This window comes from Neorhizobium sp. DAR64872/K0K18 (assembly GCF_050500175.1).
GTDB lineage: Bacteria > Pseudomonadota > Alphaproteobacteria > Rhizobiales > Rhizobiaceae > Neorhizobium > Neorhizobium soli.
Map to the genome: position 1 here is coordinate 1292533 of NZ_CP191446.1, position 55799 is coordinate 1348331.

General features: G+C 58.9%; 59 protein-coding genes and 1 tRNA gene. 50 read left to right on the plus strand and 10 right to left on the minus strand.

The annotated features are described in order from the left end of the window. Positions 1-157 precede the first annotated feature (157 nt). The 10 genes from ACQY1P_RS11620 to rpoC all read left to right on the plus strand — a co-directional run bounded on the left by ACQY1P_RS11620 (position 158) and on the right by rpoC (position 14045). Positions 158-1552, plus strand: a complete 1395-nt coding sequence (locus ACQY1P_RS11620) for a capsule biosynthesis protein (protein ID WP_430256435.1) — start codon at positions 158-160, stop codon at positions 1550-1552. Positions 1553-1660: 108 nt separating this feature from the next. Beyond that, positions 1661-1736, plus strand: a tRNA-Trp gene (locus tag ACQY1P_RS11625). Positions 1737-1931: 195 nt separating this feature from the next. Continuing rightward, a complete protein-coding gene (secE, locus tag ACQY1P_RS11630; protein WP_062453170.1) occupies positions 1932-2132 on the plus strand; it encodes a preprotein translocase subunit SecE in 201 nt (66 codons plus the stop codon). A gap of 15 nt (positions 2133-2147) precedes the next feature. Then, on the plus strand, positions 2148-2678 hold the full coding sequence (gene nusG / locus ACQY1P_RS11635; protein WP_062453169.1) for a transcription termination/antitermination protein NusG: 531 nt from the start codon (positions 2148-2150) through the stop codon (positions 2676-2678). A gap of 174 nt (positions 2679-2852) precedes the next feature. Next, positions 2853-3284 carry a 50S ribosomal protein L11 gene (rplK, locus tag ACQY1P_RS11640; RefSeq protein ID WP_062453168.1) on the plus strand — a complete coding sequence of 144 codons (432 nt, stop codon included), beginning with the start codon at positions 2853-2855 and terminating at the stop codon, positions 3282-3284. A 1-nt stretch (position 3285) separates the two neighbouring features. Continuing rightward, the gene (gene rplA / locus ACQY1P_RS11645) at positions 3286-3984 is read left to right on the plus strand and encodes a 50S ribosomal protein L1 (protein WP_062453167.1); all 699 of its coding nucleotides are present in this window, start codon (positions 3286-3288) and stop codon (positions 3982-3984) included. 337 nt (positions 3985-4321) lie between these two features. Continuing rightward, entirely contained in the window at positions 4322-4840 is a 519-nt protein-coding gene (rplJ, locus tag ACQY1P_RS11650; RefSeq protein ID WP_062453166.1) for a 50S ribosomal protein L10, read from the plus strand. Between the two features lie 55 nt (positions 4841-4895). Next, positions 4896-5270 carry a 50S ribosomal protein L7/L12 gene (gene rplL, locus ACQY1P_RS11655; protein ID WP_062453165.1) on the plus strand — a complete coding sequence of 125 codons (375 nt, stop codon included), beginning with the start codon at positions 4896-4898 and terminating at the stop codon, positions 5268-5270. A gap of 247 nt (positions 5271-5517) precedes the next feature. Further along, the gene (rpoB, locus tag ACQY1P_RS11660; protein WP_062454716.1) at positions 5518-9648 is read left to right on the plus strand and encodes a DNA-directed RNA polymerase subunit beta; all 4131 of its coding nucleotides are present in this window, start codon (positions 5518-5520) and stop codon (positions 9646-9648) included. A gap of 188 nt (positions 9649-9836) precedes the next feature. After that, positions 9837-14045 carry a DNA-directed RNA polymerase subunit beta' gene (rpoC, locus tag ACQY1P_RS11665; protein WP_430256436.1) on the plus strand — a complete coding sequence of 1403 codons (4209 nt, stop codon included), beginning with the start codon at positions 9837-9839 and terminating at the stop codon, positions 14043-14045. 110 nt (positions 14046-14155) lie between these two features. Here the strand turns inward: rpoC and ACQY1P_RS11670 are convergent, their stop codons facing one another. Beyond that, a complete protein-coding gene (locus tag ACQY1P_RS11670; protein WP_062453163.1) occupies positions 14156-14449 on the minus strand; it encodes a hypothetical protein in 294 nt (97 codons plus the stop codon). A 499-nt stretch (positions 14450-14948) separates the two neighbouring features. On the opposite strand from ACQY1P_RS11670, the gene rpsL reads away from it, so the two are divergent. The 32 genes from rpsL to ACQY1P_RS11830 all read left to right on the plus strand — a co-directional run bounded on the left by rpsL (position 14949) and on the right by ACQY1P_RS11830 (position 34766). After that, on the plus strand, positions 14949-15320 hold the full coding sequence (gene rpsL / locus ACQY1P_RS11675; protein WP_042618537.1) for a 30S ribosomal protein S12: 372 nt from the start codon (positions 14949-14951) through the stop codon (positions 15318-15320). An 81-nt stretch (positions 15321-15401) separates the two neighbouring features. Further along, the gene (gene rpsG / locus ACQY1P_RS11680; RefSeq protein WP_062580266.1) at positions 15402-15872 is read left to right on the plus strand and encodes a 30S ribosomal protein S7; all 471 of its coding nucleotides are present in this window, start codon (positions 15402-15404) and stop codon (positions 15870-15872) included. Between the two features lie 33 nt (positions 15873-15905). Further along, positions 15906-18005 (plus strand): elongation factor G, encoded by a 2100-nt coding sequence (gene fusA / locus ACQY1P_RS11685; protein ID WP_062453161.1) that lies wholly within the window; start codon positions 15906-15908, stop codon positions 18003-18005. 94 nt (positions 18006-18099) lie between these two features. Further along, positions 18100-19275, plus strand: coding sequence for an elongation factor Tu (tuf, locus tag ACQY1P_RS11690; RefSeq protein ID WP_092662037.1), 1176 nt, complete (start codon positions 18100-18102; stop codon positions 19273-19275). A 312-nt stretch (positions 19276-19587) separates the two neighbouring features. After that, positions 19588-19896 (plus strand): 30S ribosomal protein S10, encoded by a 309-nt coding sequence (gene rpsJ, locus ACQY1P_RS11695; protein ID WP_003547547.1) that lies wholly within the window; start codon positions 19588-19590, stop codon positions 19894-19896. Positions 19897-19933: 37 nt separating this feature from the next. Further along, entirely contained in the window at positions 19934-20575 is a 642-nt protein-coding gene (gene rplC, locus ACQY1P_RS11700; RefSeq protein ID WP_062580268.1) for a 50S ribosomal protein L3, read from the plus strand. 14 nt (positions 20576-20589) lie between these two features. After that, complete coding sequence (rplD, locus tag ACQY1P_RS11705) at positions 20590-21210, plus strand: 50S ribosomal protein L4 (protein ID WP_062457774.1); 621 nt, start codon at positions 20590-20592, stop codon at positions 21208-21210. Further along, positions 21207-21500: a 50S ribosomal protein L23 gene (locus ACQY1P_RS11710; protein WP_062457771.1), complete on the plus strand. Its 294-nt coding sequence runs from the start codon at positions 21207-21209 to the stop codon at positions 21498-21500. The genes rplD and ACQY1P_RS11710 overlap by 4 nt, the downstream gene beginning before the upstream one ends. Positions 21501-21511: 11 nt before the next feature. Continuing rightward, entirely contained in the window at positions 21512-22345 is an 834-nt protein-coding gene (rplB, locus tag ACQY1P_RS11715; RefSeq protein ID WP_062457768.1) for a 50S ribosomal protein L2, read from the plus strand. A gap of 16 nt (positions 22346-22361) precedes the next feature. Continuing rightward, entirely contained in the window at positions 22362-22640 is a 279-nt protein-coding gene (gene rpsS / locus ACQY1P_RS11720) for a 30S ribosomal protein S19 (RefSeq protein ID WP_062457765.1), read from the plus strand. 2 nt (positions 22641-22642) lie between these two features. Next, positions 22643-23032 (plus strand): 50S ribosomal protein L22, encoded by a 390-nt coding sequence (rplV, locus tag ACQY1P_RS11725; RefSeq protein WP_062457763.1) that lies wholly within the window; start codon positions 22643-22645, stop codon positions 23030-23032. Continuing rightward, the gene (gene rpsC, locus ACQY1P_RS11730) at positions 23032-23769 is read left to right on the plus strand and encodes a 30S ribosomal protein S3 (RefSeq protein WP_062457759.1); all 738 of its coding nucleotides are present in this window, start codon (positions 23032-23034) and stop codon (positions 23767-23769) included. The genes rplV and rpsC overlap by 1 nt, the downstream gene beginning before the upstream one ends. 38 nt (positions 23770-23807) lie before the next feature. Beyond that, on the plus strand, positions 23808-24221 hold the full coding sequence (rplP, locus tag ACQY1P_RS11735; protein WP_062457756.1) for a 50S ribosomal protein L16: 414 nt from the start codon (positions 23808-23810) through the stop codon (positions 24219-24221). Between the two features lie 12 nt (positions 24222-24233). Further along, positions 24234-24434 (plus strand): 50S ribosomal protein L29, encoded by a 201-nt coding sequence (gene rpmC, locus ACQY1P_RS11740; protein ID WP_007770142.1) that lies wholly within the window; start codon positions 24234-24236, stop codon positions 24432-24434. Positions 24435-24446: 12 nt separating this feature from the next. Next, complete coding sequence (rpsQ, locus tag ACQY1P_RS11745; RefSeq protein ID WP_062457753.1) at positions 24447-24683, plus strand: 30S ribosomal protein S17; 237 nt, start codon at positions 24447-24449, stop codon at positions 24681-24683. A 236-nt stretch (positions 24684-24919) separates the two neighbouring features. Further along, positions 24920-25288, plus strand: coding sequence for a 50S ribosomal protein L14 (gene rplN, locus ACQY1P_RS11750; protein ID WP_052638136.1), 369 nt, complete (start codon positions 24920-24922; stop codon positions 25286-25288). A gap of 12 nt (positions 25289-25300) precedes the next feature. After that, positions 25301-25609 (plus strand): 50S ribosomal protein L24, encoded by a 309-nt coding sequence (gene rplX / locus ACQY1P_RS11755; RefSeq protein ID WP_062457750.1) that lies wholly within the window; start codon positions 25301-25303, stop codon positions 25607-25609. Then, entirely contained in the window at positions 25602-26159 is a 558-nt protein-coding gene (gene rplE, locus ACQY1P_RS11760; protein WP_062457747.1) for a 50S ribosomal protein L5, read from the plus strand. Before rplX ends, rplE begins: the two co-directional genes overlap by 8 nt. A 33-nt stretch (positions 26160-26192) precedes the next feature. Beyond that, the gene (gene rpsN, locus ACQY1P_RS11765; protein WP_062457744.1) at positions 26193-26498 is read left to right on the plus strand and encodes a 30S ribosomal protein S14; all 306 of its coding nucleotides are present in this window, start codon (positions 26193-26195) and stop codon (positions 26496-26498) included. Between the two features lie 12 nt (positions 26499-26510). Then, complete coding sequence (rpsH, locus tag ACQY1P_RS11770) at positions 26511-26909, plus strand: 30S ribosomal protein S8 (protein ID WP_062457741.1); 399 nt, start codon at positions 26511-26513, stop codon at positions 26907-26909. Between the two features lie 42 nt (positions 26910-26951). Beyond that, positions 26952-27485: a 50S ribosomal protein L6 gene (rplF, locus tag ACQY1P_RS11775; protein WP_062457738.1), complete on the plus strand. Its 534-nt coding sequence runs from the start codon at positions 26952-26954 to the stop codon at positions 27483-27485. 12 nt (positions 27486-27497) lie between these two features. Then, on the plus strand, positions 27498-27860 hold the full coding sequence (gene rplR / locus ACQY1P_RS11780; RefSeq protein ID WP_062457734.1) for a 50S ribosomal protein L18: 363 nt from the start codon (positions 27498-27500) through the stop codon (positions 27858-27860). A gap of 125 nt (positions 27861-27985) precedes the next feature. Continuing rightward, positions 27986-28555 (plus strand): 30S ribosomal protein S5, encoded by a 570-nt coding sequence (gene rpsE, locus ACQY1P_RS11785; protein WP_062457730.1) that lies wholly within the window; start codon positions 27986-27988, stop codon positions 28553-28555. A gap of 14 nt (positions 28556-28569) precedes the next feature. Next, positions 28570-28779 (plus strand): 50S ribosomal protein L30, encoded by a 210-nt coding sequence (gene rpmD, locus ACQY1P_RS11790; RefSeq protein WP_062457727.1) that lies wholly within the window; start codon positions 28570-28572, stop codon positions 28777-28779. Between the two features lie 16 nt (positions 28780-28795). Next, on the plus strand, positions 28796-29275 hold the full coding sequence (gene rplO / locus ACQY1P_RS11795; protein ID WP_062457725.1) for a 50S ribosomal protein L15: 480 nt from the start codon (positions 28796-28798) through the stop codon (positions 29273-29275). A 230-nt stretch (positions 29276-29505) separates the two neighbouring features. Beyond that, positions 29506-30846, plus strand: coding sequence for a preprotein translocase subunit SecY (gene secY, locus ACQY1P_RS11800; RefSeq protein WP_062457722.1), 1341 nt, complete (start codon positions 29506-29508; stop codon positions 30844-30846). Next, a complete protein-coding gene (locus ACQY1P_RS11805) occupies positions 30843-31493 on the plus strand; it encodes an adenylate kinase (protein WP_430256437.1) in 651 nt (216 codons plus the stop codon). Before secY ends, ACQY1P_RS11805 begins: the two co-directional genes overlap by 4 nt. 243 nt (positions 31494-31736) lie before the next feature. Next, entirely contained in the window at positions 31737-32105 is a 369-nt protein-coding gene (rpsM, locus tag ACQY1P_RS11810) for a 30S ribosomal protein S13 (protein WP_062457717.1), read from the plus strand. A gap of 115 nt (positions 32106-32220) precedes the next feature. Further along, the gene (gene rpsK / locus ACQY1P_RS11815; RefSeq protein WP_007766864.1) at positions 32221-32610 is read left to right on the plus strand and encodes a 30S ribosomal protein S11; all 390 of its coding nucleotides are present in this window, start codon (positions 32221-32223) and stop codon (positions 32608-32610) included. Positions 32611-32784: 174 nt separating this feature from the next. After that, positions 32785-33795, plus strand: a complete 1011-nt coding sequence (locus ACQY1P_RS11820; RefSeq protein WP_062457714.1) for a DNA-directed RNA polymerase subunit alpha — start codon at positions 32785-32787, stop codon at positions 33793-33795. 46 nt (positions 33796-33841) lie between these two features. After that, positions 33842-34267 carry a 50S ribosomal protein L17 gene (rplQ, locus tag ACQY1P_RS11825; RefSeq protein WP_062457711.1) on the plus strand — a complete coding sequence of 142 codons (426 nt, stop codon included), beginning with the start codon at positions 33842-33844 and terminating at the stop codon, positions 34265-34267. Positions 34268-34352: 85 nt separating this feature from the next. Further along, complete coding sequence (locus ACQY1P_RS11830) at positions 34353-34766, plus strand: DUF2809 domain-containing protein (protein ID WP_430256438.1); 414 nt, start codon at positions 34353-34355, stop codon at positions 34764-34766. Here the strand turns inward: ACQY1P_RS11830 and ACQY1P_RS11835 are convergent. After that, the gene (locus ACQY1P_RS11835; protein WP_430256439.1) at positions 34738-35610 is read right to left on the minus strand and encodes a DUF817 domain-containing protein; all 873 of its coding nucleotides are present in this window, start codon (positions 35608-35610) and stop codon (positions 34738-34740) included. The two genes, ACQY1P_RS11830 and ACQY1P_RS11835, sit on opposite strands and share 29 nt — an antisense overlap. 171 nt (positions 35611-35781) lie before the next feature. Between ACQY1P_RS11835 and ACQY1P_RS11840 the strand changes: the two genes are divergently transcribed. The 3 genes from ACQY1P_RS11840 to ACQY1P_RS11850 all read left to right on the plus strand — a co-directional run bounded on the left by ACQY1P_RS11840 (position 35782) and on the right by ACQY1P_RS11850 (position 38837). Beyond that, positions 35782-36735, plus strand: coding sequence for a helix-turn-helix domain-containing protein (locus ACQY1P_RS11840; RefSeq protein WP_430256440.1), 954 nt, complete (start codon positions 35782-35784; stop codon positions 36733-36735). 132 nt (positions 36736-36867) lie between these two features. Continuing rightward, complete coding sequence (adh, locus tag ACQY1P_RS11845; RefSeq protein ID WP_092662043.1) at positions 36868-38376, plus strand: aldehyde dehydrogenase; 1509 nt, start codon at positions 36868-36870, stop codon at positions 38374-38376. 80 nt (positions 38377-38456) lie between these two features. Further along, positions 38457-38837: a DUF779 domain-containing protein gene (locus ACQY1P_RS11850; protein WP_430256699.1), complete on the plus strand. Its 381-nt coding sequence runs from the start codon at positions 38457-38459 to the stop codon at positions 38835-38837. 9 nt (positions 38838-38846) lie between these two features. On the opposite strand, the gene msrQ is transcribed toward ACQY1P_RS11850, so the two are convergent. Both msrQ and msrP read right to left on the minus strand, forming a co-directional pair. After that, the gene (msrQ, locus tag ACQY1P_RS11855) at positions 38847-39494 is read right to left on the minus strand and encodes a protein-methionine-sulfoxide reductase heme-binding subunit MsrQ (RefSeq protein WP_192086678.1); all 648 of its coding nucleotides are present in this window, start codon (positions 39492-39494) and stop codon (positions 38847-38849) included. Positions 39495-39496: 2 nt separating this feature from the next. Continuing rightward, the gene (gene msrP, locus ACQY1P_RS11860; protein ID WP_430256441.1) at positions 39497-40444 is read right to left on the minus strand and encodes a protein-methionine-sulfoxide reductase catalytic subunit MsrP; all 948 of its coding nucleotides are present in this window, start codon (positions 40442-40444) and stop codon (positions 39497-39499) included. A gap of 190 nt (positions 40445-40634) precedes the next feature. On the opposite strand from msrP, the gene ACQY1P_RS11865 reads away from it, so the two are divergent. After that, entirely contained in the window at positions 40635-41057 is a 423-nt protein-coding gene (locus ACQY1P_RS11865) for a DUF4112 domain-containing protein (protein WP_092662047.1), read from the plus strand. Positions 41058-41321: 264 nt separating this feature from the next. Then, positions 41322-43157, plus strand: coding sequence for a dihydroxy-acid dehydratase (gene ilvD / locus ACQY1P_RS11870; protein WP_062457685.1), 1836 nt, complete (start codon positions 41322-41324; stop codon positions 43155-43157). Between the two features lie 108 nt (positions 43158-43265). Here the strand turns inward: ilvD and ACQY1P_RS11875 are convergent, their stop codons facing one another. After that, entirely contained in the window at positions 43266-43631 is a 366-nt protein-coding gene (locus ACQY1P_RS11875) for a lysozyme inhibitor LprI family protein (RefSeq protein WP_062457681.1), read from the minus strand. A 313-nt stretch (positions 43632-43944) separates the two neighbouring features. On the opposite strand from ACQY1P_RS11875, the gene ACQY1P_RS11880 reads away from it, so the two are divergent. Continuing rightward, the gene (locus ACQY1P_RS11880) at positions 43945-45372 is read left to right on the plus strand and encodes a DegQ family serine endoprotease (protein WP_430256442.1); all 1428 of its coding nucleotides are present in this window, start codon (positions 43945-43947) and stop codon (positions 45370-45372) included. A 13-nt stretch (positions 45373-45385) separates the two neighbouring features. Next, positions 45386-46702, plus strand: coding sequence for a replication-associated recombination protein A (locus ACQY1P_RS11885; protein WP_062580286.1), 1317 nt, complete (start codon positions 45386-45388; stop codon positions 46700-46702). Between the two features lie 3 nt (positions 46703-46705). Here ACQY1P_RS11885 and ACQY1P_RS11890 read toward each other — a convergent pair whose 3' ends face one another. The 3 genes from ACQY1P_RS11890 to ACQY1P_RS11900 all read right to left on the minus strand — a co-directional run bounded on the left by ACQY1P_RS11890 (position 46706) and on the right by ACQY1P_RS11900 (position 48646). Continuing rightward, on the minus strand, positions 46706-47026 hold the full coding sequence (locus ACQY1P_RS11890) for a DUF1883 domain-containing protein (RefSeq protein WP_192076793.1): 321 nt from the start codon (positions 47024-47026) through the stop codon (positions 46706-46708). 314 nt (positions 47027-47340) lie between these two features. After that, positions 47341-48345 carry a ketopantoate reductase family protein gene (locus ACQY1P_RS11895; RefSeq protein ID WP_430256443.1) on the minus strand — a complete coding sequence of 335 codons (1005 nt, stop codon included), beginning with the start codon at positions 48343-48345 and terminating at the stop codon, positions 47341-47343. Between the two features lie 82 nt (positions 48346-48427). Further along, complete coding sequence (locus ACQY1P_RS11900) at positions 48428-48646, minus strand: hypothetical protein (protein WP_062457666.1); 219 nt, start codon at positions 48644-48646, stop codon at positions 48428-48430. Positions 48647-48948: 302 nt separating this feature from the next. Between ACQY1P_RS11900 and ACQY1P_RS11905 the strand changes: the two genes are divergently transcribed. Further along, positions 48949-49575, plus strand: coding sequence for an outer membrane protein (locus tag ACQY1P_RS11905; protein WP_062457663.1), 627 nt, complete (start codon positions 48949-48951; stop codon positions 49573-49575). A 223-nt stretch (positions 49576-49798) separates the two neighbouring features. On the opposite strand, the gene ACQY1P_RS11910 is transcribed toward ACQY1P_RS11905, so the two are convergent. Both ACQY1P_RS11910 and ACQY1P_RS11915 read right to left on the minus strand, forming a co-directional pair. After that, on the minus strand, positions 49799-51199 hold the full coding sequence (locus tag ACQY1P_RS11910; RefSeq protein WP_430256444.1) for a DUF882 domain-containing protein: 1401 nt from the start codon (positions 51197-51199) through the stop codon (positions 49799-49801). A gap of 401 nt (positions 51200-51600) precedes the next feature. Beyond that, a complete protein-coding gene (locus ACQY1P_RS11915; RefSeq protein ID WP_209900645.1) occupies positions 51601-55425 on the minus strand; it encodes a vitamin B12-dependent ribonucleotide reductase in 3825 nt (1274 codons plus the stop codon). Positions 55426-55799: the final 374 nt, after the last annotated feature.

The following is a 55799-nucleotide window of genomic DNA, read 5'->3' on the forward strand; positions in this document are numbered from 1 at the left end:
GTGGTGCCTTCGTGAAAGTACCGGAACTGTTTAACGGTAATTGTGTGAATTGGCATCCGTCTCACGTACGGGGAGCTGTGTATTACGTCGGGAGAACCCCGATCAGGCTAAACGACCCTCAATTTCATGATCCCGAATCAAGCGGTATTGGCTTCGAATGACAAAAGTCCTGTTTCTCCAAGGTCCACCGTCCGTGTTCTGGCGCGAGCTGGCAAACGCGTTCGAAGCGCAGGGGATCGGTACGAAGCGTGTGAACTTCTCGTTCGGAGACCAGGCCTACTGGCGGAAGTCCGGAGCGATCAACTATCGCGGAACGCTGAGGGCCTGGCCACGCTATCTGGCTGAACTCATCCGTCGCGAAGGCATCACCGACATTCTCTATTATGCCGACAGGCTGCCCTACCATCGCTTTGCCGGACGCGTTGCACGTCGGTTGGGCATTCAGTGTCATGCCGTCGAGTTCGGCTATCTTCGGCCGGACTGGATCACGCTCGAACGCAATGGCATGGGCCGCTTCTCGCACTTCCCCAACGATCCGAACGTGATTCGCAAGGTTGCCGAGCAGGTTCCCGAACCGGATCTCAAGGCGCGCTACGGCCACACGTTCGGACAGGAGGCGACAAACGAGGTCATCTATAATCTCCTGGCATATTTCGGCCGCCCGATGTTCCCGTTCTACCGCTCGGACAAGTACTACGATCCGCTGTTCGACTATCTGTCGTGGCTGCCGCGCATGTTCCGTTCGCGCCACGATCTGCCAGAGGGATTTTTCGACGGCGAAACCGGCAAGAATTACCTCCTGGCGCTGCAATTGCAGAGCGACTACCAGATCCGAGCAAACTCTCCTTATCGGCATCTCTCTCAGATGATCGATCAGGTCATCCACTCGTTCTCGAGACATGCTCCCGAAAGCGCGCGGTTGATCGTAAAGCAGCATCCGCTCGACAACGATCTCGAGGGCTGGCGCAAGATCGTGTCGAAGATTGCCGCCCGCTACCGCGTCTCGAACCGGGTCGTGTTTATCGAAAGAGGTGATCTCGGAGCGATCCTTCGCCATTCGCACGGGACGATCGTTGCCAACTCCACGACGGCGATGCACAGCCTGAGAGCCGGTCTTCCGACGATTGCACTCGGTGCGGCAGTTTACGACATGCCCGGGTTGACCCATCAGGGCGGGATCGACTCGTTCTGGTCCGACCCCGAGCCGCTTGACGCGAACCTGCTGCGCGCCTTCATCAAGGCATTGGCCGGCACGGTACAGATCAAGGGCAATTTCTATCACGAAGAGGGCCGCGCGCTCGCGATCGAATTGATCATCACCCGCGTTCGCGACCGCACCGTCAACGAACCTGGTGCCTTCGTCGAAAAACCGCCGCGTCTGGCATGGCAACGGCTTCCGCTGCCAACAGAGAGGCGCGTGCCGGCGACCGGGACGGCGACGGGCGCCGTCGAGCTTTCAACGCGCGATCTTCTCCTAGGGAAGCCGGATCAAGTCTTGTCCCCGGTCTCGGCAAGAGATCTCGGCGACAACGTCGGCGGCAAATTCAGATAGCCTGGCAAAGTTCGAAAAACACTCTTGCCAAGTCCGGCGCAGCGTCTTAAAGGGAGCGCCTAGCCGGTGACGGAGAGGATCTTGATGGTCCGTCAGTCTTCGGTTTGAAGGGGTATAGCTCAGTTGGTAGAGCGGCGGTCTCCAAAACCGCAGGTCGTCGGTTCAAGCCCGGCTGCCCCTGCCAGCCTTCGCACAACACATAGCTTGCGACTGTAATTGATAGGCGCTGAGCGGTTGTTGTCCAAAGTTGGGAATTTCATGTAGGCACCTTTTTCCTCTTGTTTAACGGGAAATGGGTGTTTATGTAGGGAACAACAGACACGCGGTGCGTGGGGCTGAACGATATCGGCTTTACGTGCCGTAATTGCGTGGGCAATCGATGGCATCCAAAACCAATCCGGCAACGTTCTTCAAGCAGGTTCGTTCCGAAGCGTCTAAAATCACTTGGCCATCCCGCCGTGAAACCACGATCTCGACGATCATGGTTCTGGTCATGGTCGTGGTTGCGGCGCTGTTTTTCTTCGCTGCGGACCAGCTTATTGGCTGGTTGCTCGGCTTCGTGCTGAACGTCAGCGTTTGATCCTGGAGTATTAAGATGGCGGCCCGCTGGTACATCGTCCACGCATATTCGAACTTTGAGAAAAAGGTCGCTGAGGACATCGAGAACAAGGCTCGCCAGAAGGGGCTTGAGCATTTGTTCGAACAGATCCTCGTTCCGACGGAAAAGGTTGTGGAAGTGCGTCGCGGCCGAAAGGTCGATAGCGAACGCAAGTTCTTCCCGGGCTACGTCATGGTTCGTGCGAACCTGACGGACGAAGCCTACCACCTGATCAAGAACACGCCGAAGGTTACCGGCTTCCTTGGTTCTGACAACAAGCCTGTTCCGATCCCTGACTCCGAAGCCGATCGTATCCTCGGTCAGGTTCAGGAAGGTGTCGAGCGGCCGAAGTCCTCGATCTCGTTCGAGGTTGGTGAACAGGTTCGTGTTTCCGATGGTCCGTTCGCGTCGTTCAACGGCGTTGTTCAGGATGTCGATGAAGAGCGTTCGCGCCTCAAGGTCGAAGTGTCGATCTTTGGCCGCGCCACTCCGGTGGAGCTCGAATACGCTCAGGTCGAGAAGGTCTGATTGTTTTTGAATATGGGCTGCCATTGAGTTGGCGGCCCTGTGCGGCGTTTGCCGTAACCCGCGTGGAAGGTGAGGGGTCTAGCCGGACCTCGGTAAGCCGCACCACGCAACCGCAGCCGCCGGTCAATCCGGCATTTCGGACCAAGATATCGGTCCATAACGAAAGGCAGAGAAATGGCTAAGAAAGTAGCAGGCCAGCTCAAGCTTCAGGTCAAGGCAGGATCGGCTAACCCGTCCCCGCCAATCGGCCCGGCGCTTGGTCAGCGTGGCATCAACATCATGGAATTCTGCAAGGCGTTCAATGCCGCCACGCAGGAAATGGAAAAGGGTATGCCGATCCCGGTCGTCATCACCTACTACCAGGACAAGTCCTTCACCTTCGCGATGAAGCAGCCGCCGGTTACTTATTGGCTGAAGAAGGAAGCGAAGATCACTTCCGGTTCCAAGACACCTGGCAAGGGTGGCAAGGCCGGTACCATCACCAAGGCTCAGGTCCGTGCGATCGCCGAAGGTAAGATGAAGGATCTCAACGCAGCCGACGTCGAAGGCGCAATGCTGATGGTTGAGGGCTCTGCCCGCTCCATGGGCCTGGAAGTGGTGGCTTAACATGGTAAAGCTCGCAAAGCGCATGAAAAAGATCCGCGAAGGCGTGGATCCGACAACGCTCATCGCTCTCACCGAAGCCATCTCGATGGTCAAGGAACGTGCGACGGCTAAGTTCGACGAAACCGTCGAAATCTCGATGAACCTCGGCGTTGACCCGCGTCACGCAGACCAGATGGTCCGCGGCGTTGTCAACCTGCCGAACGGCACCGGCCGTGACGTTCGCGTTGCTGTTTTCGCACGTGGCGCCAAGGCTGATGAAGCCAAGGCTGCTGGTGCAGACATTGTTGGCGCAGAAGACCTGCTGGAAATCGTTCAGGGCGGCAAGATCGACTTCGATCGTTGCATCGCAACTCCTGACATGATGCCGCTCGTCGGTCGTCTCGGTAAGGTTCTCGGCCCGCGTGGCATGATGCCTAACCCGAAGGTCGGTACTGTGACCATGGACGTTGCCGGAGCCGTCAAGGCTTCCAAGGGCGGCGCTGTCGAGTTCCGCGTCGAGAAGGCCGGTATCGTTCACGCCGGCATCGGCAAGGCTTCCTTCGATGCCAAGGCACTCGAAGAAAACATCCGTGCCTTTGCTGACGCCGTCATCAAGGCAAAGCCGGCTGGCGCCAAGGGCAACTACCTGAAGCGCGTCGCGATTTCGTCGACGATGGGCCCAGGCGTCAAGATCGAGCCTTCGTCGGTCACAGCCGCTTAATGAATTGCCGGAGCCCCAGGGCTCCGGCTGCATGAATTCCCTCTCCCTTCGGGGAGCGGGAATTTCCGGAGAAATCCGGAATTCCTGTCCGAGATTGCAGGTGGTTTTCCCTTAATCACTTGGCCTGCATGAGACGGGTAAGAACGCAGATTTTCGGCGCTCCGGCGTTGTCAATTCGGTTCGAGCCTTGTGTGCCTTAAGCCTGAAGCCTTCGTGGCGACAGAGCGGGGGGACAGGATCCTCAACCGCCACGGACGGTCCGTCAAACGATCGTTCGAGGCAAAGGCAAACCCGGTAGGGCCTGCAGGATTGCGGTCCTATCAACTGGAGACAGACAGTGGAAAGAGCGGAAAAACGCGAATTCGTCACGGAGCTGAATGAAGTCTTCAAGGCTTCTGGTTCAGTTGTCGTGGCCCACTATGCTGGTGTCACAGTTGCGCAGATGAACGACTTCCGTTCAAAAATGCGTGCTGCTGGCGGCACCGTCAAAGTCGCGAAGAACCGCCTGGCCAAGATCGCTCTTCAGGGTACGGAAGCAGAAGGGATCTCCGATCTCTTCACCGGTCAGACACTCATTGCCTACAGCAATGACCCGATCACTGCTCCCAAAGTCGTCGTGGATTTCGCCAAGACCAACGACAAGATCGTTGTCCTCGGTGGAGCCATGGGAACAACCACGCTCAACGCTGAAGCAGTCAAGTCGCTTGCGACCCTGCCTTCGCTGGACGAGCTTCGTGGCAAGCTGCTGGGCCTCTTGAACGCCCCGGCTACCCGCATTGCAACGGTTGTATCCGCACCAGCAGCTCAGCTTGCTCGCGTGTTTGCGGCTTACTCAAAGAAGGACGAAGCCGCGTAAGGCGGTTTTTCGCTGTTCAAAACCAAGTTCGAACCGAATATAAGGAACTGATAAAATGGCTGATCTCGCAAAGATCGTTGAAGACCTGTCCGCCCTGACCGTTCTGGAAGCTGCTGAGCTTTCCAAGATGCTCGAAGAAAAGTGGGGCGTTTCGGCTGCTGCTCCTGTCGCAGCAGCTGCTGCTGGCGGCGGTGCTGCTGCTGTCGTTGAAGAAGAAAAGACCGAATTCGACGTTATCCTCGTTGAAGCCGGCGCTAACAAGATCAACGTCATCAAGGAAGTCCGCGCAATCACAGGTCTCGGCCTGAAGGAAGCTAAGGACCTCGTCGAAGGCGCTCCTAAGGCTGTCAAGGAAGCCGTTTCCAAGGCTGAAGCTGCAGACCTCAAGAAGAAGCTTGAAGACGCAGGCGCCAAGGTCGACGTCAAGTAATATCGGAATACGGTGGGGGAGATCAGTCTCCCCCGCTTTCTTCCTCCGAAACTATTACCCAGGGATCGTGAAAACGGCCCCTGGGTAATGGGTTCTCAAGAGGATGGTCCTGAACCGAACCGAGAAGGCAATCCGGCCTTTCGCTTTCGGGAAGTAGGACGAGTTTGAGAATACCATGTTCGACGGGATCGACTGGCCAGCGAACCCCGTCCGTTGCAGGCCCGGATGCAATTTTGAAGGAGCGACGATGGCTCAGACCCTTTCATTTAACGGTCGCAGGCGCGTACGCAAGTTTTTCGGGAAAATCCCCGAAGTCACTGAAATGCCGAACCTTATCGAGGTTCAGAAGGCGTCTTACGATCAGTTTCTGATGGTTGAAGAGCCGAAGGGTGGTCGTCCGGACGAAGGTTTGAACTCCGTGTTCAGGTCTGTCTTCCCGATCAGCGATTTCTCCGGCGCTTCCATGCTCGAATTCGTGTCCTACGAATTCGAACCGCCGAAGTTCGACGTCGAAGAATGCCGTCAGCGCGATCTGACCTACGCAGCGCCTCTCAAGGTGACGCTGCGTCTCATCGTGTTTGATATCGACGAGGATACGGGCGCGAAGTCCATCAAGGACATCAAGGAACAGTCCGTCTACATGGGCGACATGCCGCTCATGACCGACAACGGCACGTTCATCGTGAACGGTACCGAGCGCGTCATCGTGTCTCAGATGCACCGTTCGCCAGGCGTGTTCTTCGACCACGACAAGGGCAAGAGCCACTCTTCCGGCAAGCTGCTTTTCGCTGCTCGCGTCATTCCGTATCGCGGTTCCTGGCTCGACATCGAATTCGACGCCAAGGACATCGTCTACGCGCGTATCGACCGTCGCCGCAAGATCCCCGTCTCGTCGCTGCTGATGGCACTCGGCATGGACGGCGAAGAAATCCTGTCGACGTTCTATACGAAGTCCAACTATGTTCGCGACGGCGAAGGCTGGCGCATTCCGTTCAACGCCGAAACCCTCAAGGGTGCCAAGGCGCTGTCGGAAATGGTTGACGCCGACACCGGCGAAGTCGTTGTGGAATCCGGCAAGAAGCTGACCCCGCGTCTGCTTCGTTCGCTGACCGAGAAGGGCCTCAAGGCCATCAAGGCAACGAATGACGATCTCTACGGCAACTATCTGGCCGAAGACATCGTCAACTACTCGACGGGTGAGATCTATCTCGAAGCCGGCGACGAAATCGACGAGAAGACCCTCAAGGTCATCCTCGACCACGGTTTCGACGAGATCCCGGTTCTCGGCATCGACCACATCAATGTTGGCGCCTACATCCGCAACACGCTGGCCGCAGACAAGAACGAGCATCGTCAGGATGCACTGTTCGACATCTACCGCGTCATGCGTCCGGGCGAGCCGCCGACGATGGACTCGGCCGAAGCCATGTTCAATTCGCTGTTCTTCGATTCGGAGCGTTACGATCTCTCCGCCGTCGGCCGCGTGAAGATGAACATGCGTCTCGACGTCGACGCTCCAGACACGATGCGCGTTCTGCGCAAGGACGATATCCTGGCCGTGGTCCGCATGCTCGTCGAACTGCGTGACGGCAAGGGCGAAATCGACGACATCGACAACCTCGGCAACCGCCGCGTTCGTTCTGTCGGCGAACTGATGGAAAATCAGTACCGTCTGGGTCTGCTCCGCATGGAGCGCGCCATCAAGGAACGCATGTCGTCGATCGAGATCGACACCGTGATGCCGCAGGACCTGATCAACGCGAAGCCGGCTGCTGCCGCGGTTCGCGAATTCTTCGGTTCCTCGCAGCTGTCGCAGTTCATGGACCAGGTGAACCCGCTTTCGGAAATCACCCACAAGCGTCGTCTTTCGGCACTTGGCCCGGGTGGTCTGACCCGCGAGCGCGCAGGCTTCGAAGTCCGCGACGTTCACCCGACCCACTACGGCCGTATCTGCCCGATCGAAACGCCGGAAGGCCCGAATATCGGTCTGATCAACTCGCTCGCAACCTTCGCCCGTGTGAACAAGTACGGCTTCATCGAAAGCCCGTACCGCAAGATCATCGACGGCAAGGTGACGAAGGACGTCGTCTATCTCTCCGCTATGGAAGAGGCGAAGTACTACGTTGCGCAGGCGAACTCGGAACTCACCTCCGAAGGCACCTTCGTTGAAGAGTTCGTGGTCTGCCGCCATTCCGGCGAAGTCATGCTGTCACCGCGCGACACCGTCAACCTGATGGACGTTTCGCCAAAGCAGCTCGTCTCCGTCGCAGCGGCTCTGATCCCGTTCCTCGAAAACGACGACGCCAACCGCGCCCTCATGGGGTCCAACATGCAGCGTCAGGCGGTTCCGCTGGTTCGCGCCGAAGCGCCGTTCGTCGGCACCGGCATGGAGCCTGTGGTTGCGCGTGACTCCGGCGCGGCGATCGCTGCCCGCCGTAGCGGTGTTGTGGACCAGGTGGATGCGACCCGTATCGTTATCCGTGCAACGGAAGACCTCGAATCCGGCAAGTCCGGCGTCGATATCTACCGCCTGCAGAAATTCCAGCGCTCCAACCAGAACACCTGCGTCAACCAGCGTCCGCTGGTCGCCGTCGGCGACATTCTGAACAAGGGCGACATCATCGCTGACGGTCCTTCGACCGACCTCGGTGACCTGGCTCTTGGCCGCAACGCGCTCGTCGCGTTCATGCCTTGGAACGGCTACAACTACGAAGACTCGATCCTCATGTCCGAGCGCATCGTGTCTGACGACGTGTTCACCTCCATCCACATCGAAGAATTCGAAGTGATGGCGCGCGACACGAAGCTTGGTCCTGAAGAAATCACGCGCGACATTCCGAACGTTTCGGAAGAAGCGCTGAAGAATCTCGACGAAGCCGGCATCGTCTATATCGGCGCCGAAGTTCAGCCGGGCGACATCCTCGTCGGCAAGATCACACCGAAGGGTGAAAGCCCGATGACGCCTGAAGAAAAGCTTCTGCGCGCCATCTTCGGTGAAAAGGCTTCCGACGTTCGCGACACGTCCATGCGTATGCCTCCGGGCACGTTTGGCACCGTCGTCGAAGTTCGCGTCTTCAACCGTCACGGCGTCGAAAAGGACGAACGTGCGATGGCGATCGAACGCGAGGAAATCGAACGCCTCGCCAAGGACCGCGACGACGAACAGGCGATCCTCGACCGTAACGTCTACGGCCGTCTGATCGAGATGCTCCGTGGTCAGGCGTCTGTCGCCGGTCCGAAGGGCTTCAAGAAGGGCGTCGAGCTCTCCAACGCCGTCGTCTCCGAATATCCCCGCTCCCAGTGGTGGATGTTCGCGGTCGAAGACGAAAAGGTCCAGGGCGAGATCGAAGCACTGCGTGGTCAGTACGACGAGTCGAAGTCGCTGCTCGAGCATCGCTTCATGGACAAGGTCGAAAAGGTCCAGCGCGGCGACGAAATGCCTCCGGGTGTCATGAAGATGGTCAAGGTCTTTGTCGCTGTGAAGCGCAAGATCCAGCCGGGCGACAAGATGGCCGGCCGTCACGGTAACAAGGGCGTTGTTTCGCGTATCGTGCCTGTCGAAGACATGCCGTTCCTCGAAGACGGTACCCACGTCGACATCTGCTTGAACCCGCTGGGCGTGCCTTCGCGCATGAACGTCGGTCAGATCCTCGAAACCCACCTTGCCTGGGCTTGCGCCGGCATGGGTAAGAAGATCGGCGAGCTCCTCGACGAATACCGCAAGACCATGGACATCGGCGAGCTGAAGACAGTTCTGACCGACGTGTATGCCAGTGAGGCCAAGAACGAAGTCGTCGACTTCGACGATGACTCGCTGGTCAGACTTGCCGAACAGTCCCGCAAGGGCGTCTCCATCGCAACGCCGGTTTTCGACGGTGCGCATGAACCGGACGTTGCTTCGATGCTGAAGAAGGCCGGTCTGCACGAAAGCGGTCAGTCGACCCTGTACGACGGTCGTACCGGTGAAGCCTTCGACCGTCAGGTGACTGTCGGCTACATGTACATGATCAAGCTGAACCACCTTGTGGACGACAAGATCCACGCGCGTTCGATTGGTCCGTACTCGCTCGTCACCCAGCAGCCGCTCGGTGGTAAGGCTCAGTTCGGTGGTCAGCGCTTCGGGGAAATGGAAGTCTGGGCTCTGGAAGCTTACGGCGCCGCCTACACCCTGCAGGAAATGCTGACGGTGAAGTCGGACGACGTGGCAGGTCGTACCAAGGTCTACGAGGCGATCGTCCGAGGCGACGACACGTTCGAGGCAGGCATTCCGGAGAGCTTCAACGTTCTCGTCAAGGAAATGCGCTCGCTGGGTCTGTCGGTCGAACTGGAAAATTCCAAGCTCGATACGGCTGACGCACTGCCCGACGCGGCTGAATAAAATTTGACAAGGGGCGTGCGGGGGCAACCGCGCACGCCATTCCCTCCACCGTTGGAGTTTGCATCGGGTGAGGGGAGTTTTGCCGCATTCTGCGGTTATTGTCATTTATGGATCGAGGATCGGCATCCCGGGAATTTGCCGGTACCGCGACCCGACTGAGGGCGTTACGCCCCATCAAGGAGACAGGCATGAACCAAGAGGTCATGAACCTTTTCAACCCGACAGTGCCCGCACAGCACTTCGATTCGATCCGGATCTCGATTGCGAGCCCGGAAAAGATCCTGTCGTGGTCCTACGGCGAGATCAAGAAGCCGGAAACGATCAACTATCGTACGTTCAAGCCTGAACGCGATGGTCTTTTCTGCGCGCGCATTTTCGGACCGATCAAGGACTACGAATGCCTGTGCGGCAAGTACAAGCGCATGAAGTACAAGGGCATCATCTGCGAAAAGTGCGGCGTTGAAGTCACGCTGTCGCGCGTTCGCCGCGAGCGCATGGGCCATATCGAGCTCGCTGCTCCGGTTGCCCACATCTGGTTCCTGAAGTCGCTGCCTTCGCGTATCTCGACACTGCTCGACATGACGCTGAAGGATGTCGAACGCGTTCTGTATTTCGAGAACTACATCGTCACCGAGCCTGGCCTGACGTCGCTGAAGGAAAATCAGCTTCTGTCGGAAGAGGAATACATGATCGCCATCGACGAGTTCGGTGAAGATCAGTTCACGGCGATGATCGGTGCTGAAGCCATCTACGAGATGCTCGCTTCGATGAACCTCGAAAAGATCGCTGGCGACCTTCGCACGGACCTTGCTGAGACCACTTCGGATCTCAAGCAGAAGAAGCTGATGAAGCGCCTGAAGATCGTCGAGAACTTCATGGAATCCGGCAACCGCCCGGAATGGATGATCATGAAGGTCGTTCCGGTCATCCCGCCGGATCTGCGCCCGCTGGTTCCGCTTGACGGCGGCCGTTTCGCGACGTCCGACCTCAACGATCTGTACCGCCGCGTCATCAACCGTAACAACCGTCTGAAGCGCCTGATCGAACTGCGCGCTCCCGGCATCATCATCCGCAACGAAAAGCGCATGCTGCAGGAATTTGTGGACGCGCTGTTCGACAACGGCCGTCGTGGCCGCGTCATCACCGGTGCCAACAAGCGTCCGCTGAAGTCGCTGTCCGACATGCTCAAGGGCAAGCAGGGCCGCTTCCGCCAGAACCTTCTCGGCAAGCGCGTCGACTATTCCGGTCGTTCGGTCATCGTGACCGGTCCGGAACTGAAGCTGCACCAGTGCGGCCTGCCGAAGAAGATGGCGCTCGAGCTGTTCAAGCCGTTCATCTACGCCCGTCTCGACGCCAAGGGTTATTCCTCGACCGTCAAGCAGGCGAAGAAGCTGGTTGAAAAGGAAAAGCCGGAAGTTTGGGATATCCTCGACGAGGTCATCCGCGAGCATCCGGTTCTTCTGAACCGCGCACCGACGCTCCACCGCCTGGGTATCCAGGCCTTCGAACCGATCCTGGTTGAAGGCAAGGCGATCCAGCTGCATCCGCTCGTCTGCACGGCCTTCAACGCCGACTTCGACGGTGACCAGATGGCTGTTCACGTGCCGCTCTCGCTGGAAGCCCAGCTTGAAGCCCGCGTGCTCATGATGTCGACGAACAACATTCTGCATCCGGCAAACGGCGCACCGATCATCGTTCCTTCGCAGGACATGGTTCTCGGCCTGTACTATCTGTCGATCCTCAATCAGAACGAGCCGGGCGAAGGCATGGTCTTCTCGGACATGGGCGAACTGCACCATGCTCTGGAAAACAAGGTCGTCACCCTGCACGCCAAGATTCGCGGTCGTTTCAAGACGGTCGACGAGGACGGCAAGCCGGTTTCCAAGATCTATGAAACGACACCTGGTCGTATGATCATCGGCGAACTTCTGCCGAAGAACTTCAAGGTGCCGTACGAGACCTGCAACCAGGAAATGACCAAGAAGAACATCTCCAAGATGATCGACACGGTCTACCGCCACTGCGGTCAGAAGGACACGGTCATTTTCTGCGACCGTATCATGCAGCTCGGCTTCACCCACGCGTGCAAGGCTGGCATTTCGTTCGGTAAGGACGACATGATCATCCCGGACTCGAAGGTGAAGATCGTCGGTGATACCGAAGCCCTCGTGAAGGAATACGAACAGCAGTACAACGACGGCCTGATCACTCAGGGCGAGAAGTACAACAAGGTCGTAGACGCCTGGGGCAAGGCCACCGAGAAGGTCGCCGAAGACATGATGGCCCGCATTAAGGCTGTCGAATTCGACGCAGAGACCGGTCGCCAGAAGCCGATGAACGCGATCTACATGATGTCCCACTCCGGCGCCCGTGGTTCACCGAACCAGATGCGTCAGCTGGGCGGCATGCGCGGCCTGATGGCGAAGCCGTCGGGTGAAATCATCGAGACCCCGATCATCTCGAACTTCAAAGAAGGCCTGACCGTTAACGAGTACTTCAACTCGACCCACGGTGCCCGTAAGGGTCTCGCAGACACCGCCTTGAAGACGGCGAACTCCGGTTACCTGACCCGTCGTCTCGTCGACGTGGCCCAGGACTGCATCGTCAACATGGTCGATTGCGGCACCGAGAGCGGTCTCACCATGACCGCCATCGTTGACGCCGGTCAGGTTGTTGCGTCCATCGGTACCCGCGTTCTCGGTCGTACGGCCCTCGACGACATCGATCATCCGGTCACGGGTGAGCGCATCGTCGATGCTGGTCGCATGATCCTTGAGCCCGATGTCATCGAGATCGAAAAGGCCGGCATTCAGTCGATCCGTATCCGCTCTGCACTGACCTGCGAAGTTCAGACAGGCGTATGCTCGATCTGCTACGGCCGTGACCTTGCGCGCGGTACCCCGGTCAACATGGGTGAGGCTGTTGGCGTTATCGCTGCTCAGTCGATCGGTGAGCCGGGTACCCAGCTGACGATGCGTACGTTCCACTTGGGCGGTACGGCTAACGTGGTCGACTCGTCGTTCCTGGAAGCGTCCTATGAGGGCACGATCCAGATCAAGAACCGCAACATGCTGCGCAACTCGGAAAATGTTCTCGTCGCAATGGGCCGCAACATGTCGGTTACCATTCTCGACGAGCGTGGTGTCGAGCGTTCCTCGCAGCGCGTTGCCTACGGTTCGAAGCTGCATGTCGATGACGGCGACAAGGTTCGTCGTGGTCAGCGTCTTGCAGAGTGGGACCCCTACACACGCCCGATGATGACGGAAGTCGCCGGTACGGTGTTCTTCGAGGACATGGTCGACTCGATTTCGGTCTCGGAATCGACAGACGAATCCACGGGTATCACCAAGCGTCAGGTTATCGACTGGCGTTCGACCCCGCGCGGTATCGATCTGAAGCCTGCAATCGTCATCAAGGACGCTTCGGGTGCGATCATGAAGCTGTCGCGTGGCGGTGACGCCCGCTTCAACCTCAACGTCGATGCCATCCTGTCCGTAGAACCGGGCAGCAAGGTATCGCAGGGCGATGTTCTGGCGCGTATCCCGATGGAAAGCGCCAAGACCAAGGACATCACCGGTGGTCTGCCACGCGTTGCCGAACTGTTCGAAGCTCGTCGTCCGAAGGACCACGCCATCATCGCTGAGATCGATGGTACGATCCGCCTCGGCCGCGACTACAAGAACAAGCGTCGCGTCCAGATCGAGCCTGCCGAAGACGGTGTCGAAGCAGTCGAATACCTGATCCCGAAGGGCAAGCCCTTCCACCTTCAGGAAGGCGACTACATCGAAAAGGGCGACTACATCCTCGACGGCAATCCTGCGCCGCACGACATCCTGGCGATCAAGGGCGTGGAAGCACTCGCTTCCTACCTGGTCAACGAAATCCAGGAAGTCTACCGTCTGCAGGGCGTTGTCATCAACGACAAGCACATCGAAGTGATTGTTCGTCAGATGCTTCAGAAGGTCGAGATCACCGATAGCGGCGACAGCCAGTATATCGTCGGTGACAATGTCGACCGGATCGAGCTTGACGATGCCAATGACCGTCTCATCGAGGAAGGCAAGAAGCCTGCCTTTGGCGACCCGGTACTCCTCGGCATCACCAAGGCATCGCTGCAGACGCCGTCCTTCATCTCGGCTGCATCCTTCCAGGAAACCACCAAGGTTCTCACGGAAGCTGCAATCGCCGGCAAGACGGATACGCTGCAGGGTCTGAAGGAAAACGTCATCGTCGGCCGTCTCATCCCGGCTGGTACTGGCGGCACCATGACGCAGATCCGCCGTATCGCCACTTCGCGCGACGACCTCATCCTCGAGGAACGCAAGAAGGGCTCCGGCGCTGGCTCGGCTACACCGATGCTGCAGAACATGAACCCGGAAAAGACTCCGGCCGAATAAGGCCGCGGGGGTAGGGCGCCCGGAAACGGGCGCTCTCTTTTCAGGAACGCACCACAAAAAAACGCCCGGAGCGATCCGGGCGTTTCCGTTTATCTAGATCTAAAATAAGTTCAGTCGAAGCGAATGATCGCGACTTCGCCCTCAAGCGCACCCTGATAGGCGGATGCATGCGGCTCTTCCGGCGGCTCGTCGGTCAGGACGCCGATCTGATCGAGGTCGGCCTCCAGGAAGCCTTCTTCGGTCAGCGCGTTCAGCGCCTCGCGTACGGCGGAGTCATCGTCGGGTGCGCGCAGAATGACATGCATCTCGATGCCTTCGCCGCCCTTGGTCTCGTAAGCCTTGCCGATAATGATGAAAATCATCGGGTCATCGAGCGTGTTGTCGTTATCGGCGGGGTTTGCCATGTGCAATCTCCAGGTAAAGGGGCTGACGCTTCATTGTCATCAAGAGGCAAGAGCGAGGAATGTTCCAAAACCTCCTTTATTGCCATATTCAGTGATTCCCAAACGGAAATGCCGGGGTCGAACTTTAATGTTTTGGGGCGGCTTTTCAGGCGATCGAAAACCCCGGTAAACAAGGCTTTCCGCCATTATTTTCGGGCCAGCTCTTGACGCAGAAGGGTTAAGTCAGTAAACGCCGCGGCATCGGACACCATGTGAGACATGTGCGTCTGGAGAGTCTTTCTCCGGAGTTCGCCTCAAACAGGTTTCCAAAAAACGCACGTTGACTACAAGAATGCTGCACGCACGACGCGTTTTCAATGCGTCCTCTGCCTTATGTGGTCCATCCGGATACGGATCGGGCCACGTTTCGTGCATGAGGAGATGTGTGTGTCGCCGCCGGAAACGGCATCCGAATGGTCCCGAAAGGGGCTTGAAAGAAGATTTTGCAAGGGATGGGTATATGCCTACCGTAAACCAGCTGATCCGTAAGCCACGTCAGGCACAGGTAAAGCGCAATAAGGTTCCTGCTCTGCAGGAAAACCCGCAGAAGCGCGGCGTTTGCACCCGCGTTTATACAACGACCCCGAAGAAGCCTAACTCGGCTCTGCGTAAGGTTGCCAAGATTCGCCTCACCAATGGCTTCGAAGTCATCGGCTACATTCCGGGTGAAGGTCACAACCTGCAGGAACACTCTGTCGTCATGATCCGTGGCGGCCGCGTAAAGGACTTGCCAGGCGTTCGTTACCACGTCATCCGCGGCGTTCTCGACACCCAGGGCGTCAAGAACCGTAAGCAGCGCCGTTCGAAGTATGGTGCGAAGCGTCCGAAGTAATCCTTCGGATTTCCAATTTTCCGGCGCTGCGCGAGGTTCTCCGCGTGATAAAGCGTCTAAACCGTTTGAGAGACGAGTAATATGTCCCGACGCCATAGTGCAGAAAAGCGTGAGATCAATCCGGACCCGAAGTTCGGCGATTTGATCGTCACCAAGTTCATGAATGCCATCATGCTTCACGGCAAGAAGTCTGTCGCCGAAAGCATTGTCTACGGTGCGTTTGACTCCGTGCAGGGCAAGGCCAAGTCCGATCCGCTCGGCATCTTCCACACAGCCCTCGACAACGTCGCTCCGCACGTCGAAGTCCGTTCGCGTCGCGTTGGTGGTGCAACCTACCAGGTCCCGGTCGACGTTCGCCCGGAGCGCCGTCAGGCTCTCGCCATCCGCTGGCTGATTGCTGCTGCCCGCAAGCGTAACGAAACCACCATGATCGATCGCCTCTCGGGCGAACTCATGGATGCTTCGAACAACCGTGGCAGCGCCGTCAAGAAGCGTGAAGACACCCACAAGATGGCGGACGCAAACCGCGCATTCTCGCATTACCGTTGGTAATCTTCACCCGATCGAGTTTCGAAAGGCAGTCCTATGGCTCGCGAATATAAAATCGAAGACTACCGCAACTTTGGTATCATGGCGCATATCGACGCCGGCAAGACCACGACCACAGAGCGGATTCTTTACTACACGGGCAAGTCGCACAAGATCGGCGAAGTTCATGATGGCGCAGCCACCATGGACTGGATGGAGCAGGAGCAGGAGCGTGGGATCACCATCACCTCCGCTGCGACCACGACCTTCTGGAAGGGCCGTGACGGCAAGATGCGCCGCTTCAACATCATCGACACTCCCGGCCACGTCGACTTCACCATTGAAGTCGAACGTTCGCTGCGCGTGCTCGACGGTGCGATCGCTCTTCTCGACGCAAACGCCGGCGTAGAGCCGCAGACGGAAACCGTCTGGCGTCAGGCCGAGAAGTACCATGTCCCGCGGATGATCTTCTGCAACAAGATGGACAAGACCGGCGCTGACTTCTACCGCTCGGTAGAAATGATCAAAACCCGTCTCGGCGCCATCGCTGTTGTCATGCAGCTCCCGATCGGTGCAGAAACCGAGTTCAAGGGCGTCATCGATCTCATCGAGATGAATGCCCTGATCTGGCGCGACGAGTCGCTCGGCGCTGCCTGGGACGTCGTCGAGATTCCTGACGACATGAAGGAAAAGGCTGCCGAATACCGCGAGAAGATGATCGAACAGGTCGTCGATATCGATGAAGAAGCCATGGAAAACTACTTGAACGGCATCATGCCGGACAATGACAAGATCCGTGCGCTGGTTCGTCGTGGTACCATCGACGTCAAGTTCCATCCGATGTTCTGCGGCACTGCGTTCAAGAACAAGGGCGTTCAGCCTTTGCTCGACGCCGTTGTCGAATATCTGCCTTCGCCGCTCGACATCCCGTCCATCAACGGTATCGACGTCAAGACCGAAGCCGAAATCGCCCGTCATCCGTCGGATGATGAGCCGCTTTCGATGCTGGCCTTCAAGATCATGAACGACCCCTTCGTTGGTTCGCTCACCTTCGCCCGTATCTATTCCGGCAAGCTCACCAAGGGCACGGCCGTCATGAACACGGTCAAGGAAAAGCGCGAGCGCGTCGGCCGCATGCTGCAGATGCACTCCAACTCCCGTGAAGACATCGAAGAAGCCTTTGCAGGCGACATCGTTGCTCTCGCAGGTCTCAAGGAAACCACGACCGGCGACACCCTGTGTGATCCGCTGCACCCGGTTATCCTCGAGCGCATGGAATTCCCTGAGCCGGTCATCCAGATCGCCATCGAGCCGAAGACCAAGGGCGACCAGGAAAAGATGGGCCTCGCGCTTAACCGCCTGGCTGCTGAAGATCCTTCGTTCCGCGTCAAGACGGATGAAGAATCCGGCCAGACGATCATCGCCGGCATGGGCGAACTGCATCTCGACATCCTCGTCGACCGCATGCGTCGTGAATTCAAGGTAGAAGCTACTGTCGGTGCGCCGCAGGTTGCCTACCGCGAAACCATCACACGCACGCACGAGGAAGATTACACGCACAAGAAGCAGTCCGGTGGTACCGGTCAGTTCGCGCGCGTCAAGATCGTCTTCGAACCGAACCCGGATGGCGATGAATTCAAGTTCGAATCCAAGATCGTTGGTGGTTCCATTCCGAAGGAATACATCCCCGGCGTTCAGAAGGGTATCGAGAGCGTTCTGTCTTCGGGTCCGCTCGCGGGCTTCCCGATGCTCGGCGTAAAGGCAACCCTGATGGACGGCGCCTTCCACGACGTCGACTCCTCGGTTCTCGCGTTCGAAATCGCATCGCGTGCCTGCTTCCGTGAAGCGGCAAAGAAAGCTGGCGCACAGCTTCTCGAGCCGATGATGAAGGTCGAAGTTGTGACCCCGGAAGATTACGTCGGTGACGTTATCGGCGACTTGAACTCCCGTCGTGGCCAGATCCAGGGCCAGGAACAGCGCGGCATCGCGATCGTTATCAACGCTCACGTTCCGCTCGCGAACATGTTCAAGTACGTCGACAACCTGCGCTCCATGTCGCAGGGCCGTGCACAGTATTCGATGACCTTCGATCACTACGCACCGGTTCCGTCGAACGTCGCGACCGAAATCCAGGCGAAGTATTCCGGTCAGAAGTAATCGGAATACCGATCCAAAATACGCCTCGGCCTCGTGCCGGGGCGACAACAAGAATTGGAGCCCTTGAGGGCTCACGCAAAATGGAGAGCCGGAAATGGCAAAGAGCAAGTTTGAGCGCAATAAGCCTCACGTCAACATTGGCACGATCGGTCACGTCGACCACGGCAAGACGTCGCTGACTGCGGCGATCACGAAGTACTTCGGCGAATTCAAGGCCTACGACCAGATCGACGCTGCTCCTGAAGAGAAGGCCCGCGGCATCACCATTTCGACAGCACACGTCGAATACGAGACGCCGAACCGCCACTACGCACACGTCGACTGCCCCGGCCACGCCGACTACGTTAAGAACATGATCACCGGTGCAGCGCAGATGGACGGCGCGATCCTGGTTTGCTCGGCTGCCGACGGCCCGATGCCACAGACCCGCGAGCACATCCTGCTTGCTCGTCAGGTTGGCGTTCCCGCGATCGTCGTGTTCCTCAACAAGGTTGACCAGGTCGACGACGAAGAGCTCCTCGAGCTCGTCGAACTGGAAGTCCGCGAACTTCTGTCGTCCTACGACTTCCCGGGCGACGACATTCCGATCGTCAAGGGTTCGGCTCTGGCCGCTCTCGAAGATTCGAACAAGAAGATCGGCGAAGACGCCGTTCGCGAACTGATGGCAGCTGTCGACGCCTACATCCCGACGCCTGAGCGTCCGATCGACCAGCCGTTCCTGCTGCCGATCGAAGACGTTTTCTCGATCTCGGGCCGTGGTACGGTCGTGACCGGTCGCGTCGAGCGTGGCATCGTCAAGGTTGGTGAAGAAGTCGAAATCGTCGGCATCCGCGCCACGACCAAGACGACGGTTACCGGCGTCGAAATGTTCCGCAAGCTGCTCGACCAGGGCCAGGCCGGCGACAACATCGGCGCTCTGATCCGTGGCGTACAGCGTGACGGCGTTGAGCGTGGCCAGATCCTGTGCAAGCCGGGTTCGGTCAAGCCGCACAAGAAGTTCATGGCAGAAGCCTACATCCTGACGAAGGAAGAAGGCGGCCGTCATACGCCGTTCTTCACGAACTACCGTCCTCAGTTCTACTTCCGTACAACGGACGTGACCGGTATCGTTTCGCTTCCAGAAGGCACGGAAATGGTTATGCCAGGCGACAACGTCACCGTTGAAGTCGAGCTGATCGTTCCGATCGCGATGGAAGAAAAGCTGCGCTTCGCGATCCGCGAAGGCGGTCGTACTGTCGGCGCCGGCATCGTTGCCTCGATCATCGAGTAACAAATCAGAGGGCAGGGCGGGTTCTTCGGGGCCCGCCCGGTTCACTTTTTTTAAGCAAGTTGGCCCTGCTGACTTGCTTATGACATGAAAATGTAGCAAATGGCGCGCGAGCGCTATTTGCGCCTTGCTTCGTTTTATCGAGGCAGGCAATTGCCAAAGACATTAAGGTGGGCCTTCGGCCTGGAGACGAGAACGGACTGCCGCTGTTGGCGCACCCGTTCGATCTTTGACACTGGTGGTCCCGCCTTAGGATAACGAACAACTCGTGCTGTAACGTTGGCACGTGGAAACAAGAAACAAGGATAACGTCGAATGAACGGCCAAAATATCCGCATTCGCCTGAAGGCGTTCGATCACCGCATTCTCGACGCTTCGACGCGTGAGATCGTGTCGACGGCGAAGCGCACCGGCGCAAGCGTCCGGGGCCCCGTTCCGCTTCCGACTCGCATCGAGAAGTTTACGGTTAACCGGTCCCCCCACATCGACAAGAAAAGCCGCGAGCAGTTCGAGATGCGCACACACAAGCGCCTTCTCGATATCGTAGACCCGACACCACAGACCGTGGACGCGCTGATGAAGCTCGACCTCGCCGCAGGTGTCGATGTTGAGATCAAGCTCTGAGGCTTATGTCTCGAGCTGAGTGAGAAGGATTGAACCGATGCGTTCGGGTGTAATTGCACAGAAAGTGGGAATGACCCGCGTCTATAACGACGCTGGTGAGCACATCCCGGTTACCGTTTTGCGGCTGGAGAGCTGCCAGGTCGTCGCACAGCGCACTGTTGAGAAGAATGGCTATGTTGCCGTTCAGCTCGGTGCTGGCGTCGCCAAGGTAAAGAACACCTCCAAGGCTATGCGTGGCAACTTCGCCATCGCTAACGTCGAGCCGAAGTCGAAGCTCGTTGAGTTTCGCGTTTCCGAAGAAAATCTGATCGACGTTGGCACTGAGCTGAAGGCCGATCATTTTGCTGCTGGTCAGCTGGTGGATGTCACCGGCACTTCGATCGGTAAGGGTTTTGCCGGTGCTATGAAGCGCCATAACTTCGGTGGTCTGCGGGCGACCCACGGTGTTTCCGTGTCGCACCGTTCGCACGGTTCGACTGGTAACAACCAGGATCCGGGCAAGGTCTGGAAGGGCAAGCGCATGGCTGGTCACATGGGCCAGACGCGTATCACCACGCAAAACCTCGAAATCGTCTCGACGGATGAAGACCGCGGACTGATCCTCGTCAAGGGTGCCGTTCCCGGCTCCAAGGGCGCCTGGATTGAAGTTCGCGACGCCGTCAAGTCGGCCGCGAAGTAAGGGAGCCAGCTATTATGGAATTCAACGTCAAGACCCTCGAGGGAAAAGACGCCGGCCAGGTTTCCCTGTCGGACGCGATTTTCGGCCTCGACCCACGCGAGGATATCCTCGCACGCATGGTGCGTTACCAGCTCGCTAAGAAGCAGCAGGGCACGCACAAGACCAAGAGCCGTTCCGAGATTGCTCGCACCGGTGCGAAGATGTTCAAGCAGAAGGGTACGGGCCGCGCTCGTCACCATTCGGCTCGCGCTCCGCAGTTCCGCGGCGGTGGTCGTGCACACGGCCCGGTCGTTCGCAGCCACGAGCATGATCTTCCTAAGAAGGTTCGCGCTCTTGCTCTGCGTCACGCTCTGTCTGCAAAGCTGAAGTCTGAAGATCTGATCGTCATCGACAACCTGGTTGCTTCTGAAGCAAAGACCAAGGCTCTCGTCGGTACGTTCGCATCGCTCGGCCTCACCAACGTGCTGTTCATCGGCGGTGCTGAGCTCGACAGCAACTTCAAGCTCGCAGCCCAGAACATCCCGAATGTGGACGTTCTGCCGGTCCAGGGCATCAATGTTTACGACATCCTGCGTCGCGGTAAGCTCGTGCTTTCCAAGGCTGCGGTTGAAGCCCTCGAGGAGCGTTTCAAGTGACCGACATTCGCCACTATGATGTGATCGTATCTCCTTCGATCACCGAAAAGTCGACACTGGTTTCCGAGTATAACCAGATAGTCTTCAACGTTGCCAAGACTGCTTCGAAGCCGGAAATCAAGGCTGCCGTGGAAGCTCTCTTCGGTGTGAAGGTCACTGCCGTTAATACGCTGGTCCGCAAGGGCAAGGTGAAGCGCTTCAAGGGCTTCATCGGCAAGCAGAAGGACGTCAAGAAGGCTGTCGTAACCCTGGCCGAAGGTCAGACGATCGACATCTCCACCGGTCTCTGAGGTAAAGAAAAATGGCACTGAAAAGCTATAATCCGACGACCCCGAGCCAGCGTCAGCTGGTTATCGTCGACCGTTCGGGCCTCTGGAAGGGCAAGCCCCTCAAGTCGCTGACTGAAGGTCTGTCCAAGAGCGGTGGTCGCAACAACAACGGTCGTATCACTGCCCGCTTCATCGGCGGTGGTCACAAGCGTACCTATCGCCTGGTCGATTTCAAGCGTCGGAAGTTCGACATTGAAGGCACGGTCGAGCGTCTGGAATACGACCCTAACCGTACCGCGTTCATCGCGCTCGTAACCTACACGGACGGCGAACAGGCCTACATCATCGCTCCGCAGCGTCTTGCTGCAGGCGACAAGGTCATCGCTTCCTCGAAGGCTGTCGACGTGAAGCCCGGCAACACCATGCCGCTGCAGTTCATCCCGGTTGGTTCGATCGTTCACAACGTCGAAATGAAGCCAGGCAAGGGCGGTCAGATTGCTCGCTCCGCCGGCACCTATGTGCAGCTCGTCGGCCGCGATGCCGGCATGGCGATCCTGCGCCTCAACTCTGGTGAACAGCGTCTCGTTCCGGGCTCCTGCCTGGCTTCGATCGGTGCTGTCTCCAACCCCGATCACGGCAACATCAACGACGGCAAGGCCGGTCGTACCGTATGGCGTGGCAAGCGTCCGCATAACCGCGGCGTTGTCATGAACCCGGTCGACCACCCGCACGGCGGTGGTGAAGGCCGTACCTCTGGTGGACGCCATCCGGTGTCCCCGTGGGGCAAGCCCACCAAGGGCAAGCGCACGCGTTCGAACAAGTCCACGGACAAGTTCATCATGCGCTCGCGCCACGTCAAGAAGTAAGAGAGGAAGTCGTTAAATGGCTCGTTCAGTTTGGAAAGGTCCGTTTGTTGACGGCTATCTTCTCAAGAAGGCTGAGAAGGTGCGCGAAGGCGGACGCAGTGAAGTAATCAAGATGTGGACCCGTCGGTCCACGATCTTGCCGCAGTTTGTCGGTTTGACGTTCGGCGTCTACAACGGCAACAAGCACGTTCCGGTCAGCGTCAACGAAGACATGGTCGGACACAAGTTTGGTGAATTCGCTCCCACCCGGACCTATTACGGTCACGGCGCGGACAAGAAGGCGAAGAGGAAGTAATCATGGCGAAGGCAAAGACCGAACGCCGGCTGAAGGACAACGAAGCACAGGCAGTCGCCCGTACGCTTCGCGTCAGCCCGCAGAAGCTAAACCTGGTTGCCGCCATGATCCGCGGCAAGAAGGTTGAACGCGCTCTGGCAGAACTCGAGTTCTCCCGCAAGCGCATCGCAGGCACGGTGAAGAAGACTCTCGAGTCTGCTATCGCCAACGCCGAAAACAACCATGACCTCGACGTCGACACGCTGATCGTAGCGGAAGCCTACGTAGGCAAGTCGATCACGATGAAGCGTTTCCACGCTCGCGGCCGTGGCCGTGCATCGCGGATCGAAAAGCCGTTCGCGCATCTGACGATCGTCGTTCGCGAAGTCGAGGAAAAAGGGGAGGCCGCATAATGGGTCAGAAAATCAATCCTATCGGTTTTCGCCTCGGCATCAACCGTACATGGGACAGCCGTTGGTTCGCCGACAACGCCGAATACGGCCAGCTGCTTCATGAAGACCTGAAGATCCGCGCATACCTGATGTCCGAGCTGAAGCAGGCCGGCATCGCCAAGGTGGTTATCGAGCGTCCGCACAAGAAGTGCCGCGTCACGATCCACTCGGCTCGCCCGGGTCTGATCATCGGCAAGAAGGGTGCGGACATCGAGAAGCTTCGCAAGAAGATCTCCACGATGACCAACTCCGAAACGCACCTCAACATCGTTGAAGTGCGCAAGCCGGAAGTCGACGCAACGCTCGTTGCCCAGTCGATCGCCCAGCAGCTCGAACGCCGCGTGGCTTTCCGCCGTGCGATGAAGCGTGCTGTTCAGTCCGCCATGCGTCTTGGCGCCGAAGGCATCAAGATCACTTGCGCCGGCCGTCTCGGTGGCGCGGAAATCGCTCGTACCGAATGGTACCGCGAAGGCCGCGTGCCGTTGCACACACTGCGCGCCGACATCGACTACGGTACGGCTGAAGCCGAAACCGCATTCGGTATCTGCGGCATCAAGGTCTGGATCTTCAAGGGTGAAATCCTTGAGCACGATCCGATGGCGTCGGAACGTCGCGCGCTGGAAGGCGATGCGCAGGGTCCGGCAAGCCGTGAGCGTGGCGATCGTGGCGACCGTCGCCGCGAACGTGAAAACGCTTGATTAGCGCTGGCGAAAGATAAGCTCGGAGAAGTAATAAAATGTTGCAGCCAAAGCGTACCAAGTTCCGCAAGCAGTTCAAGGGCCGCATCAAGGGCGTTGCCAAGGGTGGCTTCGACCTCGCATTCGGCGAATTCGGTCTGAAGGCTCAGGAACCTAACCGCGTCAACGCACGTGAGATCGAAGCGGCTCGCCGCGCGATCACACGTTACATGAAGCGTGCGGGTCGTGTATGGATCCGCGTATTCCCAGACGTACCGGTCACGGCAAAGCCGACCGAAGTGCGCATGGGTAAGGGTAAGGGTTCTGTCGAATACTGGGCTTGCAAGGTCAAGCCTGGTCGTATCATGTTCGAGATCGACGGCGTTTCGGAAGAGATCGCGCGCGAGGCACTTCGCCTCGGGTCTGCCAAGCTCTCGGTCACGACGCGCTTCGTACAGCGCATCGCAGATTAAGGAGAAGGCACGATGAAAGCCGAAGACGTACGCGGCCTGACCGCCGACCAGCTCAAGGACAAGCTTGCTGACCTGAAGAAGGAGCAGTTCAACCTGCGCTTCCAGAAGGCCACCGGCCAGCTCGAGAAATCCTCGCGCATCACCGAGGTCCGCAAGGATATCGCTCGCGTGAAAACCATTGCCCGCCAGAAGGCGGCAGAAGCCAAGGCCTAAAGGAAGAATAATATGCCGAAACGCATTCTGCAGGGCGTAGTCGTTTCCGACAAGAACGAGAAGACCGTTGTTGTCCGCGTCGAGCGCCGCTTCGCTCACCCTTTGCTTCAGAAGACCGTTCGCCGGTCCAAGAAGTACAAGGCCCATGACGAAAACAACCAGTTCAAGGTTGGTGACGTAGTTTCCATTCAGGAATGCGCCCCGATCTCCAAAGACAAGACCTGGACGGTTATCAACGCCCAGGCTTAAAGACTTCAGGATTTTGCGTCAGGCCCTTGCGTCGGACACAGAATCCTGTAAGAAGCACGCCACTGGCGTAGAACGCTCGGAAACGAGCGTTCTTTTGCTTTCAGCGCACGGAAGGTCCCACTTAGGGAAACCACCTTGGCAAGACCGATCCCGCGCATACTGAAAATGTGTTCATAGCCAGCTCCGTTCGTATTCATGCGCGCGGATAGTTGGTCATTAGAAAAAGGCGACCTGACATGATTCAGATGCAAACAAACCTCGACGTGGCGGATAATTCCGGCGCACGTCGTGTCATGTGCATCAAGGTGCTGGGCGGCTCCAAGCGCAAGTACGCTTCGATCGGCGACGTTATCGTCGTTTCGATCAAGGAAGCTATTCCGCGCGGCCGCGTGAAGAAGGGTGACGTGATGAAGGCGGTGGTTGTGCGTACCGCCAAGGACATCCGTCGCGCCGACGGCAGCGTCATCCGCTTCGACAACAACGCAGCGGTCCTCATCGACAACAAGAAAGAGCCGATCGGCACCCGTATCTTCGGACCGGTTCCGCGCGAACTTCGCGCTAAGAACCATATGAAGATCATCTCGCTGGCTCCTGAAGTTCTGTAAGGAGCGAGAGATATGCAGAAGATCAAGAAGGGCGACAACGTCGTCGTACTGACCGGCAAGGACAAGGGCCGCACCGGTGAAGTAATCCAGGTTATGCCGAAGGAAGACCGTGCGGTCGTTCGCGGCATCAACATGGTGAAGCGCCACCAGCGTCAGTCGCAGACGCAGGAAGCTGGCATCATCAACAAGGAAGCGTCCATCCATCTGTCGAACATCGCGGTTGCCGCGAAAGACGGTAAGCCAACTCGCGTTGGTTTCTCGGTCGTCGACGGTAAGAAGGTGCGTGTCGCCAAGCGTACGGGAGATGTGATCGATGGCTGAGTCCAAGTATGAGCCGCGGCTCAAGGCGGAATACGTTTCCCGCATCCGCGCCGCGCTAAAGGAGCAGTTTTCCTACTCCAACGACATGATGATCCCCAAGCTGGACAAGATCGTCATCAACATGGGTGTGGGCGAAGCAACTGCCGACAGCAAGAAGCCAACGGTTGCAGCAGCCGACCTCGCAGCGATCGCCGGCCAGAAGCCGGTCATCACAAAGGCACGGAATTCCATCGCGGGCTTCAAGGTTCGCGAATTCATGCCGATCGGTGCCAAGGTTACGCTTCGCGGCGCCCGCATGTACGAATTCATGGATCGACTGGTCAACATCGCGCTTCCGCGCGTTCGCGACTTTCGCGGCCTGAACCCGAAGTCCTTTGACGGCCGTGGCAACTTCGCCATGGGCATCAAGGAACACATTGTGTTCCCGGAGATCAACTACGACAAGGTTGATCAGATGTGGGGCATGGACATCATCGTTTGCACGACGGCTACCAACGACGACGAAGCACGGGCTCTCCTGAAAGAGTTCAACTTCCCGTTCCGCCAGTAACCGTAACGACGAGCGTTTAAAAGGAACTCCGATATGGCGAAAACCAGCGCAGTTGAAAAGAACAAGCGCCGCCGCAAGACCGTCGCGGACCATGCAGCCAAGCGTGCTGTATTGAAGGCGACCATCATGAACCAGGAACTTCCGATCGAAGAGCGGTTCAAGGCAACTATCAAGCTCGCTTCTCTGCCGCGCGATGGCTCGAAGACGCGTATCCGCAACCGTTGCGAAGTCACCGGTCGCCCGCGCGCTTTCTATCGCAAGCTTAAGATGTCGCGTATTGCACTTCGCGAACTCGGCAGCCTCGGCAAAGTGCCGGGCATCGTCAAGTCGAGCTGGTAAGGAGATCGTTAGATGACCATGACTGATCCCTTGGGCGATATGCTCACACGTATCCGCAACGGCGCTTCCCGCCGCAAGTCGACCGTTTCGACGCCAGCCTCCAGGCTGCGCGTTCGCGTTCTCGACGTGCTGCAGGCTGAAGGCTACATCCGCGGTTACACTGAAACCGATTTCGGCAACGGCAAGGCCGAGATCGAAATCGAACTGAAGTACTACGAAGGCGCGTCGGTGATCCGTGAGATCGGCCGCGTGTCCAAGCCGGGCCGCCGAGTTTATGTCTCGGTCAAGTCCATCCCTCAGGTCGCGAACGGCCTCGGCATCACCATCCTTTCGACTCCGAAGGGCGTGATGGCCGATCACCAGGCTCGCGAACAGAACGTAGGCGGCGAGGTTCTTTGCTCGGTCTTCTAAGACTGCGCAAGGATCTCCCTAGCGAACAGACAGGATTGAATAATGTCTCGTATCGGTAAAAAGCCCGTTCAGGTTCCTGCAGGGATCACGGCCTCGGTTGATGGCCAGAAAGTCACTGCCAAGGGCCCGAAGGGCGAGCTTTTCTTCGTCGCTAACGACGAAATCAAGCTTGAAATCAAAGACAATGCCATTTCGGTGACTCCGGTCAACGATTCCAAGGATGCTCGTTCGAAGTGGGGCATGTCCCGCACGATGATCGAAAACATCCTGAAGGGTGTGAAGGACGGTTTCGAGCGCAAGCTTGAAATCAACGGCGTTGGTTACCGCGCGTCGCTGCAGGGCAAGAACCTGCAGCTGGCTCTCGGTTTCAGCCACGACGTGGTCTATCAGACCCCGGAAGGCATCACCATTGCCGTGCCGAAGCCGACGGAAATCATCGTCTCCGGCATTAATAAACAGCAGGTCGGTCAGGTAGCAGCGGAAATCCGCGAATACCGCGGTCCAGAGCCCTACAAGGGCAAAGGCGTCAAGTACGCTGAGGAACGGATCGTCCGCAAGGAAGGCAAGAAGAAGTAAGGACGCGGGATCATGGCTACCAGAAAAGAAGCACTCACAAAGCGTGCGAGCCGTGTTCGCCGTCAGATCAAGAAGGTCGCAAATGGCCGTCCGCGTCTGTCGGTTCACCGCTCCTCGAAAAACATCTACGTTCAGGTCATCGACGACGTGGCCGGCCGCACGCTTGCAGCCGCTTCCACGCTCGACGTCGATCTGCGCAAGTCGCTGAAGACCGGTGCGGACGTTGCAGCAGCTGCTGCCGTTGGCAAGTTGGTTGCAGAGCGCGCTGCCAAGGCTGGCGTGACGGAAGTCGTGTTCGACCGCGGCGCCTTCATCTACCACGGCCGCATCAAGGCTCTTGCTGAAGCTGCCCGCGAAGGCGGCCTGAGCTTCTAAGAAATTTCGCCCGGTCTGCCTGAAGAAGGGGAGGCCGGGCGATTTGCGGTTTTACCGCATCACGTCCGGTACGCCGGACAGTCTCAACCTGCCGTTCCACCCGCAAAAGAAAAAGGAAAAGGACAATGGCACAGGAAAGAAGAGGTTCGGGCAACGATCGCCAGAACCGCGAAGAGCGCGATAGCGAATTCGTCGACAAGCTGGTCGCGATCAACCGCGTCGCCAAGGTCGTCAAGGGCGGCCGTCGTTTCGGTTTTGCTGCTCTCGTCGTCGTCGGCGACCAGAAGGGTCGCGTTGGCTTCGGTCATGGCAAGGCACGCGAAGTGCCGGAAGCCATCCGCAAGGCAACCGAATCTGCAAAGCGCGATCTGATCTTCGTACCGCTGCGTGACGGCCGTACGCTGCATCACGACGTCAATGGTCGTCACGGCGCCGGCAAGGTTCTGCTGCGCTCGGCCAAGGCTGGTACCGGTATCATCGCCGGCGGCCCGATGCGCGCTGTATTCGAAACGCTCGGCGTCCATGACGTTGTTGCGAAGTCGACTGGTTCGTCGAACCCATACAACATGGTTCGCGCAACGTTCGACGCTCTGAAGCACCAGGTGCATCCGAAGGACGTAGCAGCTCAGCGTGGCCTCAAGTATGCCACCCTGCAGTCGCGCCGCGCCGCTTCCGGCAATGCGTCGGAAGAATAAGAGGAGTCTGAACCATGGCTAAGGCTACGCAGAAGACTGAAGCAAAGACGGTTACCGTTCAGCAGATCGGCAGCCCAATCCGCCGCCCGGCCGAACAGCGCGCGACGCTGATCGGTCTTGGCCTCAACAAGATGCATCGGACCAGCACTCTGGAAGATACTCCTTCCGTTCGTGGCATGATCCGTGCTGTCCAGCATCTCGTTCGCGTCGTCGAAGAGAAGTGAGACGGAGGAATTGACCATGAAACTGAATGAGATCAAGGACAACGAAGGCTCTTCGAAGGACCGTATCCGCGTTGGTCGCGGTATCGGTTCCGGCAAGGGCAAGACCGGTGGACGTGGCGTCAAGGGTCAGAAGGCCCGTTCAGGCGTCTCGATCAACGGCTTCGAAGGCGGTCAGATGCCAATCTACCGTCGTCTTCCGAAGCGCGGCTTCAACAACATCTTCGCATCTGAATACGCAACCGTATCGCTCGGCCGTATCCAGACTGCGATCGATGCTGGCAAACTCGACGCAAACGCGACTGTCGACGCAGCAGCTCTCAAGGCTGCCGGCGTCATCCGTCGCCTCAAGGACGGCGTTCGCGTCCTGTCCGGCGGCGAACTGACAACCAAGGTTTCGATCGAAGTCGCCGGTGCCTCCAAGGCTGCCGTCGAAAAGATCGAAAAGTCGGGCGGCTCGATCAAGCTGCTCGTGGTTGCTGAAACAGCCGCTGAATAAATCGTTTGAAAATCACCCGGTGTGAGCTTCACACCGGGTGATTTTATGTCCATATGTGAGCCTCACGATCCCCAAGGCAGTCCGGCCGGTCAGCTACCGGGATCAGACGGAAAAATGGGTGAGGCAGGCGATTGCGACAGCATCTCGCGCCCCCAGCTTTCTGAAAACAGAATCAAGACTGCGTTCCGGAAGGCACATGCCGCCGGGGGATGGGTCGGGCGGAGAATTGCATGGCTTCTGCAGCTGAACAACTGGCCTCAAATCTGAATTTCAAAACTTTCGCCAAGGCGGAAGATCTCAAGAAACGCCTGTGGTTCACGCTGGCAGCGCTTCTTGTCTATCGCTTGGGCACGCATATTCCGCTGCCAGGCCTCAACCCTGAAGCCTATGCGCAGGCCTTTAGCGGTCAGTCGGGTGGCATTCTCGGCCTCTTCAACATGTTCTCCGGCGGTGCTGTCGAGCGCATGGCGATCTTCGCCCTCGGCATCATGCCTTACATTTCCGCTTCGATTATCGTGCAGCTGATGACTTCGGTCGTCCCGTCGCTCGAGAACCTGAAGAAGGAAGGCGAGGCGGGTCGCAAGATCATCAACCAGTACACTCGCTACGGCACCGTGATTCTCGGCGCGCTTCAGGCCTACGGCATCGCTGCCGGCCTTTCGAGCGGTCAGGGCATCGTGTCCAACCCGGGCTGGTTCTTCACGCTCTCAACGGTCGTCACGCTGCTTGGCGGCACGATGTTCCTGATGTGGCTTGGTGAGCAGATCACCTCGCGCGGTATCGGCAACGGTATTTCGCTGATCATCTTTGCCGGTATTGCCGCAGGTCTTCCTGGCGCGCTCGCCAACACAATGGAACTCGGTCGTACCGGCGCTCTGCCGACTGCTCTGATTCTCACCGTTATCATCGTCGCGATCGCCGTCATTGCGCTGATCGTGTTTGTTGAACGCGCCCAGCGTCGGCTTTTGATCCAGTATCCGAAGCGTCAGGTCGGCAACCGCATGTTCCAGGGCGATACCTCGCACCTCCCGCTGAAGCTCAATACAGCGGGCGTTATTCCGGCAATCTTTGCATCCTCGCTTCTGCTTCTGCCGGCAACGGCTGCGGGCTTTGCCGGCAATTCACAGCTGCCAGATTGGGCAACGGGGATCATTGCAGCTCTTGGCCACGGCCAGCCGCTGTTTATGCTGTTCTACGCCATGCTGATCGCGTTCTTCGCCTTCTTCTACACGGCCATCGTCTTCAACCCGAAGGATACGGCTGATAACCTGAAGAAGCACGGCGGCTTCATTCCCGGCATCCGTCCCGGTGAGCGTACCGCGGAATATATCGATTACGTCCTGACCAGAATCACGGTCGTCGGCGCTATCTATCTCGTCGTGGTCTGCATTCTTCCCGAATTCCTGGTGGCCAGAACGGGCGTTCCGTTAGCCCTTGGTGGTACTTCGCTTTTGATCGTGGTCAGTGTAACCCTTGATACGGTTGCGCAGATCCAGGGACACCTCATCGCGCAGCAGTATGAGGGATTGATCAAGAAGTCGAAACTACGCGGTGGAAAGAGGGGACGATGAGACTGATTCTTTTAGGACCGCCGGGCGCGGGCAAGGGGACCCAAGCCCAGCGGATCGTGGAGAAGCATGGCATTCCGCAGCTCTCCACTGGTGATATGCTGCGGGCAGCCGTGGCAGCTGAGACCGAAGTCGGCAAGCGCGCCAAGGCAGTCATGGATGCGGGCAACCTCGTCTCTGACGAGATCGTCAACGCGATCGTCTCCGAGCGCATAGACGCGCCTGACTGCGCGAACGGTTTCATCCTTGACGGTTTTCCCCGCACGCTCGTGCAGGCGGACGCCACTGAGGCGATGCTGTCTGCCAAGGGGCTCGATCTTTCCGTGGTGATTGAACTTCGCGTCGACGATAAGGAGCTTGTCCGTCGCGTCTCCGGTCGCTATTCCTGCGCCCAGTGCGGGACGGTCTACCACGACTCGGATAAGAAGCCTTCGTCGGAAGGCACGTGCGACAAGTGTGGCTCGACCCACTTCAAGCGTCGGCCGGACGACAACGCCGAGACCATGACCAAGCGTCTCGAGGTTTACTACAAGGAAACCTCGCCGCTCATTGGTTACTACTATGCCAAAGGCAAGCTCAAGGTTGTCGATGGCATGGCCGAGATGGATACTGTCACGGCCAATATCGAAAAGATCCTTGCCAGTCTCTGAGACTGTCTTGGATGGGTTAAAGAATCTTGGGGTGGAGCAGTTGCATTCAAGCACTGATTCCGCTAAACACCGCGCCAACTCGCGACAGTTTTACAGCGATCGGCGCGGATTCCCGCAAGGACATCCGGGGCGATCATTTTGCCTGTCTCGTATGAAGTTTGAACTGGCGACCGTATCCAAAGGTCGCTTTCATGGAAGAAGTACCGCTTGCCGGATGGCAACCGGAACGCAAGGAGAATAGACGTGGCACGTATCGCTGGCGTCAACATCCCGACTGCGAAGCGCGTTGTCATCGCGCTGACCTACATTCACGGGATCGGCCCGAAATTCGCACAGGAAATCATGGAGAAGGTTGGTCTTGCCGCTGAAAAGCGCGTCCATCAGCTGACCGACTCGGAAGTCCTTCAGATCCGCGAAACCATCGACCGCGATTATCGCGTCGAAGGTGATCTTCGTCGCGAAACCGCGATGAACATCAAGCGCCTCATGGACCTCGGCTGCTATCGCGGCCTGCGTCACCGTCGTGGCCTTCCGGTCCGCGGTCAGCGCACGCACACCAATGCCCGCACCCGCAAGGGTCCGGCAAAGGCGATTGCTGGTAAGAAGAAGTAATTTTGGATCGATAGTCGCAAGGCGGGCAGGGCTCCTGTCCGCTTTTTCGTGACTGTCCGATCTGAGGTGGAGCCGCTGGCATTACGGCGGTGCAGAGATCAACGAAAGGAATACCATGGCCAAGGAAGCCACACGCGTACGCCGCCGCGAACGCAAAAATATTACGTCGGGCGTTGCCCACGTCAACTCGACGTTCAACAACACGATGATCACCATCACCGATGCACAGGGCAATGCAATTGCCTGGTCGTCTGCTGGTGCCAAGGGCTTCAAGGGTTCGCGCAAGTCGACCCCGTTCGCCGCTCAGATCGCTGCCGAAGACTGCGCCAAGAAGGCCCAGGAGCACGGCATGAAGTCGCTCGAAGTCGAAGTTTGCGGTCCGGGTTCCGGTCGTGAATCGGCTCTGCGCGCTCTCCAGGCTGCCGGCTTCATGATCACCTCGATCCGCGACGTGACCCCGATCCCGCACAACGGTTGCCGCCCGCGCAAGAAGCGCCGCGTCTAATGGACGTTTTTGGAGGTCGCTTCGCAGCGATCTTCATCTGAACCCGGTAATAGCCGCTCCGTCTCCTGAAAGAGTCGAGGCGGCTTTCACCGTATAGCCGGAAGGGTATTTCCGGTGTTCCTCGTGCTCGGTTACCACGATTGGATGGTGGTAACGAACGGAAGGTAGTAGGTCATGATCCAGAAGAACTGGCAGGAACTGATTAAGCCGAACAAGGTGGAGTTTTCCTCTTCCGGCCGTACAAAGGCAACGCTCGTTGCTGAGCCTCTCGAGCGCGGCTTCGGCCTGACGCTCGGCAACGCGCTTCGTCGCGTACTTTTGTCGTCGCTTCGCGGTGCTGCTGTTACGGCAGTGCAGATCGACGGCGTTCTGCACGAATTCTCCTCCATCCCCGGCGTTCGGGAAGATGTGACGGACATCGTGCTGAACATCAAGGAAATCGCCATCAAGATGGATGGTGACGATTCCAAGCGCATGGTCGTGCGCAAGCAGGGTCCAGGTTCGGTTACCGCTGGCGACATCCAGACGGTTGGCGATATCGAGATCCTCAACCCCGACCACGTGATCTGCACGCTCGACGAGGGTGCTGAGATCCGTATGGAATTCACGGTCAACAACGGCAAGGGCTACGTTCCTGCTGATCGTAACCGTGCGGAAGACGCTCCGATCGGTCTCATCCCGGTCGACAGCCTGTATTCCCCGGTCAAGAAAGTGTCCTACAAGGTGGAAAACACCCGTGAAGGCCAGGTTCTCGACTATGACAAGCTGACCATGACCATCGAAACCGATGGTTCGGTCTCGGGTGAAGACGCCGTAGCCTTCGCCGCTCGTATCCTTCAGGACCAGCTGTCGGTCTTCGTCAACTTCGACGAGCCGCAGAAGGAAGCAGAAGAGGAAGCCGTCACTGAACTCGCGTTCAACCCGGCACTCCTCAAGAAGGTCGACGAACTGGAACTTTCCGTCCGTTCGGCCAACTGCCTGAAGAACGACAACATCGTCTATATCGGCGACCTCATCCAGAAGACCGAAGCCGAGATGCTCCGCACTCCGAATTTCGGTCGCAAGTCGCTGAACGAGATCAAGGAAGTTCTGGCATCCATGGGCCTCCATCTTGGTATGGAAGTTCCTGCATGGCCGCCGGAAAACATCGAAGATCTCGCCAAGCGTTACGAAGACCAATACTAACAGGATCAGACTGCAGGCGAATGCCTGCAAGTGAAGGAGACACACCATGCGTCACGGAAATTCGGGCCGTAAGCTCAACCGCACCGCAAGCCACCGCAAGGCCATGTTTGCCAACATGGCGGCTTCGCTCATCACCCATGAGCAGATCGTAACAACCCTGCCGAAGGCGAAGGAAATTCGCCCGATCGTCGAAAAGCTCGTCACCCTCGGCAAGCGCGGCGACCTGCACGCTCGTCGTCAGGCGATCTCGCAGATCCAGGATCAGGACGCTGTTCGCAAGCTGTTCGATGCCATCGCTTCGCGTTACGCAACCCGCAACGGCGGCTACCTGCGCATCATGAAGGCCGGCTATCGTCAGGGCGACAACGCTCCGATGGCTGTGATCGAATTCGTCGAGCGCGACGTCGATGCCAAGGGCGCAGCCGACAAGGCTCGCGTTGCTGCTGAAGCAGAAACTGCCGAAGCCGCATAATTCGATCCAAGGATCGCACTTTTCGAAAAGGCCGGGTGGAAACGCCCGGCCTTTTCTTTGGGGAAATGAGGGGGCGGGCTCGAGCATGACTGCACCACGATCCATACGCGTTCAACGCTGCCTCGCCGCGCTGCTTGTGATCTCCGCGGGGCTTCTGCTGCGCCGCTTCGGCTACGATCTCGGTCTTTCCTTCTTTGTCGTGAAATACGGTGGGTCAGTTCTCTGGGGTGCGATGGTGTTTCTTGCGTTGGCCACGCTGACCGGATCGGTGGACATCGGCAGGCTCGCCTTTGCGGCATTCCTCATCGCCCTTATCGTCGAATTCTCAAGGCTCTATCACACGCCCGAGTTGGATGCGTTTCGACTGACGACGGCCGGCAAACTGTTGCTCGGACGCGTGTTTTCCCTGTGGAATATCGCAGCTTACGCTTTCGGTATCGGGACTGCCGCATTTGTCGAGGCGTGGGTCCTCAAACGGGGACGTAGATCTTCTGTTTGATATGCTTGAGATTGGCGACGATCGTGAATGTCATCACCACCAGCAGGGACCACGAACTCCATTTACCAAGATGCACCACCGACCACGCCCCGATCTGGTTCGGATATTGCCAGATCCCGAAAAAGGTCGAGATGTTCTCCGCCAGCCAGATGAAGAAGCCGATCAGCACGAAGGCGACCAGAAGCGGCATCCGTCTGTCACGATCATAGGGTCGGTAGGTGACGGTCGTGCGGGCGTAAAGGCCGAGCGCGCAGGCAGCGATATACCAGCGGTAGTCACCTATGAAATGGTGGGTGAAGAAATTCGCGTAGATCGCAATCGCGATCAGGCCAGCCATCCAGTAGCTGGGATGGTGGTGGATCCGCAGATCGAAAAGCCGCCAGGCCTGGATGATGTAGCTCCCCACGGCGGCATACATGAAGCCGGAAAACAGCGGTACGCCCAGCACTTTCGTATAGGCGAAGTCAGGGTATGACCATGACTGGATGCTGCCGGAGGTCTTGAACACTTCGAGCGCAAAGCCAACCACGTGGAAAAGACCGATCGCTTTCGCCTCATCCCAGGTTTCCAGCTTGCTCCAGATCATCAGGGACTGGATGGCGAGCGCGATGATCAGCAGAACGTCGTAGCGCGGGATGCCGAATACGCCCGTTCGCGGAACGATGAAGATCGACACAAAAAATAGGCCGGCGAACAGGCAGGCCCGCGCTTCTTTGATGCCGAAGTAGAGAAACTCGATGACGAAACGCGTGATACCGTGGATTTCTCCAAACGGCCGCTGGTTGCAAAGGTAGACATCCAGCAGGGATAGTCGTCCGCCGTCCACAGTCGATTCTGGTGTCATCAAAACATCTCCCGCTGCACGGACTGAAGCCTGCGGTGACTGTGACTGTCAAGTCCGGGGGATGGCAGGCTGACCGGCCCGCCGAATGACTGAAGCTCCCTATATCGCTGTTGCCACATCCCGTTTTTTTAGCGACAATCGAGCCGTGACGCATTTGGTGGGAGGAGCCCGATGCATGACCCTGTTTCCCATGCCGACCAAGTCTACGCGTCGGCCAATTCCCCTGTCGCGAGTTCAGCTGTAGTCGCGTCCTGGCGCCGCTGCATGACCATGCATCACTTGGCGCCAGAGGACCGGCGGATGCCGGAGCGGGTGACAGAGCAGGAACTGGACGTCGCCCGAAAACAGTCGGAGCGTCTTATCGGGCAGGCGAGGGACGAGCTCGACCGGCTGTTCTTGGTCGTCGGTCGCGCCGGCTGCTGCATCCTGATGACCGACAGCAAAGGTATCGCGCTTGACCGTCGCGGCGCAGCGGGCGACGACAAGGATTTTCGTGCGCTCGGCCTCTGGACCGGCTCGGTCTGGACCGAGGAGAGTATCGGCACCAACGGGATCGGCACCGCAATCGCCGACGACCGGCCGATATCGATCATCCGCGACCAGCACTTCTTTGCATCCAATATCGATCTGAGCTGCACGACTGCGCCCATTCGTGATCACCGTGGAGTTCTGGCCGGCGCGCTCGATGTCTCGACGTGCCGAAGTGACGCAAACGAAGGGACGATCGCCATCCTGTCGCAGACGGTGCGTGAGGCGGCATCCCGGATCGAGCTGAACCTGTTCCGAAACGCGTTTCAAGGTGCCCGCTTCGTGATGGTGCCGAGTGAGACGGGATCTCCAATGGCGCTCCTGGCTGTAGATCGCGACGACCTTGTGATCGGTGCCACGCGCGCTGCGCGATCGGCGCTGCGTCTGGACGACGATCGGATTGCGGAAGGGATCCCGGCCTCCGATCTGCTTCACGAATCGAGCCGGGATGCGCGAGAACTCCTGGGCGATGCCGAGCGCTCGGCGCTTCTTCGGGCGTTGTCTCGTGTCCACGGCAACGTCTCGCTGGCAGCCCAGGTGCTCGGCGTCAGCCGTTCCACCCTGCATCGCAAGATGAAGCGATTTGGCATTCAATGACGGGGAGTTTTGTCGCAGACTTGCGACAGAGTGCATCGCGGTATCGCGGGTGAGGCCTGTTTTCACCACGCCAGAAGCGCAGATTCTGTTCCATCGGGTTCGCTTTGAACCTGTTCATCATGGGAGGATGACATGCTGCATCAGAAAATCGTTGAGTCACCGTTCAAGCTCAAATACGGCAACTATATCGGCGGTGAGTGGAAAGAACCGATCAGCGGCAAGTATTTCGACAACGTCACGCCGATCACCGGCGGCAAGATCTGCGAAATCCCGCGGTCTGACGAAAAGGATGTCAATGCGGCGCTCGACGCTGCACACGCCGCCAAGGAAAAATGGGGCCGCATGGCGCCGGCTGACCGCTCCAACATCCTGATGAAGATCGCCCAGCGGATGGAAGACAAGCTGGAAGTTCTGGCGCAGGCCGAAACCTGGGACAACGGCAAGCCGATCCGCGAGACAATGGCAGCCGACATCCCGCTCGCCATCGATCACTTCCGCTATTTCGCATCCTGCATCCGTGCCCAGGAAGGTTCGATCAGTGAAATCGACCATGATACGGTCGCCTATCACTTCCACGAACCGCTCGGCGTTGTCGGCCAGATCATTCCGTGGAATTTCCCGATTCTGATGGCCGCGTGGAAGCTTGCACCGGCGCTTGCCGCCGGCAACTGCGTCGTCATCAAACCGGCCGAGCAGACGCCGGCCTCGCTTCTGGTCTGGGCGGAACTCGTCGGTGACCTCCTGCCACCCGGCGTGCTGAATATCGTCAATGGTTTCGGCCTCGAAGCCGGAAAACCTCTTGCGACCAGCAACCGGATTGCCAAGATCGCCTTTACAGGAGAGACCACGACAGGCCGGCTGATCATGCAATATGCCAGCCAAAACCTTATCCCTGTCACGCTCGAACTTGGCGGCAAGTCGCCGAACATCTTCTTCGCCGATGTGATGAGTGAAGACGACGATTTCCTCGACAAGGCGCTGGAAGGCTTTGCGATGTTCGCGCTGAACCAGGGCGAAGTCTGCACATGCCCCAGCCGCGCACTGATCCAGGAATCGGTTTACGATCGTTTCATGGAGCGGGCGGTCAAACGCGTCGAAGCCATCACGCAGGGCAACCCGCTCGATAGCTCGACCATGATTGGCGCGCAGGCATCCTCGGAGCAGATGGAAAAGATTCTGTCCTATCTCGACATCGGCAAGCAGGAGGGCGCGGAAGTCCTGACCGGCGGCGTCAAGAACGATCTCGGCGGCGAGTTGGCGAACGGCTACTACATCAAGCCGACGATCTTCAAGGGCCACAACAAGATGCGGATCTTCCAGGAGGAGATCTTCGGACCGGTAGTGTCGGTGACGACCTTCAAGGATGAAAAAGAGGCGCTCGAGATCGCCAACGATACGCTGTACGGGCTCGGCGCCGGCGTGTGGACGCGCGACGGCAACCGCGCCTACCGCTTCGGCCGGGAGATCCAGGCCGGCCGCGTCTGGACAAATTGCTATCACGCCTATCCCGCGCATGCGGCATTCGGCGGGTACAAACAGTCCGGGATTGGTCGCGAAAACCACAAGATGATGCTCGACCACTACCAGCAGACCAAGAACATGCTGGTGAGCTACAGCCCGAAGAAGCTCGGGTTCTTCTGATCGATCTCAACCCAAGCATGGGCTCCCGGCTGCAGGGTCGGGAGCCTTTTCAATGTCTCGATGCGAACAGGAATGACATGATGGATGCGACAATCAACGGCGAACCGCGCGTCACGGCCACGGATTCCGCGCTGAACCTCATTGCCGAGATCCAGGCGGACCACCCGGACATCCTGTTCCACCAATCCGGCGGCTGCTGCGACGGGTCGTCACCCATGTGCTATCCGAAGGGCGATTTCATGCTTGCCGACCACGACGTGAAGCTCGGCGAAATCGGCGGCGTGCCGGTCTATATCAGCGGCAGCCAGTTCGAGGCCTGGAAGCACACACAACTGATCATCGATGTCGTGCCCGGTAGGGGCGGCATGTTCTCGCTCGACAATGGGCGTGAAAAGCGCTTCCTCACCCGGTCGCGACTATTCGGCGGCGGGGAGGCCTGCGCGATACCTGCCATACGTTGACGCCGCCCACTATGTCGTGGGGGCGGGACGTGCCGGACGGCTCTTGCCGCGTTTCCAGTTGAGGAACGGCTTCCTCAGTGGCCGGTAGGCGAGGAGCAGCCCGATCGCTGCGATATGAATAAACGGAACCAGCGTCACCGACTTCACCGCGAGCACATAGTGGAGCGCGCCGCCCAGTGCCACGAGATAGATCAGCTTGTGCATTTTCACCCAGGTCTGTCCGAGCTTGCGGATCGACCAGTTGTTGGATGTCACCGCAAGCGGGATCAGCAGAAGCAGGCAGGCAAAGCCGATCGTGATATAGGGGCGCCGCACGATATCGCTGCCAACAGCGCCGAAGTTCAGCTGCAGATCGAGCAGGAGATAGACGCTGAAATGGAACACGACGTAATAGAAGGCGAGCAGCCCTAGCGCACGGCGATAGCGGATCCAGTTGATCCCGAGAATATCGCGAAGGGGCGTGACGGCGAGCGTCAGGATGATGAAACGCAACGCCCAGATGCCGATCAGGTGCTCGAACGTCTTGACCGGATTGAAACCCAGCCCGCCCGTCGCGGCCTGATAGAAGTACCACGCCGCGGGACAAAGCCCCACGACGTAGAGTGCCCAGATGCTGGCGGCATGATATCGGCGGGGCAGGGCTGGGATCGAGAGCATGGTCAGTAGTTCGCTTTCAGGTCCATGCCGGTATAGAGGCTCGCCACTTCGTTCGCATAGCCGTTGAAGGGCAGGGTATCGACGCGCTTGGTTCCGAAGAAGCCGCCTTCGCCGATTCGCTGTTCGGTCGCCTGACTCCAGCGCGGATGATCGACAGCCGGATTGACGTTGGAATAGAAACCGTATTCCCGGGCGTTCGAATTCTTCCAAGTGGTCTGTGGCTGCTCTTCGACCAGCTTGATCTTGACGATCGACTTGATGCCTTTGAAACCGTATTTCCACGGCACTACGAGCCGGATCGGCGCACCGTTCTGGTTGGGCAGCGTTTCGCCGTAGAGACCGACAGCGAGAATGGTCAGCGGATGGCGCGCTTCGTCAAGGCGCAGGCCTTCGACATAAGGCCAGGGTAGAGCCTGGAAGAGACCGCCTTGGCCGGGCATTTCCTCGGGACGCACGACCGTCTCGAACGCCACATATTTCGCGCTGCCAAGCGGCTCGACCTGGTCGAGGATCGCCGCCAGGGGGAAACCGATCCACGGGATCACCATCGACCATCCCTCGACGCAGCGCATGCGGTATGTCCGCTCCTCGAGCTTCATCTTGAGGATCTCGTCGAGACCGAATTCCTTCGGCTTGCCCACCATGCCCTCGACCTTGACGGTCCAGGGTGTCGGTTTGAACGCGCTGGAATTCTGCGAGGGATCTTCCTTGCCGACGCCGAACTCGTAGAAATTGTTGTAGGTGGTGACGGCTTCTTTAGGCGTCAGCTTTTCGTCCAGCTTGTAGGGGCCGGGCGATGCGCTGAGAGCCGCAGCGAATGCGCTTGAGCCTCCAAGGACTGAAAGGCCGGCGCCCGCGGCGACGGTGCCCACGAAATTCCGGCGCGACAGATAGATGTCGCGCGGCGTGATCTCAGTCGGCGAAATGCGGGGTGGGCGAAATGCGGGCATGGCGGATCTCCTTCAGGCAAAAGCCTATCCTGTGCTTATACGTACCGCCGACAGGTTTGGTTTCACAGAGGCGGAGGAAAGGCATTAAACCACGTTTGCGTGAAAGAATTAGCGTTGAAACATACGCTAAGCCTTGAACCGGGAAATCGCATGCTCATTTCAGCTTTGACATTAATCAAGGATAGTGAGTATGGCGACGAAAACCTGGGATGCTGCCAGCGAACGCTTCACGGAAACCGATGCGGGCCGGATCGATCGACTGCGGCGTTTGCGGCGTATCCACGGCGTCGCCCGTATGATGGATACGGCGATCGGTATTCCCGGCACCCGGTTTCGGTTTGGTGCCGATTCCATCATGGGCCTTGTTCCGCTCGTGGGCGATGCCGGGGGCGCATTGATTGGCCTCTATATCGTCAACGAGGCCCGCCGCATGGGTGTGCCGAACGACAAGCTTGCAAAGATGATCGGCAACCTTGCGGTCGATTCTGTCGTCGGCAGCGTGCCGCTGGCCGGTGATCTGTTCGACGTCTTCTTCAAGTCGCACCGCCGCAACCTCAACATCGTTCTCGACCATTTCGGTGTGACGGCGGACGAGCTCCGCGCGAAGCGATAGCGGACACGAGGAGAGGGTGAGGGACGGTGACGTTGCCTCGCTCCCCAAGCGCCGGAGCAGAACCGCTATGAAACTCCGACCGCGCCTACATCGCCGGGCCGATTTCTAGTGCGCTGGTGAGAACCGTACCGTACCGTACTGTTTTTTGCCCCATTGGTAGTGACACTGGCTTTAGCCTGCAGTAGGACGGAGAAAACAAGGTCCTTTGCGCCGCGTGATCCAACGCGGTAAATAGCAACGGCTGAACGCGATCGAGGAAACATCATGCCTGTCTATCGTTCAAGAACCACGACCCACGGCCGCAACATGGCTGGCGCGCGCGGCCTCTGGCGCGCCACCGGCATGAAGGACGGCGATTTCGGCAAGCCGATCATCGCCGTGGTCAATTCGTTCACCCAGTTCGTGCCGGGCCATGTCCACCTCAAGGATCTCGGCCAGCTGGTTGCCCGCGAAATCGAAGCCGCCGGCGGCGTCGCCAAGGAGTTCAACACGATCGCCGTCGATGACGGCATCGCCATGGGCCACGACGGCATGCTGTACTCGCTGCCATCGCGCGAGATCATCGCCGATTCGGTCGAGTACATGGTCAACGCCCACTGCGCCGACGCCATGGTCTGCATCTCCAACTGCGACAAGATCACGCCCGGCATGCTGAATGCCGCCATGCGCCTGAACATCCCGGCCGTCTTCGTCTCCGGTGGCCCGATGGAGGCCGGCAAGGTCGTCCTGCACGGCAAGACCGTTGCGCTCGACCTCGTCGATGCCATGGTTGCAGCCGCCGACGACAAGATGTCGGACGAGGACGTGACCGCGATCGAAAAGGCGGCCTGTCCGACCTGCGGCTCGTGCTCCGGCATGTTCACCGCAAACTCGATGAACTGCTTGACCGAGGCGCTCGGCCTGTCGCTGCCCGGTAATGGCTCGACGCTCGCCACCCATTCGGATCGCCGTCGCCTGTTCGTCGAAGCCGGTCACCTGATCGTCGATATCGCCCGCCGCTACTACGAGCAGGATGACGAACGGGTCCTGCCGCGCAATATCGCCACCAAGGAGGCGTTCGAAAACGCCATGTCGCTCGATATCGCGATGGGCGGCTCGACCAATACGGTTCTCCACATCCTGGCGGCTGCCTATGAGGGCGGCGTCGATTTCGGCATGGAGGATATCGACAAGCTGTCGCGCAAGGTGCCGTGCCTGTCCAAGGTCGCGCCGGCCAAGAGCGATGTCCACATGGAAGACGTTCACCGCGCCGGCGGCATCATGCGTATCCTGGGCGAACTCGAACGCGGCGGTCTGATCAACCGGGACTGCTACACGGTTCACGAAGCAACGCTCGGCGATGCGATCGACCGCTGGGACATCACCCGCACCAATTCCGAGAGCGTCCGCGATTTCTTCAAGGCAGCACCCGGCGGCGTTCCCACTCAGGTTGCCTTCAGCCAGTCTTCGCGTTGGGACGAGCTCGATACGGATAGCGACACGGGCATCATCCGCTCGGTTGAAAATCCCTTCTCCAAGGATGGCGGCCTGGCGGTTCTCTACGGCAATATCGCGGCCGACGGCTGCATCGTGAAGACCGCGGGCGTCGATGAGTCGATCCTGAAGTTCAGCGGTCCCGCTGTCGTCTTCGAAAGCCAGGATGCGTCCGTCAAGGCGATCCTCAGCAACGAGGTGAAGGCCGGCGATGTCGTCGTCATCCGCTACGAAGGTCCAAAGGGCGGACCGGGCATGCAGGAAATGCTCTATCCGACCAGCTATCTGAAGTCGAAGGGCCTCGGCAAGGCCTGCGCGCTGATCACCGACGGTCGCTTCTCCGGCGGTACATCCGGCCTTTCCATCGGTCACGCTTCCCCGGAAGCAGCCCAGGGTGGCGCGATCGGACTTGTCCGCCAGGGCGATATGATCGAGATCGATATTCCGAACCGGACAATCCATCTGGCGGTGTCGGACGCTGAACTCTCGGCGCGTCGCCACGAGCAGGACGCACTCGGCTGGAAGCCGTCAGCACCCCGCAAGCGCAACGTCACGACGGCTCTCAAGGCCTATGCGGCATTTGCGTCGAGTGCGGACAAGGGCGCGGTCCGGATTCTGCCTGAGTAAGTCTCTGGTCGAACCAACCCCGCAGACAGAGATCTCAAAGACAAAGGCCTCGGTGCACAACACCGAGGCCTTTGTCTTTTATCGTTTCCAGTGAACGTCGCTTAAGGACTAAAGCGGCTCTTTGCTCAGTCCGCTAAACGCTTCCTGCAACTGCTTCATCCGCTCCGCATAGGCCGTCGTCAGGCATTGGACGTCTGCCTCGCAAGCCCGACGCTTCTTCAACCAGTCGCTTTGTTCCTGGCGCAGCTGGTCGCGATTGCCCATGGCGAGCAGGCTGGTCAGGATGTCGAATGTGGTGACCATCTTCACATCGGCATCGTTCAGCGTGCGTGTGTCGCAGATCACCTTCTCGTCGGCGACCAGATCGGTCTTCTCGCAATCGAAGCTCGCCGCCGCTGCCGGGCGAGGTGCAAGGGAAAGGCCGGCGCTCAGGACAAGTGCAGCCACGCCGGTGGCCGCGAATATGGTTTTCATGCTGGAACGCTCCTGTGTGCAGTCTCTGGAGCCGATCCCAAACGGCATCGTAAACTCCCAAGGACAAACATGATGCACATGCGCGAGATAGCAAGGATGATGGAGGATAGGATCGTGCTGAAAAGCCGATGCTTTTTGCGGATCAGCTGGAAGCAGCAACACCCGCCCGCGGGCTTTGTCGGGTACCGTCTTTCCCTGCCTGTGCCAGATACCCATATAGGCGGTCGCAAGGACGCTGCATCGGGTTCCGGGCACCTTTCTTTTGCCGCTTGCGGCGCTACAACGTCATCCAGCAATTTGTAAGAGGAATCACATGTCCATTACGCTCAAGCGACCGTTCGAACGGCATCTCAGGCAGCTCTCGCTCAGCGTCGTCCTGCTCGCGGTATTGGCGCCCGCCGGCGCCTATGCGCAGGACCAGAAGACGGTGCCGCAAAGCCGGCAGGAAATGCAGCTCTCGTTCTCGCCGCTGGTCAAGCAAACCTCCGGTGCCGTCGTCAACGTCTATGCCGAGCGCGTCGTTCAGCGCCCGAACCTGTTTTCCGGCGACCCCTTCTTTGAGCAGTTCTTCGGCCAGCGCATGCCGAACCGTTCGGAAAAGCAGTCTTCGCTCGGTTCCGGTGTCATCCTCTCGCACGAGGGTCTTGTCGTGACGAACAATCACGTCATCGAAGGCGCAGACGATATCAAGATCGCCCTGGCAGACGGCCGGGAGTTCCCATGCGAGCTCGTCCTGAAAGATGAGAGCGTCGATCTGGCTGTGTTGCGCATCAAGGCAAAGGAGAACTTCCCGGTCCTGCCGCTTGCCGATTCCGATCGCACCGAGGTCGGTGATCTCGTACTCGCGATCGGTAATCCGTTCGGTGTCGGCCAGACGGTCACAAGCGGCATCGTGTCGGCGCTTGCCCGCAACCAGGTGTCGTCGGGTGATTTCGGCTTCTTCATCCAGACCGACGCGTCGATCAACCCCGGTAACTCCGGCGGCGCGCTGATGAACATGAACGGCGAGCTGATCGGCATCAACACCGCGATCTTCTCGCGCGGCGGCGGATCTAACGGTATCGGCTTTGCCATTCCGGCAAATCTCGTGAAGGTCTTCCTGGCGGCCGCCTCCGAAGGAAAGTCGGTCTTCGACCGCCCCTATGTCGGCGCGACCTTCGATGCCGTGACCTCTGACGTCGCCGAAGCGCTCGGCTTGAAGGCCGCCCGCGGCGCGCTGGTCTCGCGTGTCGTCGAAGGCGGTCCGGCCGACAAGGCAGGATTGAAGCCCGGCGAGGTCGTGACGGCCGTCAATGGCATTCCAGTCGAGCATCCCGATGCGCTCGGCTACCGGCTGACGACGGCTGGCCTCGGCAAGGGAGCGAAATTGAGCGTCCAGACGCCCGACGGCATGCGCGACCTTCAGCTAGCACTCAATTCCGCGCCGGAAAGCACGCCGCGCGACGAGCGGGTGCTGGAAGGCCGCAATCCCTTCGCCGGTCTTCGGATTGCCAACCTGTCACCGAAACTCGCCACGGAACTGCGCATGCCCACAGACAAGAGCGGCGTCGTCGTCACCGACGTCTCGCGCGGCTCGCCTGCCGGTCGTCTCGGCTTCCAGCCACAGGACATCGTCGTCTCGCTGAACGGCGAGGCGGTCGCTTCGACGACTGTCATGGAAAAGATGCTCCGCACCGATCCGGGGTTCTGGCGGGTCGAGATCGAACGCAAGGGACAGCGTATCCGGCAGTTCTTCCGATGAACGGTGAGGGCTGATGAGCGACGACCTGTTTGCACCGAAAGTCCCAGAAGAGGTCGCCAGCCGGCGGCCGCTTGCCGACCGGTTGCGGCCTAAGACGCTTTCGGAGGTGACAGGTCAGGCTCATCTGACGGGTGACGATGGCGTACTTCGTCGCATGATCGATTCCGGCTCGCTCGGATCGATGATCTTCTGGGGTCCGCCCGGTACCGGCAAGACGACCGTCGCGAGGCTGTTGTCGGGCGAGGCGGGCCTCGCTTTCGAACAGATTTCTGCGATCTTTTCCGGCGTCGCGGATCTGAAGAAGGTGTTTGAATCGGCACGCCTGAGACGCATGCAGGGCCGCCAGACGCTTCTCTTCGTCGACGAGATCCATCGCTTCAACCGCGCCCAGCAGGACAGTTTCCTGCCCGTCATGGAAGACGGAACGGTGATCCTCGTCGGTGCGACCACCGAGAACCCCAGTTTCGAACTCAACGCCGCTCTTTTGTCGCGTGCTCGGGTTCTGACATTCCGCAGTCACGACGAGGAGAGCCTCAGCGAACTCTTGGAACGTGCAGAACAAGTGGAGGCAAAGCCGCTGCCGCTCGACGACGGCGCGCGCGCAAGTCTGATCCGGATGGCGGACGGAGACGGCCGTGCGGTTCTGACGCTGGCCGAGGAAATCTGGCGTGCGGCACGGACGGGTGAGGTGTTCGACACCGTGGGTCTCACCGAGATCGTCCAGCGCCGCGCCCCTGTCTACGACAAGGCACAGGACGGCCACTACAATCTCATCTCCGCGCTCCACAAGTCGGTGCGGGGCTCGGATCCCGATGCCGCACTTTATTACCTCGCGCGGATGTTCGATGCCGGCGAGGACCCGCTCTATCTCGGCCGACGTCTGGTCCGGATGGCCGTGGAGGATATCGGCCTTGCCGACCCGCAGGCGCTTGTCGTGTGCAACGCCGCCAAGGATGCCTACGACTATCTAGGCTCGCCTGAAGGGGAGCTGGCGCTGGCGCAGGCCTGCGTCTACCTGGCGACCGCTCCGAAATCGAATGCGGTCTATATGGCCTTCAAGGCGGCGACCCGGGCTGCCAAGGAAAACGGCTCGCTTCTGCCACCCAAGCATATCCTCAATGCCCCGACCAAGCTGATGAAAGCCGAGGGCTATAATGACGGGTATCGTTACGACCACGATGAGCCGGACGCATTTTCGGGCCAGAACTACTTCCCGGAAAAAATGGGCCGCCAGACCTATTACGATCCGCCGGAGCGTGGCTTCGAGCGTGACATCAGAAAGCGTCTCGACTGGTGGTCGAAGCTGCGCAAGGAGCGCGGCGGCAGCTAAGCCTCAGGAAGCCCTGGCGATGCCTGGTTTCTGCGCCTGACCCGGTGCCGCGACGAGCCTCACCGAAGACTCGGCCAGAGCGTGATGCCCTTCCATATCCACCACCAGATGCCAGTGGCCGTTTTCCGGAACGGCGATCCGCAGCGGCGATTTCTTCGCAACGCCGCCGACGAACTTGAAATCGAGTTGTTCCGTAAACCGCTGGTAGTTCGAAGCGGTCATCAGGCGGACGTTGTTCACGCCATTGAGCGTGACTTCGATGATCGTGCCGGCGCGCTGCGGTTTGAGATCATAATGCGTGTAGCGAAAATTCGGACCTGCCATGCTTGCCTCATTCATGCCAGTATATGGGTACAACAATCCTACAGACACCCGGTTAAAGATCTATGGAACCTACTGCGTTCCTGGGTGTTATTTAAGCATGATGCCGACGCGCTGAGCCACCAGCCCGCTGGCAAGACAGATAAAGCAAGGCGATGTTTCCCCCCGCGTCGCCCAAAAACGACAAAATATTTGACCTCCAATCTACCTGGTCCCGCTGCTCCCCGCAGCGGGACTTTTCTTTTTCTGGTTTCGTAAAAAGCTTTCTCTACAGAGACTTGAAGCGATTTCCGGACTCAGGTCGAGAGCGATTTGATTCAGTTTGTGAGGTGCTGGCGGTCCAGTTGAGCGGTCAGCGCAAAGATGGTTTCGCACACAGGCGTTGGCACGCCGGCCAGTTTTCCGAGCGACACGACCATGCCCGTCAACGGCACGATCTCCAGCGCCTTGCCCGCAAGTAGATCCTGAAGCATCGAGGTTTTTACTGGCCCGAAACCTTGCGCTCTCGCAAACATTTCATCGGCCGTCTGGGTGAACCTCGCACCAAAGGCGGTGCCGACGGCCTGAACCTCGTTGATGATTTTCCGAACGATTTCGGCGATATCCGGGTTTGACATCATGTCGATCATCAAGGCGCGGGTGAGGGCGCTGATGGGATTGAAGGCGGCGTTGCCACGAAGCTTCGCCCAGATCTCGTCTCTGATCCGCGGCGTTGCCTTGGCATCGAGATCGCAGCGCTGGAAAAGGTCCACGATCGCCGACAGGTCGTCGGACATCTCGCCGCTGGGTTCTCCGAGAAAGAAGTGGCCTTTGCCGTTCAGGCGTGTCTTGCCGGGTTCGATGATTTCTGCACCTTGATACGCGACGCAACCGATCACGCGTTCCGGACCGATGGCGTTCCAGATGCAACTGTCTGCGTCGAGCTCGGGGATCTGCCGGCCTCCAAAGCCGCTTTCCATGTCCCCATGGAAATACCACCAAGGAATTCCGTTCAGGATCATCACGAGGCGCGTGCTTTCGCCAAGCAGTGCCGCCAGACCATCTGTTGCGGCTGCGAGCTGATGGCCCTTCAAACCGGTAATGATAAGATCCTGTGGAGGCAGACTGAACGGATCATCCGTCGCGGCAACGAGTACGCGGACCGGATCGATGCCCGTGTCTTCATAAACGACGTTTAACCCGTTCTCTCGGATTGCCTTAAGCTGTGCGCCTCGCGCCACAACCGACAGCTCCGTGTCGGCTCCTGATCCCGCCGCTATCTTTGCGGCAAATGCACTTCCGAGCGCGCCCGCGCCATATACGCAAATTCTTCTGAACGTCATCTGTCCTCGCTGCATTCCGACGTAAGTTGGAAGCAGTGTAGGGGAGCGGTAGAAGCGAGGCGACCGATAATTTCGGCCTGTCCTAGTGCGAGGGGTTGTTCGGCAGCAGTTCGTTCATTCGCAGTTCGTCGATTGCTGTGACAGCCTCTTCCGCGGTCCAGCCGGCCTTCAGGGCCGCTGCAATCATCCTTACTTCCGCCTCTTCCTCGAGCGCAAGAAACAGCGGCTCGAGCGCTTCCTGGACGGTCAGGACATTCTCCTCCGGCGACGGGACGGACTGCCGTGCGGTATTCGTCAGCATGTGCGGTTCTCCTCTGTGATGGTTGAATCTATCCAATTTAACGACCCCCGAAAAGGTTCCCAAAAAACGTCGATTTTGCGGGCTTTCTGGCATCCCGATATCGTGATCTGAAGATATCGCACAAACGTCGTTGCGAACGGTCGCAGTTAACGATGCGTTTATGAATTCGTGAAAATAAATCGCAATACGGTGCGGGTTTGTCCTCGCTATCTGGGCTGGGTTGCCTGGATCGTCCCGCGGCTTTCAGCCGGTTGTATCGCCTGCGCATCCGCCACTTGCAGGCTTTGTATGGAGTAAACGCAATGACCCAGAAGACACTTGCCCTGGCGCTCGTCGCCGCCTTTGCCGCCAGCCCCGTTATGGCTGCGGATCTCACCAGCGCCTATGAGGCGCCCGCCTACAGCGAACCTGCGAGCGAACCGGCCGGTTGGTCAGGTGCTTATGTCGGTGGACACGGCGGTGTAACGTCGCCGAGGATCAACCCGTTTGCCAGCGGCAAGGGCCTCAACCTCGGCGTTCACGGCGGCTACAACCACGACCTGGGCGGCGCTATCGTTGGTGGCGAACTCGATTACTCCTATCTCGGCGATGCCGACGTGAAGGCCCGCGGCGGCAAGCTGTCCGAGCGTCATCGCATGGCCGCCAAGGTCAAGGCTGGTGTTCCGCTCGACCAGACGCTGCTTTACGGCACGACCGGTCTTGCCATGACGAAGTATCGCGATGGTGACAATGTTACCGGCCCAGACGGCTGGAAGCCTGGCCTCCTGCTGGGTGCCGGCATCGAGCAGAAGCTGACCGGCAACATCTCGGCCCGCGTCGAGTACAACTATGTCATGACCGACAACGTCAAGAGCTCCTACCAGGGCGTCGAAACCCGTAAGGACGTTCACGACCACTCGGTTACCGCTGGCGTGAACTACAGGTTCTGATTAATCCGGTCACACCCGGAACGGAAAAGGCTCGCTCACGCGGGCCTTTTTTCGTTGGGGATCTGGGCTTAGCCGCCTCAACGGTTTGCCTATCGATGTCTGTCGGGAAACGCTGCGAGCCACAGCTTCTGCCCCATCGCTCATTACATAAACTCAAAAGGCCCGCAATCGCGGTCCTTTTTCATAATCGCTATGAAAACGATGGGTCTGAACCGGTGGCCGATCAGCCGTCCGACCAGAACCGGCTGTGATCGAACTCTTCAGCAATACCGAGCGGCAGAGGCTCGGCACTGTCCGGCTTGGCAGTCAGATCCGTCAGCGTGCGGCCGACGACGAGCGGCGCGGTCATTCCGGTCGATGCGCCGGGGGGCGAAATCGCCCAGGAGATCAAAACGTCTTCGCCATCGAATTCGTCTTCCGGATCGATTTGCGGCCCGGTGATCGGCAGCGATGCCAGCGAGTGTCTTGGTTCTGGAAGCCCTTTCGCCGGCGCCGCAAGAGCGAGGGCGGGTACGAAGCCCGGTGCAGGGCGCGGCAGCATCGGCATGCTGTTTCCGAGCGCGGACGCCGATGCGGCCGTCGGTGCCGGACCGAGCGAGGCGGTTTCGATGACGGCGGCAGGAGCCGATAACGCGGTTGCAGCCGCCGGACGCAGGCCCGGGGCCGGGATTGCGAGAGATGCGAGATCGGCAAAGGCGGGTACCGGCGCCACGGCAACCGTCGCACGCGCCGATGGCCGTGGCGTCGTCTGCTCGTCGAGTGCTGCAAGCGCGCGGCTGCGTGGTGTTGGCAGCATCGCGGTGATCAGGCCGCTGCCGACCCGTTTTCCGGCACCTGCATCATCGTCGGCCTCGATATCTATGGTCGCACGCGCAATAGCGATCGACTTGCCGCTGCCACGGCGCTTGAGGTCGGCCATCGCGACGCTATAGCCCTGGAGCGGTCTTCCGTCGGCGGGAACATGAATGGTTCTGCCGTTCGGGAAGATACGCGCCAGCTCCTGCCGCGACAGTCGTGGCCAGGCCCGGACATTGCCGACATCCACATGCAGGAAGGGCGAGCCGGATGTGGGGTAATAACCGACGCCGCCGCCCTGGATCTGAACTGCGATGGCCCGCAGCGTCGAAAGCTTGACACCGGGAATGTAGAGATCGATCGCCTTGCCAAGCATATGCTGGCTCTTGCGCGCAACCCCGGTGGAGCGTGAGCGACCGCGCAGCATGTTGTTGGTGGCAGGCGAACGATAGGCCGAAACGACGTGGATGTAATTGTTGGTGCCGGAACGCTCGTAGATCTCCCAGACGAGATCGAGCAGGTTCGGATCCATTCGCGCCGTCTCGTTGCGGCGCCAGTCGCGCAGGAACCGGTTCATCTGGGCAAGACCCTTCTGATCTAGCCTGCCGTCCCGCTTGTAGGTAATCGTCGCCTTTTCGCCCGTATGGGTAAAATAGAGCTTGAGAGACCGATCCTCGGCAAAGGCAAACGACGCCGATCCCAACAAAGCCGCCACCGCAAGCCCGGCTGCGCCCGCAGACCGTGCAGCCTTGCCGGCCGCTTGCGAGGCGAGGTTCACAAGTGCGCGTGCAGCACCGGGTACAGACTTAATCGACAGAGACTGGGACACGACAAACCCGCTTTACGCAAACTGTGACAGCGGGATGCGAAAACCGCAGCCCGGCGAATACGGGACCATTATGGTCAACGAAAAGCTAACGGGAGGTTGATGCCCGCAAGGCGAAGTGCGGTGACACGGCTTTGTGAAGTGGGGTGGGCCACGCGAGCGTCAAACAGGATTGCAGGTCATGCCGTTGCTGGCCGTGGGTCGCCAGCGCTCTAAGCTCGGTTCCTCGCTTTTGGCATACACGGGAAAGACTGTTTCGAGGGAACAGCTACGAACAGCGTTTATTCAGTGTTTGAGGAAAAGGCCGCAAGAAAAATCCCCGCACTGAACATCATCAGTGCGGGGATCAGGTTAGACTAATTTGGCTCAGGTGAGGGCTAGCCGCTCACCAATCCCGTCTCAAATCAGCTGCAGCCGCTCGTTGCGCCGCAGGTGTCGCACTTTTCGCATGTTCCGTTGCGGACCATGGTGAAGTTCTGGCACTCGGTGCACATGTTGCCGGTGTAGCCCTGCATGATCGACTTCATCCGGCGATCGGCTTCCTTCTTCTTGGCTTCCGCCTTGGCAGCGGCAGCGTCTGCCTCAGCCTTGTCGGAGAAGAGGGCGGTTGCGACCTGCTGGCCTTCGTCGGCAAGCTGCTCGTCGGCGATGTCATCTGCCACTTCGCGAGGCCGCTCTTCGTAGTCGCGTTTGAAGGACACGACTTCCGATGTGGAGATCGCAAGCGTGGTTTCGAGCTTGCGGGCAGCCGAGCCGGCAAACGAGGTGACGTTGCCGCCGCCGCTGCCGACCGAGGCCTTTGCCGCGGAGCCCCCTGCCGAACCCTTCGGCTCGTTGCCGGCCAACCGGTCGGAACCACCCGAGACGAGTGTCGGCTTGTAGCCGCGCGTCCAGCCGGTGGAGAGAAGGTTGGTCTTGCCTTCCTCGATACCCTTGCCAAGTGCCGTCTGCGAGAAGTCCGACGTATCCACATGCGCCAGATCGTGACGGCCGAGATAGGACACGGCCAGTTCGCGGAACACGTAGTCGAGGATCGACGTGGCGTTCTTGATCGCGTCATTGCCAGTCACGATGCCGGCCGGCTCGAACTTGGTGAAGGTGAAGGCCTCCACATATTCTTCAAGCGGCACGCCGTACTGGAGACCGAGCGAGATGGCGATGGCGAAGTTGTTCATCATCGCACGGAAGGCGGCGCCTTCCTTGTGCATGTCGATGAAGATTTCGCCGATGCGGCCGTCACCGAATTCGCCGGTACGCAGATACACCTTGTGTCCGCCGACATTGGCCTTCTGGGTGTAACCCTGGCGGCGGTTTGGCAGCTTTTCCCGTTCGCGGGTGACGCGTTCGACGATCCGCTCGACGATCTTTTCGGTGATCGTCACGGCCTGTGCGGCAGTTGGTGCTGCAATCAGCTCCTCGATCGCGTCCTCTGCATCGTCTTCGTCGATCAGCGAGGCGTTGAGCGGCTGCGACAGCTTCGAACCATCGCGGTAGAGGGCGTTGGCCTTCAGAGCCAGCTTCCAGGACAGCATGTAAGCTGCGCCGCAATCTTCGACGGTTGCCTCGTTCGGCATGTTGATCGTCTTGGAGATCGCGCCGGAGATGAACGGCTGGGCCGCCGCCATCATGCGGATGTGGCTTTCAACCGACAGGTAGCGCTTGCCGATCTTGCCGCACGGGTTGGCGCAATCGAACACCGGCAGATGCTCGTCCTTGAGGAACGGTGCGCCTTCCAGCGTCATCGCACCGCAGACGTGGATGTTGGCAGCTTCGATGTCCTTCTTCGAGAAACCGATATGCTCGAGCAGGTTGAAGCTCATGTCGGCGAGCTGCTCGTCGGAAACCTTGAGGGTCTCCTTGAGGAAGTCGGTGCCGAGCGTCCACTGGTTGAACACGAACTTGATGTCGAAGGCAGCCTTGGTTGCGCCGTTGATGGCAGCGATCTTCTCGTCGGAGAAGCCCTTTGCCTTCAGCGAACCGGGGTTGACGCCGGGAGCCTGGTTGATGTTGCCGTGACCGACCGCATAGGCCTCGATCTCGGCAAGCTGGCTTTCGGTATAGCCGAGGCTGCGAAGCGCTTCCGGAACGGCACCGTTGATGATCTTGAAGTAGCCGCCGCCGGCGAGCTTCTTGAACTTGACCAGCGCAAAGTCGGGCTCGATGCCAGTCGTGTCGCAGTCCATGACGAGACCGATCGTGCCTGTCGGCGCAATCACGGTCGTCTGGGCATTGCGATAGCCGTGCTTTTCACCCAGCTGCAGGGCCTTGTCCCAGGCAGCCTTTGCATGGATGACGAGATCCTGGTCCGGGTTTTCCGAGTGGATCAGCGCAACCGGATCGACCGACAGCTGCTCGTAGCCGGAGGTTTCGCCGTAAGCTGCGCGGCGGTGGTTGCGGATGACCCGCAGCATGCTTTCGCGGTTCGGCGCGAAATTTGCGAACGGTCCGAGTTCGCCGGCCATTTCGGCAGACGTCGCATAGGCAACGCCGGTCATGATCGCGGTCAGCGAGCCGGCGATGGCGCGGCCTTCCTTCGAGTCATACGGAATGCCCGACGACATCAGGAAGCCACCAATGTTGGCATAGCCGAGGCCGAGCGTGCGGTACTGGTAGGAGAGTTCGGCAATTTCCTTGGACGGGAACTGCGCCATCATGACCGAGACTTCGAGAACGACGGTCCACAGGCGGACCGAATGCTCGTAATCGGCAATGTTGATGTTCTTCGTCGCCGGGTTCTTGAACTGAAGAAGGTTCAGCGAGGCAAGGTTGCAGGCCGTGTCGTCGAGGAACATGTATTCCGAGCACGGGTTCGAGCCGCGGATCGGTCCACCGGCCGGCGACGTGTGCCAGTCGTTCATCGTCGTGTTGAAGTGGATGCCCGGATCGGCAGACGCCCATGCGGCATAGGAAATCTGTTCCCACAGATCCTTGGCCTTCAGCGTCTTCATGACCTTTCCGTCCTTGCGGGCGGTCAGGTTCCAGTCGCCATCATTCTCGACCGCCTTGAGGAAGTCGTCCTTCAGCGAAACGGAATTGTTGGAGTTCTGGCCGGAGACAGTGAGGTATGCTTCCGAATCCCAGTCGGTGTCGTAGGTCTTGAACTCGAGATCCTTGTAGCCCTGGCGGGCGAACTGGATGACGCGCTTGACGTAGTTTTCCGGAACCTGGTCCTTCTTGGCAGCCTTGATCTCGCGCTTCAGGGCAGGGTTCTTCAGCGGGTCGTAGCACTCGTCGCCATCGGCCTCGCAGTTGACGCAAGCCTTCATGATCGCCTTCAGATGACGGCTGACGATCTTGGAACCGGTGACGAGGGCGGCAACCTTCTGCTCTTCCTTGACCTTCCAGTTGATGTATTCCTCGATATCCGGATGGTCGATATCGACCACGACCATCTTCGCCGCGCGGCGCGTCGTGCCGCCCGACTTGATGGCGCCGGCTGCACGGTCACCGATCTTGAGGAAGCTCATCAGGCCGCTGGAGCGACCGCCGCCCGAAAGCTTTTCGCCTTCGCCGCGCAGATGGCTGAAGTTGGAGCCGGTGCCGGAGCCGTATTTGAACAGGCGGGCTTCGCGAACCCACAGGTCCATGATGCCACCTTCGTTGACGAGATCATCGCCGACCGACTGGATGAAGCAGGCATGCGGCTGCGGATGCTCGTAGGACGACTTCGACTTGGTCAGCTTGCCGGTGAACGGGTCGATATAGAAATGGCCCTGGCCGGGACCGTCGATGCCATAGGCCCAATGCAGGCCGGTGTTGAACCACTGCGGGCTGTTCGGCGCAACGCGCTGGGTGGCAAGCATATAGGCAAGCTCGTCCATGAACGCGGACGCGTCGTCTTCCGACGTGAAATAGCCGCCCTTCCAGCCCCAGTAGGTCCAGGTACCGGCAAGACGCGAAAACACCTGGCGCGCATCGATTTCCGAACCGTAGCGCTCGCCTTCGGGAAGATCGCGCAGCGCCTTTTCATCGGCAACCGAACGCCAGAGGAACGACGGAACGTCGTTTTCTTCGACTTTCTTCAGGCGCGCAGGCACGCCGGCCTTGCGGAAATACTTCTGCGCCAGAACGTCCGTCGCAACCTGCGAGAACTGCGTGGGCACGTCGATATCCGCAAGCCGGAAGACGATCGAGCCATCCGGATTACGGATCTCGCTGGTTGCCTTGCGGAATTCGATCTCTCCGTAGGCGCCCGTTTCCGGCTTGGTGAAACGACGTTCGATGCGCATTGCCTAATCCCTCGTCAGTGAGGCGCCACTCGATGGGGCGCACGTGTTCATGCCGGCTGCTCGCCATCATGGGCAGCCGGTCAAAATTTTATCACCCAGTGAAACATCATGGATGGCATGTCTGTATCTTGTGATGGATGGTGGCTGCAAACACTAAATATAGTATTAACAGTTTCTTTCCGCCAGCGCCAGCACCGTTTCAGCAGACCATCGAGCGGCCATGGAAATCCGTCACCAGGCGATCCTCAAGAACCGCCACGACCTGCAGGAAACCCATTTTGACTCGAAAAAGAACCGGCCTCGTTACTCCCGGTCCAGTCGCCGCCGCAACCTGATGGCAATGTCGACCTCCATGGGAGATTCGTCAAGCCGTA

Excerpts from the sequence above, each read along its gene's own strand:
- rplL (WP_062453165.1), top strand. The coding sequence starts at position 4,896 with ATGGCTGATCTCGCAAAGATCGTTGAAGACCTGTCCGCCCTGACCGTT.
- rpsE (WP_062457730.1), top strand. The coding sequence starts at position 27,986 with ATGGCACAGGAAAGAAGAGGTTCGGGCAACGATCGCCAGAACCGCGAA.
- rplF (WP_062457738.1), top strand. The coding sequence starts at position 26,952 with ATGTCTCGTATCGGTAAAAAGCCCGTTCAGGTTCCTGCAGGGATCACG.
- rpmC (WP_007770142.1), top strand. The coding sequence starts at position 24,234 with ATGAAAGCCGAAGACGTACGCGGCCTGACCGCCGACCAGCTCAAGGAC.
- ACQY1P_RS11850 (WP_430256699.1), top strand. The coding sequence starts at position 38,457 with ATGGATGCGACAATCAACGGCGAACCGCGCGTCACGGCCACGGATTCC.
- rpsG (WP_062580266.1), top strand. The coding sequence starts at position 15,402 with ATGTCCCGACGCCATAGTGCAGAAAAGCGTGAGATCAATCCGGACCCG.
- nusG (WP_062453169.1), top strand. The coding sequence starts at position 2,148 with ATGGCGGCCCGCTGGTACATCGTCCACGCATATTCGAACTTTGAGAAA.
- rpoC (WP_430256436.1), top strand. The coding sequence starts at position 9,837 with ATGAACCAAGAGGTCATGAACCTTTTCAACCCGACAGTGCCCGCACAG.
- ACQY1P_RS11830 (WP_430256438.1), top strand. The coding sequence starts at position 34,353 with ATGACTGCACCACGATCCATACGCGTTCAACGCTGCCTCGCCGCGCTG.
- rpsC (WP_062457759.1), top strand. The coding sequence starts at position 23,032 with ATGGGTCAGAAAATCAATCCTATCGGTTTTCGCCTCGGCATCAACCGT.
- rplE (WP_062457747.1), top strand. The coding sequence starts at position 25,602 with ATGGCTGAGTCCAAGTATGAGCCGCGGCTCAAGGCGGAATACGTTTCC.
- tuf (WP_092662037.1), top strand. The coding sequence starts at position 18,100 with ATGGCAAAGAGCAAGTTTGAGCGCAATAAGCCTCACGTCAACATTGGC.
- rplN (WP_052638136.1), top strand. The coding sequence starts at position 24,920 with ATGATTCAGATGCAAACAAACCTCGACGTGGCGGATAATTCCGGCGCA.
- fusA (WP_062453161.1), top strand. The coding sequence starts at position 15,906 with ATGGCTCGCGAATATAAAATCGAAGACTACCGCAACTTTGGTATCATG.
- rpsS (WP_062457765.1), top strand. The coding sequence starts at position 22,362 with ATGGCTCGTTCAGTTTGGAAAGGTCCGTTTGTTGACGGCTATCTTCTC.
- rplX (WP_062457750.1), top strand. The coding sequence starts at position 25,301 with ATGCAGAAGATCAAGAAGGGCGACAACGTCGTCGTACTGACCGGCAAG.
- rplD (WP_062457774.1), top strand. The coding sequence starts at position 20,590 with ATGGAATTCAACGTCAAGACCCTCGAGGGAAAAGACGCCGGCCAGGTT.
- ACQY1P_RS11805 (WP_430256437.1), top strand. The coding sequence starts at position 30,843 with ATGAGACTGATTCTTTTAGGACCGCCGGGCGCGGGCAAGGGGACCCAA.
- rpsL (WP_042618537.1), top strand. The coding sequence starts at position 14,949 with ATGCCTACCGTAAACCAGCTGATCCGTAAGCCACGTCAGGCACAGGTA.
- ACQY1P_RS11890 (WP_192076793.1), bottom strand. The coding sequence starts at position 47,026 with ATGGCAGGTCCGAATTTTCGCTACACGCATTATGATCTCAAACCGCAG.
- rplK (WP_062453168.1), top strand. The coding sequence starts at position 2,853 with ATGGCTAAGAAAGTAGCAGGCCAGCTCAAGCTTCAGGTCAAGGCAGGA.
- rpmD (WP_062457727.1), top strand. The coding sequence starts at position 28,570 with ATGGCTAAGGCTACGCAGAAGACTGAAGCAAAGACGGTTACCGTTCAG.
- adh (WP_092662043.1), top strand. The coding sequence starts at position 36,868 with ATGCTGCATCAGAAAATCGTTGAGTCACCGTTCAAGCTCAAATACGGC.
- ACQY1P_RS11875 (WP_062457681.1), bottom strand. The coding sequence starts at position 43,631 with ATGAAAACCATATTCGCGGCCACCGGCGTGGCTGCACTTGTCCTGAGC.
- rpsK (WP_007766864.1), top strand. The coding sequence starts at position 32,221 with ATGGCCAAGGAAGCCACACGCGTACGCCGCCGCGAACGCAAAAATATT.
- ACQY1P_RS11915 (WP_209900645.1), bottom strand. The coding sequence starts at position 55,425 with ATGCGCATCGAACGTCGTTTCACCAAGCCGGAAACGGGCGCCTACGGA.
- rpsH (WP_062457741.1), top strand. The coding sequence starts at position 26,511 with ATGACCATGACTGATCCCTTGGGCGATATGCTCACACGTATCCGCAAC.
- ACQY1P_RS11880 (WP_430256442.1), top strand. The coding sequence starts at position 43,945 with ATGTCCATTACGCTCAAGCGACCGTTCGAACGGCATCTCAGGCAGCTC.
- msrP (WP_430256441.1), bottom strand. The coding sequence starts at position 40,444 with ATGCCCGCATTTCGCCCACCCCGCATTTCGCCGACTGAGATCACGCCG.
- ACQY1P_RS11620 (WP_430256435.1), top strand. The coding sequence starts at position 158 with ATGACAAAAGTCCTGTTTCTCCAAGGTCCACCGTCCGTGTTCTGGCGC.
- rplR (WP_062457734.1), top strand. The coding sequence starts at position 27,498 with ATGGCTACCAGAAAAGAAGCACTCACAAAGCGTGCGAGCCGTGTTCGC.
- ACQY1P_RS11865 (WP_092662047.1), top strand. The coding sequence starts at position 40,635 with ATGGCGACGAAAACCTGGGATGCTGCCAGCGAACGCTTCACGGAAACC.
- secY (WP_062457722.1), top strand. The coding sequence starts at position 29,506 with ATGGCTTCTGCAGCTGAACAACTGGCCTCAAATCTGAATTTCAAAACT.
- secE (WP_062453170.1), top strand. The coding sequence starts at position 1,932 with ATGGCATCCAAAACCAATCCGGCAACGTTCTTCAAGCAGGTTCGTTCC.
- rplQ (WP_062457711.1), top strand. The coding sequence starts at position 33,842 with ATGCGTCACGGAAATTCGGGCCGTAAGCTCAACCGCACCGCAAGCCAC.
- ACQY1P_RS11840 (WP_430256440.1), top strand. The coding sequence starts at position 35,782 with ATGCATGACCCTGTTTCCCATGCCGACCAAGTCTACGCGTCGGCCAAT.
- ACQY1P_RS11900 (WP_062457666.1), bottom strand. The coding sequence starts at position 48,646 with ATGCTGACGAATACCGCACGGCAGTCCGTCCCGTCGCCGGAGGAGAAT.
- ACQY1P_RS11895 (WP_430256443.1), bottom strand. The coding sequence starts at position 48,345 with ATGACGTTCAGAAGAATTTGCGTATATGGCGCGGGCGCGCTCGGAAGT.
- ilvD (WP_062457685.1), top strand. The coding sequence starts at position 41,322 with ATGCCTGTCTATCGTTCAAGAACCACGACCCACGGCCGCAACATGGCT.
- ACQY1P_RS11905 (WP_062457663.1), top strand. The coding sequence starts at position 48,949 with ATGACCCAGAAGACACTTGCCCTGGCGCTCGTCGCCGCCTTTGCCGCC.
- rplA (WP_062453167.1), top strand. The coding sequence starts at position 3,286 with ATGGTAAAGCTCGCAAAGCGCATGAAAAAGATCCGCGAAGGCGTGGAT.
- ACQY1P_RS11835 (WP_430256439.1), bottom strand. The coding sequence starts at position 35,610 with ATGACACCAGAATCGACTGTGGACGGCGGACGACTATCCCTGCTGGAT.
- msrQ (WP_192086678.1), bottom strand. The coding sequence starts at position 39,494 with ATGCTCTCGATCCCAGCCCTGCCCCGCCGATATCATGCCGCCAGCATC.
- rplV (WP_062457763.1), top strand. The coding sequence starts at position 22,643 with ATGGCGAAGGCAAAGACCGAACGCCGGCTGAAGGACAACGAAGCACAG.
- rpsQ (WP_062457753.1), top strand. The coding sequence starts at position 24,447 with ATGCCGAAACGCATTCTGCAGGGCGTAGTCGTTTCCGACAAGAACGAG.
- rpoB (WP_062454716.1), top strand. The coding sequence starts at position 5,518 with ATGGCTCAGACCCTTTCATTTAACGGTCGCAGGCGCGTACGCAAGTTT.
- rpsJ (WP_003547547.1), top strand. The coding sequence starts at position 19,588 with ATGAACGGCCAAAATATCCGCATTCGCCTGAAGGCGTTCGATCACCGC.
- rplO (WP_062457725.1), top strand. The coding sequence starts at position 28,796 with ATGAAACTGAATGAGATCAAGGACAACGAAGGCTCTTCGAAGGACCGT.
- ACQY1P_RS11885 (WP_062580286.1), top strand. The coding sequence starts at position 45,386 with ATGAGCGACGACCTGTTTGCACCGAAAGTCCCAGAAGAGGTCGCCAGC.
- rplB (WP_062457768.1), top strand. The coding sequence starts at position 21,512 with ATGGCACTGAAAAGCTATAATCCGACGACCCCGAGCCAGCGTCAGCTG.
- ACQY1P_RS11820 (WP_062457714.1), top strand. The coding sequence starts at position 32,785 with ATGATCCAGAAGAACTGGCAGGAACTGATTAAGCCGAACAAGGTGGAG.
- rplP (WP_062457756.1), top strand. The coding sequence starts at position 23,808 with ATGTTGCAGCCAAAGCGTACCAAGTTCCGCAAGCAGTTCAAGGGCCGC.
- ACQY1P_RS11670 (WP_062453163.1), bottom strand. The coding sequence starts at position 14,449 with ATGGCAAACCCCGCCGATAACGACAACACGCTCGATGACCCGATGATT.
- rpsN (WP_062457744.1), top strand. The coding sequence starts at position 26,193 with ATGGCGAAAACCAGCGCAGTTGAAAAGAACAAGCGCCGCCGCAAGACC.
- rplC (WP_062580268.1), top strand. The coding sequence starts at position 19,934 with ATGCGTTCGGGTGTAATTGCACAGAAAGTGGGAATGACCCGCGTCTAT.